At 62.3% G+C, this 57,671-nt stretch carries 43 protein-coding genes and 3 pseudogenes (1 of these 46 running past the window's edge); 30 read left to right on the forward strand and 16 right to left on the reverse strand.

Annotated elements, in window-relative coordinates; translation table 11 throughout:
* Window positions 1-162 precede the first annotated feature (162 nt).
* The 4 genes from gspE to H043_RS0121915 all read left to right on the forward strand — a co-directional run bounded on the left by gspE (window position 163) and on the right by H043_RS0121915 (window position 17,071).
* The gene (gene gspE / locus H043_RS0121900; RefSeq protein WP_027613650.1) at window positions 163-1,569 is read left to right on the forward strand and encodes a type II secretion system ATPase GspE; all 1,407 of its coding nucleotides are present in this window, start codon (window positions 163-165) and stop codon (window positions 1,567-1,569) included.
* Window positions 1,569-2,780 (forward strand): type II secretion system inner membrane protein GspF, encoded by a 1,212-nt coding sequence (gene gspF, locus H043_RS0121905; protein WP_027613651.1) that lies wholly within the window; start codon window positions 1,569-1,571, stop codon window positions 2,778-2,780. The genes gspE and gspF overlap by 1 nt, the downstream gene beginning before the upstream one ends.
* A gap of 489 nt (window positions 2,781-3,269) precedes the next feature.
* On the forward strand, window positions 3,270-4,379 hold the full coding sequence (locus H043_RS0121910; protein ID WP_027613652.1) for a substrate-binding domain-containing protein: 1,110 nt from the start codon (window positions 3,270-3,272) through the stop codon (window positions 4,377-4,379).
* Window positions 4,380-4,570: 191 nt separating this feature from the next.
* Complete coding sequence (locus tag H043_RS0121915; protein ID WP_027613653.1) at window positions 4,571-17,071, forward strand: filamentous hemagglutinin family protein; 12,501 nt, start codon at window positions 4,571-4,573, stop codon at window positions 17,069-17,071.
* Between the two features lie 66 nt (window positions 17,072-17,137).
* Here the strand turns inward: H043_RS0121915 and H043_RS29955 are convergent, their stop codons facing one another.
* From H043_RS29955 to H043_RS0121925, 3 genes are all read right to left on the reverse strand, one after another.
* On the reverse strand, window positions 17,138-17,407 hold the full coding sequence (locus H043_RS29955; protein ID WP_081730269.1) for a type II toxin-antitoxin system RelE/ParE family toxin: 270 nt from the start codon (window positions 17,405-17,407) through the stop codon (window positions 17,138-17,140).
* The gene (locus H043_RS0121920) at window positions 17,397-17,588 is read right to left on the reverse strand and encodes a hypothetical protein (RefSeq protein WP_003225628.1); all 192 of its coding nucleotides are present in this window, start codon (window positions 17,586-17,588) and stop codon (window positions 17,397-17,399) included. The genes H043_RS29955 and H043_RS0121920 overlap by 11 nt, the downstream gene beginning before the upstream one ends.
* 270 nt (window positions 17,589-17,858) lie before the next feature.
* Window positions 17,859-18,806 carry a transporter gene (locus H043_RS0121925; protein ID WP_027613654.1) on the reverse strand — a complete coding sequence of 316 codons (948 nt, stop codon included), beginning with the start codon at window positions 18,804-18,806 and terminating at the stop codon, window positions 17,859-17,861.
* 210 nt (window positions 18,807-19,016) lie between these two features.
* Here H043_RS0121925 and H043_RS0121930 point away from each other — a divergent pair, with 210 nt between their 5' ends.
* The 11 genes from H043_RS0121930 to H043_RS0121980 all read left to right on the forward strand — a co-directional run bounded on the left by H043_RS0121930 (window position 19,017) and on the right by H043_RS0121980 (window position 29,775).
* The gene (locus tag H043_RS0121930; RefSeq protein ID WP_027613655.1) at window positions 19,017-20,054 is read left to right on the forward strand and encodes an AraC family transcriptional regulator; all 1,038 of its coding nucleotides are present in this window, start codon (window positions 19,017-19,019) and stop codon (window positions 20,052-20,054) included.
* Between the two features lie 229 nt (window positions 20,055-20,283).
* Window positions 20,284-21,171: a Dyp-type peroxidase gene (locus tag H043_RS0121935; protein WP_027613656.1), complete on the forward strand. Its 888-nt coding sequence runs from the start codon at window positions 20,284-20,286 to the stop codon at window positions 21,169-21,171.
* 25 nt (window positions 21,172-21,196) lie between these two features.
* Window positions 21,197-22,165, forward strand: a complete 969-nt coding sequence (locus H043_RS0121940; RefSeq protein ID WP_027613657.1) for a Gfo/Idh/MocA family protein — start codon at window positions 21,197-21,199, stop codon at window positions 22,163-22,165.
* Window positions 22,166-22,389: 224 nt separating this feature from the next.
* Window positions 22,390-23,136 carry a GntR family transcriptional regulator gene (locus H043_RS0121945; RefSeq protein ID WP_027613658.1) on the forward strand — a complete coding sequence of 249 codons (747 nt, stop codon included), beginning with the start codon at window positions 22,390-22,392 and terminating at the stop codon, window positions 23,134-23,136.
* A 1-nt stretch (window position 23,137) separates the two neighbouring features.
* Window positions 23,138-24,868, forward strand: a complete 1,731-nt coding sequence (locus H043_RS0121950; protein ID WP_027613659.1) for a fumarate reductase/succinate dehydrogenase flavoprotein subunit — start codon at window positions 23,138-23,140, stop codon at window positions 24,866-24,868.
* A gap of 25 nt (window positions 24,869-24,893) precedes the next feature.
* On the forward strand, window positions 24,894-25,139 hold the full coding sequence (locus H043_RS0121955; protein WP_003225615.1) for a ferredoxin family protein: 246 nt from the start codon (window positions 24,894-24,896) through the stop codon (window positions 25,137-25,139).
* A gap of 231 nt (window positions 25,140-25,370) precedes the next feature.
* The gene (locus H043_RS0121960; protein WP_027613660.1) at window positions 25,371-26,774 is read left to right on the forward strand and encodes an ABC transporter substrate-binding protein; all 1,404 of its coding nucleotides are present in this window, start codon (window positions 25,371-25,373) and stop codon (window positions 26,772-26,774) included.
* A 136-nt stretch (window positions 26,775-26,910) separates the two neighbouring features.
* The gene (locus H043_RS0121965) at window positions 26,911-27,693 is read left to right on the forward strand and encodes an ABC transporter permease (RefSeq protein WP_027613661.1); all 783 of its coding nucleotides are present in this window, start codon (window positions 26,911-26,913) and stop codon (window positions 27,691-27,693) included.
* Complete coding sequence (locus H043_RS0121970) at window positions 27,693-28,541, forward strand: ABC transporter ATP-binding protein (protein ID WP_027613662.1); 849 nt, start codon at window positions 27,693-27,695, stop codon at window positions 28,539-28,541. The genes H043_RS0121965 and H043_RS0121970 overlap by 1 nt, the downstream gene beginning before the upstream one ends.
* On the forward strand, window positions 28,538-29,500 hold the full coding sequence (locus H043_RS0121975; protein WP_027613663.1) for a HEAT repeat domain-containing protein: 963 nt from the start codon (window positions 28,538-28,540) through the stop codon (window positions 29,498-29,500). The genes H043_RS0121970 and H043_RS0121975 overlap by 4 nt, the downstream gene beginning before the upstream one ends.
* Window positions 29,497-29,775 (forward strand): DUF971 domain-containing protein, encoded by a 279-nt coding sequence (locus H043_RS0121980; RefSeq protein ID WP_027613664.1) that lies wholly within the window; start codon window positions 29,497-29,499, stop codon window positions 29,773-29,775. The genes H043_RS0121975 and H043_RS0121980 overlap by 4 nt, the downstream gene beginning before the upstream one ends.
* Window positions 29,776-29,903: 128 nt before the next feature.
* Here H043_RS0121980 and H043_RS0121985 read toward each other — a convergent pair whose 3' ends face one another.
* Complete coding sequence (locus tag H043_RS0121985) at window positions 29,904-31,562, reverse strand: phosphoethanolamine transferase (RefSeq protein ID WP_027613665.1); 1,659 nt, start codon at window positions 31,560-31,562, stop codon at window positions 29,904-29,906.
* Between the two features lie 116 nt (window positions 31,563-31,678).
* On the opposite strand from H043_RS0121985, the pseudogene H043_RS30975 reads away from it, so the two are divergent.
* Window positions 31,679-31,768: pseudogene (locus tag H043_RS30975) on the forward strand (metal ABC transporter ATP-binding protein); the annotation flags it as partial.
* 16 nt (window positions 31,769-31,784) lie between these two features.
* On the opposite strand, the gene H043_RS0121990 reads toward H043_RS30975, so the two are convergent.
* The 3 genes and pseudogenes from H043_RS0121990 to H043_RS0121995 all read right to left on the reverse strand — a co-directional run bounded on the left by H043_RS0121990 (window position 31,785) and on the right by H043_RS0121995 (window position 34,453).
* Window positions 31,785-32,522, reverse strand: coding sequence for a TorF family putative porin (locus tag H043_RS0121990; RefSeq protein WP_027613666.1), 738 nt, complete (start codon window positions 32,520-32,522; stop codon window positions 31,785-31,787).
* An 81-nt stretch (window positions 32,523-32,603) separates the two neighbouring features.
* Window positions 32,604-32,714, reverse strand: a pseudogene (locus tag H043_RS30795) (metal ABC transporter ATP-binding protein); the annotation flags it as partial.
* Window positions 32,711-34,453, reverse strand: a complete 1,743-nt coding sequence (locus H043_RS0121995; protein WP_027613667.1) for an amidohydrolase — start codon at window positions 34,451-34,453, stop codon at window positions 32,711-32,713. The pseudogene H043_RS30795 and the gene H043_RS0121995, both read right to left, overlap by 4 nt.
* Before the next feature lie 103 nt (window positions 34,454-34,556).
* Between H043_RS0121995 and H043_RS0122000 the strand changes: the two genes are divergently transcribed.
* From H043_RS0122000 to H043_RS0122035, 8 genes are all read left to right on the forward strand, one after another.
* The gene (locus H043_RS0122000) at window positions 34,557-35,474 is read left to right on the forward strand and encodes a LysR family transcriptional regulator (protein WP_027613668.1); all 918 of its coding nucleotides are present in this window, start codon (window positions 34,557-34,559) and stop codon (window positions 35,472-35,474) included.
* 110 nt (window positions 35,475-35,584) lie between these two features.
* Window positions 35,585-36,202, forward strand: coding sequence for a transcriptional repressor LexA (gene lexA, locus H043_RS0122005; RefSeq protein ID WP_027613669.1), 618 nt, complete (start codon window positions 35,585-35,587; stop codon window positions 36,200-36,202).
* Window positions 36,202-36,819 carry a translesion DNA synthesis-associated protein ImuA gene (gene imuA / locus H043_RS0122010; RefSeq protein WP_027613670.1) on the forward strand — a complete coding sequence of 206 codons (618 nt, stop codon included), beginning with the start codon at window positions 36,202-36,204 and terminating at the stop codon, window positions 36,817-36,819. Before lexA ends, imuA begins: the two co-directional genes overlap by 1 nt.
* A gap of 7 nt (window positions 36,820-36,826) precedes the next feature.
* A complete protein-coding gene (locus tag H043_RS0122015) occupies window positions 36,827-38,242 on the forward strand; it encodes a DNA polymerase Y family protein (protein WP_027613671.1) in 1,416 nt (471 codons plus the stop codon).
* A complete protein-coding gene (locus tag H043_RS0122020) occupies window positions 38,218-41,316 on the forward strand; it encodes an error-prone DNA polymerase (protein WP_218187166.1) in 3,099 nt (1,032 codons plus the stop codon). The genes H043_RS0122015 and H043_RS0122020 overlap by 25 nt, the downstream gene beginning before the upstream one ends.
* A 272-nt stretch (window positions 41,317-41,588) precedes the next feature.
* Window positions 41,589-42,275: a CsgG/HfaB family protein gene (locus H043_RS0122025; RefSeq protein WP_167734216.1), complete on the forward strand. Its 687-nt coding sequence runs from the start codon at window positions 41,589-41,591 to the stop codon at window positions 42,273-42,275.
* Window positions 42,276-42,303: 28 nt separating this feature from the next.
* Window positions 42,304-42,672: a DUF4810 domain-containing protein gene (locus tag H043_RS0122030; protein WP_007969675.1), complete on the forward strand. Its 369-nt coding sequence runs from the start codon at window positions 42,304-42,306 to the stop codon at window positions 42,670-42,672.
* Complete coding sequence (locus tag H043_RS0122035) at window positions 42,669-43,328, forward strand: DUF799 domain-containing protein (RefSeq protein WP_027613674.1); 660 nt, start codon at window positions 42,669-42,671, stop codon at window positions 43,326-43,328. The genes H043_RS0122030 and H043_RS0122035 overlap by 4 nt, the downstream gene beginning before the upstream one ends.
* A 163-nt stretch (window positions 43,329-43,491) precedes the next feature.
* Here the strand turns inward: H043_RS0122035 and H043_RS30800 are convergent.
* Window positions 43,492-43,569: pseudogene (locus H043_RS30800) on the reverse strand (flavin reductase family protein); the annotation flags it as partial.
* Window positions 43,570-43,691: 122 nt separating this feature from the next.
* Between H043_RS30800 and H043_RS0122040 the strand changes: the two are divergent.
* From H043_RS0122040 to uvrA, 3 genes are all read left to right on the forward strand, one after another.
* The gene (locus tag H043_RS0122040) at window positions 43,692-44,381 is read left to right on the forward strand and encodes a GntR family transcriptional regulator (RefSeq protein ID WP_027613675.1); all 690 of its coding nucleotides are present in this window, start codon (window positions 43,692-43,694) and stop codon (window positions 44,379-44,381) included.
* 133 nt (window positions 44,382-44,514) lie between these two features.
* A complete protein-coding gene (locus H043_RS0122045) occupies window positions 44,515-46,626 on the forward strand; it encodes a PAS domain-containing sensor histidine kinase (protein ID WP_027613676.1) in 2,112 nt (703 codons plus the stop codon).
* A 179-nt stretch (window positions 46,627-46,805) separates the two neighbouring features.
* The gene (gene uvrA / locus H043_RS0122050; protein WP_027613677.1) at window positions 46,806-49,439 is read left to right on the forward strand and encodes an excinuclease ABC subunit UvrA; all 2,634 of its coding nucleotides are present in this window, start codon (window positions 46,806-46,808) and stop codon (window positions 49,437-49,439) included.
* A gap of 255 nt (window positions 49,440-49,694) precedes the next feature.
* On the opposite strand, the gene H043_RS0122055 is transcribed toward uvrA, so the two are convergent.
* Genes H043_RS0122055 through H043_RS0122080 form a run of 6 tightly spaced genes read right to left on the reverse strand, consistent with a single transcriptional unit; the run spans window position 49,695 to window position 55,122 of the window.
* Window positions 49,695-51,638: a response regulator gene (locus tag H043_RS0122055; protein ID WP_027613678.1), complete on the reverse strand. Its 1,944-nt coding sequence runs from the start codon at window positions 51,636-51,638 to the stop codon at window positions 49,695-49,697.
* On the reverse strand, window positions 51,628-52,503 hold the full coding sequence (locus H043_RS0122060; protein ID WP_027613679.1) for a sensor histidine kinase KdpD: 876 nt from the start codon (window positions 52,501-52,503) through the stop codon (window positions 51,628-51,630). The genes H043_RS0122055 and H043_RS0122060 overlap by 11 nt, the downstream gene beginning before the upstream one ends.
* Entirely contained in the window at window positions 52,496-53,506 is a 1,011-nt protein-coding gene (locus tag H043_RS0122065) for an ATP-binding protein (protein WP_027613680.1), read from the reverse strand. The genes H043_RS0122060 and H043_RS0122065 overlap by 8 nt, the downstream gene beginning before the upstream one ends.
* A complete protein-coding gene (locus H043_RS0122070; protein ID WP_027613681.1) occupies window positions 53,503-53,907 on the reverse strand; it encodes an anti-sigma regulatory factor in 405 nt (134 codons plus the stop codon). The genes H043_RS0122065 and H043_RS0122070 overlap by 4 nt, the downstream gene beginning before the upstream one ends.
* The gene (locus H043_RS0122075) at window positions 53,904-54,266 is read right to left on the reverse strand and encodes an STAS domain-containing protein (RefSeq protein WP_027613682.1); all 363 of its coding nucleotides are present in this window, start codon (window positions 54,264-54,266) and stop codon (window positions 53,904-53,906) included. Before H043_RS0122075 ends, H043_RS0122070 begins: the two co-directional genes overlap by 4 nt.
* 4 nt (window positions 54,267-54,270) lie before the next feature.
* On the reverse strand, window positions 54,271-55,122 hold the full coding sequence (locus tag H043_RS0122080) for an STAS domain-containing protein (protein WP_027613683.1): 852 nt from the start codon (window positions 55,120-55,122) through the stop codon (window positions 54,271-54,273).
* Between the two features lie 250 nt (window positions 55,123-55,372).
* On the opposite strand from H043_RS0122080, the gene H043_RS0122085 reads away from it, so the two are divergent.
* Complete coding sequence (locus tag H043_RS0122085) at window positions 55,373-55,642, forward strand: hypothetical protein (RefSeq protein ID WP_027613684.1); 270 nt, start codon at window positions 55,373-55,375, stop codon at window positions 55,640-55,642.
* A gap of 62 nt (window positions 55,643-55,704) precedes the next feature.
* On the opposite strand, the gene H043_RS0122090 is transcribed toward H043_RS0122085, so the two are convergent.
* Window positions 55,705-56,226, reverse strand: a complete 522-nt coding sequence (locus H043_RS0122090) for a DUF4142 domain-containing protein (protein WP_027613685.1) — start codon at window positions 56,224-56,226, stop codon at window positions 55,705-55,707.
* A gap of 204 nt (window positions 56,227-56,430) precedes the next feature.
* Between H043_RS0122090 and H043_RS0122095 the strand changes: the two genes are divergently transcribed.
* Entirely contained in the window at window positions 56,431-56,673 is a 243-nt protein-coding gene (locus H043_RS0122095) for a DUF465 domain-containing protein (protein WP_027613686.1), read from the forward strand.
* A gap of 108 nt (window positions 56,674-56,781) precedes the next feature.
* Window positions 56,782-56,946, forward strand: a complete 165-nt coding sequence (locus H043_RS30490) for a hypothetical protein (RefSeq protein WP_166495921.1) — start codon at window positions 56,782-56,784, stop codon at window positions 56,944-56,946.
* A 171-nt stretch (window positions 56,947-57,117) separates the two neighbouring features.
* On the opposite strand, the gene H043_RS0122100 is transcribed toward H043_RS30490, so the two are convergent.
* Window positions 57,118-57,671: the 3' portion of an SMP-30/gluconolactonase/LRE family protein gene (locus H043_RS0122100; protein ID WP_027613687.1), read on the reverse strand. 517 nt of this gene lie beyond the right edge of the window; the window shows 554 of its 1,071 coding nt (coding positions 518-1,071); its start codon lies beyond the right edge, outside the window; it ends in the stop codon at window positions 57,118-57,120.

Raw genomic sequence — 57,671 nt, forward strand, 5'->3', positions numbered from 1 at the left:
GGGATTTATCCCCGATGGGCAGCGAAGCGGCCCCAAAACCTATGCACGCGGTCAGTCAGATGTATTCGGATATCAGGTTTCGGGGCTGCTGCGCAGCCCATCGGGGATAAATCCCCTCACCACAAAAACATGTTCTGACCCGAGAGTTGGGGAGGTTATGAGATGAGTTCACTGCCCTACGCCTGGGCCAAGGCCCAGCGCATTCTGTTGTGCGACGGCGTGCTGACCGTGTGCCCGTCGACGCCCGGCTGGTCGATCAGCGAGGTGCGGCGCCAGTTCGGTGAAACCTCGCTCAAGCGTGTGCGCGACGACGAACTCGACGGCCTGCTCGCCACGGCCTACGCCGACACCGGCAGCGCCGCCGCTGTGGTTGGCGCAGCAGAAAACGAAGTCGACCTCGACCGCCTGATGCAGGACATGCCGGAAATCACCGACCTGCTCGACACCCAGGACGGTGCGCCGGTAATCCGCATGATCAACGCCTTGCTCACCCAGGCCGCGCGCGATGAGGCCAGCGACATTCACATCGAACCGTTCGAAACCCATTCGGTGGTGCGCTACCGGGTCGATGGCACGCTGCGCGACGTGGTTTCGCCGCGCAAGGCGCTGCACGGTGCGCTGGTGTCGCGGATCAAGATCATGGCCCAGCTCGACATCGCCGAAAAACGCCTGCCGCAGGACGGTCGCATCGCGCTGCGTGTGGCCGGGCGACCGATCGATATTCGTGTTTCAACGGTGCCCACCGGCCATGGCGAACGCGTGGTGATGCGCTTGCTCGACAAGCAGGCCGGGCGCCTGCATCTGGAAACGTTGGGCATGGATGCAAACGTTCTGGCCAAACTCGATCACCTGATCCGCCAGCCCCACGGCATCGTGCTGGTCACCGGCCCCACCGGCAGCGGCAAGACCACCAGCCTCTATGCCGCGCTGGCGCGATTGGATGCCAGCACCAGCAACATCCTCACCGTCGAAGACCCGGTGGAATACGACCTGCCGGGGATCAGCCAGATTCAGGTCAACGCCAAGATCGACATGACCTTTGCCTTGGCATTGCGAGCGATTCTGCGGCAAGACCCGGACATCATCATGATCGGCGAAATCCGCGATCTGGAAACCGCTCAAATCGCAGTGCAGGCGTCGCTCACCGGGCACCTGGTGCTGGCGACGCTGCACACCAACGACGCGGTGTCGGCGGTCAACCGCTTGATCGACATGGGTGTCGAGCCGTTTCTGCTCGCTTCGTCGATGCTCGGCGTTCTGGCCCAGCGGCTGGTGCGGCGCCTTTGCAAAGAGTGCAAACAGGAAGATTCAGCAGCGCCGGGCACCTGGCGCCCGGTGGGCTGCGCCGCCTGCAATCACACCGGCTACAGCGGTCGCACCGGCATTCACGAATTGTTCTGCATCGACGACGACATCCGCACCCTGATTCACCAGGGGGCAGGCGAGCAGGCCTTGCGTGCGGCAGCGGCGAAGGCCGGGATGTTCAGCCTGCGCGAGGACGGCGAGCGCTGGATTCGCAGCGGTGCCACCGCCCCTGAAGAAATCCTCCGTGTGACCCGGGACGCCTGATGAATCGCTATCGTTTTGAAGCCGCCGACGCCACTGGCAAGATCGAGTCCGGGCACCTGGAGGCGGACAGCCAGGGCGCGGCGTTCGGCGTGTTGCGCAGCCGTGGTTTGACCGCGTTGTCGGTGCACAAGGAAAGCAACGTCGCCCAGCATGGCGGCGGTGGCTTGTTCAGTGCGCGTATGTCGGACAACGATCTGGCCTGGGCCACCCGCCAACTGGCGAGCCTGCTCGGTGCCAGCCTGCCGTTGGAAGCGGCGCTCAGCGCGACGGTGGAGCAGGCCGAGAAAAAACACATCGCCCACACCCTCAGTGCGGTGCGCGCCGATGTGCGCAGCGGCATGCGTCTGGCCGAGTCGCTGGCGGCGCGACCACGGGATTTTCCGGAGATCTACCGCGCGTTGATCGCTGCGGGCGAGGAGTCCGGCGATCTGGCGCAGGTGATGGAGCGGCTGGCGGATTACATCGAGGAGCGCAACAACCTGCGCGGCAAGATCCTCACCGCGTTTATCTACCCCGGTGTGGTCGGGCTGGTGTCGATCGGCATTGTGATTTTCCTGCTCAGTTACGTGGTGCCGCAGGTGGTCAGTGCGTTTTCCCAGGCGCGGCAGGACTTGCCGGGGCTGACCTTGGCGATGCTCACCGCCAGTGATTTCATTCGGGCGTGGGGCTGGTTGTGTGCGGCGATCATGGCAGGGGCGTTCTGGAGCTGGCGCCTGTATCTGCGCAATCCGGCGGCACGTTTGAGTTGGCATCATCGGGTGCTGAAATTGCCGCTGATCGGACGGTTCGTGTTGGGCCTGAACACCGCACGTTTCGCCTCGACCCTGGCGATTCTCGGCGGTGCCGGGGTGCCGTTGTTGCGCGCGTTGGAGGCGGCGCGGCAGACGCTATCGAATGATCGCCTGAGTCTGAGTGTCAGCGATGCGACAGCCAAGGTTCGCGAAGGGGTGAATCTGGCGGCGGCGTTGCGGGTGGAGAACGTGTTTCCGCCGGTGCTGATTCACCTGATCGCCAGCGGCGAGAAAACCGGCGCACTGCCACCGATGCTCGAACGTGCGGCGCAGACCCTGTCCCGCGATATCGAACGGCGGGCGATGGGCATGACCGCGTTGCTCGAACCGCTGATGATTGTGGTGATGGGCGGGGTGGTGCTGGTGATTGTAATGGCAGTGTTGTTGCCGATCATTGAGATCAACCAGTTGGTGCAGTAGCTGCGATTGATGTTGTCTGCCCGGGCCCCATCGCTGGCAAGCCAGCTCCCACAGGGGGCAGTGTTGTTAATGCGATCTGTGTCACAACATCAAAACCTGTGGGAGCTGGCTTGCCAGCGATAGGGCCATGCAGAACAACAAATAATTCAGACTTTTTTCCAATACTTCAGCATCACCCGACCCTCAAAAGCACCATCCTCGGGTTCTCCTTTCTGTCATCTGCAACCACCCCGCAACGGCTGCAGCCAGTTTCAGCCAAACCCACGATCCAGACCCCTCGCCATCCCCCGCAAACACCCGAGAAAATCGTCGGAAAATCAGCGCGCAGCTCCCGAGGTTTTTTCCTTTATCTGTCACCGCAAGATGCGAATTTCTCAGTGCGACTTAACCACGGACCCCGCTTGCGAAGGTCAGCGGTGAGTCTTCCCAGTGTCATGCAAGACCCCTGAAAACCTGTGTTCACAACCATCGTTGAAAAGGAGATTCTTCATGTTCAAGCGCACTCTGATCGCCGCTTCCCTGACCGTCGCCGCCCTGGCTTCCGCTCAAGCCATGGCCGTTACCGGTGGTGGCGCCACTCTGCCAGCCGCTCTGTACAAAGGTTCGGCCGACAGCATCCTGCCAGCCAACTTCAGCTACGCCGCCGTGGGCAGCGGTGCCGGCAAGACCGCTTTCCTGACCAACAACCCGGCCGGTTTCAGCACCACCGGCACCGTGCATTTCGCCGGTAGCGACTCGATCCTCAACGCTTCGGAACTCAGCACCTACAAGAACACTTACAACGCTTCGTACGGCCCGTTGATTCAACTGCCGTCGGTGGCCACTTCGGTTGCCATCCCGTACAAAAAAGCCGGCCAGACCGCGCTGAACCTGACCAGCGCTCAGCTGTGCGAAGTGTTCTCGGGCCAGAAAACCACCTGGGGTGCTCTGCTGGGTACTTCCGACGCGACCACGATCCGCGTTGTTTATCGCAACGTTTCCAGCGGCACTTCGGAAATCCTGACTCGTCACCTGAACTCGGTCTGCCCGACTCAGTTTGCGACCAACTCCACCTTCACCAGCGCTCGTATCGGCGGCATCGCTCTGCCTTCGAACTGGGTCGGCGTCGCCAACACTTCCGAAGTTGCCACTGCCGTGAACGCGGTTGACGGTTCCATCGGTTATGTAGGTCCGGACGGCGTCGATGCCACCAGCAACGCTGTTGTTGCTCGCATTAACGGTGTTCAGCCGACTGCGCTCAACGTGACGCTGGCGCTGTCGTCGGTCAATCCTCCGGCGAATGCTATCGATGCTGCCGATCCGTCCAAGTGGTCGCCAGTGGTGGCTAACCCGGCTTCGGGCTACAAACTGGCTGCCTACACCAACTTCATCTTCGGTCAGTGCTACAAGGATGCAACCGTGGCTGCGGCCGTCAAAGCCTTCCTGACTCAGCACTACAGCAACCCGGGCAACAACACTGCGACTCAGGCCCACAAGTTCGTCGCCGTGCCTAACGCCTGGAAAACCGCTGTAACCGCCAACTTCATCACCAACACCTCGGGCAACAACCTGGACATCAACAACGCCAGCGTCTGCAACGCTATCGGTCGTCCTTTGTAAGCTCGCGCGGTCGTAACGCCGATGACGGCAACCTTCGGGTTGCCGTCATTTTTTTTGGCTCGGATACACGCCGAACATGAAGTTTGTGTGACATCCGTTCGGTCGCGCCTCTCGCCAACGGCCTATGTCGTAACAGCAGGTTTTTGCGCACCTGCGGCCATATGTGGCAATCAAAAAAGGATCTCGTAGTGATGCTCGCTCGCCCATCCCGTCGTCGTACCAACGCTCTGTCATCCAAACGTGAAGTCATGGAGCCGGCGCTGTGGCTGCTCAAGCCATTGGCGCACGCGGTGGCGTTGTGTCTGGTGGCGGGTAGCGCGCAAGCGCAGACGGCGTTCAGTTCGAACTGGTTTGCCGCCAAGGGGGCAGCGCAGCAGGCCGCTGCTGCGCGTCCGAGCGTGGGGGGGCTGCCGGGGATGACACCGCCATTGGCCCAGCAGCAAAAAGCCAATGCGCAGTTGCAGCGCTCGATTCAGACTTTGAACAACACGGTTGCCGCGATTGCTGCGCAGCAGGCGGCGCAGGCGGCCGGGCGCGCTGCTGCGTTGGGCACGGTGCAGTTCGTGCCGGACGGTCTGGGCGAGGGTGGCTTGAAGGTCGACAACAGCCTGACTCAAGGCTGGCAGAACGCGAAGGGCCCGCAGCAGACCCAGGTCGATGGCAAAACCACAGTGACAATCGAGCAGACCGCCGACAAGGCGATCCTCAACTGGGAAACCTTCAACGTCGGTCGCAATACCACGGTCGATTTCGCCCAGCAGTCGAACTGGGCGGTGCTCAACCGGGTCAACGATCCGAATGCCCGGGCCAGCCAGATTCAAGGCCAGATCAAGGGCAACGGCACGGTGATGCTGATCAACCGCAACGGCATCGTGTTCAGCGGCAGCAGTCAGGTCAACGTGCGCAACCTGGTGGCCGCTGCCGCCAACATCACCGATATCCAGTTCCGTGATCGGGGTCTGTATTTCGACAGCACCGGCACCCAGCCGACGTTCACCGATGCCGCCGGCAAGGTGTTGGTGGAACGCGGTGCCTCCATCGACACCCACAAGCCGGCATCGTCTACCGCTGCCGGTGGTTATGCCTTGCTGCTCGGCAATGAAGTGCAGAACGACGGCAGCATCAACTCCGCCAAGGGCCAGACCGTGCTGGCGGCCGGCGACCGTTTCTACATCCGCAAAGGCTCGGGCACCGAAGGCAATGCGCTGTCCACCACCTTCGGCAACGAAGTCATCCCCGGTTTCAAGGCCGGTGCCGTGGCGGGCAATGTCACCAACAACGGCTTGATCCAGTCCGCCACCGGCGACATCACCCTGACCGGTCATGAGGTGGTGCAGAACGGTGTATTGCTCGCCAGCACGTCGGTGGCGACGCGGGGCACGATTCACCTGACCAACCCGAGCACCGACAGCAACGGCAGCGTCACGCTGGGGCAGGGCAGTGCGACGGCGATCATGCTCGACAGCAGCGACCTGACGGCCCTCGACAGCCAGCATCAGGCCGCGCTGACGGGCGTCACGGCGAATAACCGGATCCGTGGCGACCAGTCGCGTATCGAGATACAGAGCGGCGGCAGTGTCGAGTTCCAGAACGGCTCGATCACCCTGGCCACCGGCGGCCAGGTCGCGGTCAATGCACAACGCCGCAGCCTGGTGCGCGACGGCGCGATGATCGATGTATCCGGTGCCCTCGGCGTCAAAGTGACAATGGAAAACAACAGCATCAAGATCAACGTGCAAGGCAACGAGCAGCGCGATGCCTCGGTCAACCGCGAGAAAGGCGCGCTCAACAGCAATGACATCTGGGTCGATGTGCGCGATCTGGTGTATGTACCGGCCGGCACCAACGGCTACGCCACGGATCGCTGGTACACCGCCGGTGGCTTGCTGGAAGTCGGCGGTTACCTCGGCACGCAAGGGCACAGCGTCGGCGAGTGGATGGCCCAGGGCGGCACGGTGAGTTTTGCCGGCAACGACGTGGTGACTGAAAAGGGTTCGCTGATCAACCTGTCCGGCGGCACCCTGGATGTGCAGAGCGGCGAGATCCGCCAGAGCTGGCTGCGTGGCGCCGACGGCAAGTTGTATGAAGTGTCGCGTGCGCCGGGGGACCTGCTCTACACCGGCCTGTACAAAGGCTATGAAGACAGCAGCCAACGCTGGGGCCAGACCAGTTATTACTACAGCCCGCTGATTGCCCCGCGCTCGCGTTTCGAGTCGGGTTACACCGTGGGCCGCGATGCCGGGCAACTGGTGATTTCCACGGCCAACGCCGTACTCGACGGGCAAATGATCGGCGAGGTGTATCAGGGCGAGCGGCAGAATCAGGCGCCGAAACCGGTGCTCGATGGCTATGAGCAGAGCCAGACCGCACTGGCCCGGCGTGCGCAGTTGATCGTCGGCAGTTACGACCCGACCTTCGTCGCGGCGTCGAATGGCCTGCTCTACACCCTCAATCCATTGCTCGATCAGGTGCAGATCGGCGGCACGCGTCCGGTCGCTGGCAACGATCCGGACTTGACCGGCGTGGTGTCCGATGCCCGCAAGGGCAAGCTGTATCTCGATAACGATCAGCTCAACGGATTCCGCCTCGGTGCACTCAAGGTTTCGGCCAAGGATCAGATCGCCGTTGACGGTGCGCTGACGGTCGATAACGGTGGCGACATCACCCTGTATTCCCCGGATGTGCAGATCGGCGCCGACCTGACCGCTCGCGGTGGCAGTCTGCGCCTGGGCAACGTACTCAATCAGTTCAATGGTGGCGCAAACACCGACACGCGCCTGGCGGCCAAGCCCGAAAAAACCACGCAAACCCGCATCGCCGAGGGCGTGCATCTCGACACCCGAGGGCTGTGGAGCAACCTGCGCACCAACCCGGACGATAACGCCAGCCTCGCGTATCTGAACGGTGGCCTGATATCGATCCGCAGCAGCGGTGATATCGACGTCGCTGCCGGCAGCCTGCTCGACGTTTCTTCCGGCGGCGCTGTGCTCGCTAACGGTAAGACCCGGGGTGGCAAGGGCGGTGATCTGACGCTGGAGTCCAGTGCCATTTCCGCGCCGGGCACATCGCATCTGAACCTCAATGGCGAACTGCGCGGTTACGGCGTCACGGGTGGCGGCACCTTGACGGTGCAGGCCAACAGGATTCTCGTCGGCCAGACGGATAAAGCCCTGGCAGACAATACCCTGCAACTGTCCACTGACCTGTTCGGCAAGGGGTTCTCCGCCTACAACCTGATCGGTCTCAACGGGCTCGACGTTGCCGAAGGCGCCGCGATTGATGTGACCCTGCCGGTGTACCGTTTCGGTGATGCGGCACCCAACCAGGTCAGTGGCGCCGATCCGCGAACGGCGCTGGAACTGTGGTCACCGACGCTGTTCCAGGAAAACCCGACCAAGGGCGTGCTGACCCAACGCGCCGGCGCCAGCCTGACCTTGCAAGGTGGCGCGACGCTGGTCGGGCTGATAGACGCAGCCAACAGCTCGCTGACCCTGGGCCGTGGCTCGCGCATCAGTGTCGACCCGGGGCAGAGCATCAAGCTGCGTGGTGCCGGGCAGATCACCGTCGATGGTGAACTGAATGCGTGGGGCGGCACGATCGATATTCGTCAGCAACAATTCGGCTCGATCCAGCCGGCCACTTCGATTCAAACGGCTGATCCGAGCGCACATGACCGCTCGATCTGGATCGGCGAGCAGGCCGTGCTGGATGTCGCCGGGCGTGCGAATACGGCGACCGACACCCTGGGCCGCACTTACGGGCAGGTCGGCAAGGGCGGCAGCCTCATCATCGGCGGCGAGATCGATGCGAAGCTGGCAACCGCCACGGCTGCCGATGCCTACGTGATTGTACGTCCGGGCGCGCGGCTGGATGCCTCGGGCACCGAGGCCGTTCTGGATATCGCCGGTCAAGGCCCGACTCGTATCGCAACGGACGGCGGGCGCATCAGTTTGAGTTCCTATAACGGTCTTTTCGTTGAAGGCAACTTGCGTGCGGCGGCGGGTGGCGTCGGGGCGGCCGGTGGTCGTCTGGAACTGGCGCTGGAGACGCCGTTGTATTCCGATTCAGCGAGCAACGCGGTGCGCTCGCCGAGGGAAATGATCATTGGTCAAGCGGCAGGGAACGGGCTGCTGCCCGCGAACCTGCAACCCGGCGAAGGCGCCGATGGCTTGCGTTACGGTCAAGCCCGTCTGAGTGCCGATGGCTTGATGACGGGCGGTTTCGACAATCTCAGCCTGCTGAGCAACGGTCTGTTGTCGTTTGACGGTGACGTCAATCTGCGCATGAATCAGAGCCTCAGTCTGTTCGCCGCAGCGCTGTCTCTCGCCGAGAATTCCAAAGGCACGGCACGGATCGACTTGAGTGCTCCGTACCTGCGCCTGTCGGGTGTGGGCACCTACTTTGCCGGCTTCAGCATGATGCGCCCACGACTGCTTCCTGGCCCGACGACCCGGTTGTCCGACGCGACGTTCAATGCCTCCGCGAACCTGTTGGACGTGGGCAATGGCCTGTCCTTCGGGACTCAGGGTTCGATCCTGCAACGGCAGGCGCCGGCCCTTGAATACAGCCGTCGGGCTTTCGGTCTGGTGAGCCTCGACAGCAGCGGCGACCTGCGCTTCCTCGCGCCGAATGATGGTGCGGAGAAAACCAGGCTGTGGACGCCGGGCGACTTGAACCTCGGTGCGGCGCAGATCTATCCCGCCACCGGCATTCAGGCTGAGGTGCGTGCCGGTTATCAGGGCGCCGTCCCGGTTTCCGAACACACCTTGCGGATCAGCGGCCACGGCGCGGCACCGACTGCGGTGCCGTACTCGGCATTCGGAAAGCTGATTTTTTCCGCCGCGTACATCGAACAGGGCGGTGTCTTGCGTGCACCGCTGGGCAAGATCGTATTGGGTGACGATTTGCTCAGCACCACTCACGAGGTTCGTCTTCTGCCGGGCAGTCTGACTTCGGTCAGCGGTGCCGGTCTGGTCATGCCGTACGGTGGCACCACGGACGGTATCGACTATCGCTATAACGGCAAATCCGTGGTGCTCAACGGCATCTCCGGCGAAACATCAGGCGTGTCGATCGGCACGCAGTTCGCCGATGTGCAAAGCGGTGCGGTCATCGACCTGTCCGGCGGTGGCGATCTGCGTGGCGCCGGTTTCGTGTCCGGTCGCGGGGGTTCCACCGATGCACGTTTCAACCCGCTGGTGCGCAATGCGACTGACGGCACCTTCAGCCTGCCGGGGCTGGCGACCAATCCGGTCTACGCCATCGTGCCCGGCAACCAGAGCAGCTATGCGCCGATGCTGGCCGAGGCCGGTGCAGTCGATCCGCGCATCGGCCAGCAGGTCACTATTGGCGCCGGTGTGCCGGGGTTGGCGGCGGGTACTTACACACTGTTGCCGTCAACGTTTGCCCTGATGCCTGGTGCGTTCCGGGTTGAGGTAAACGGTCAGGCAGCACCCGGCGTGACAACGGGGGCGTTGCCACTGCGCAATGGTTCATGGACCAGCAGCGGGCAGATGTCGATTGCCAATACCGGCCTGCGTGACAGCCTGGCCAGTCAGTTGATTCTCACGTCAGCCGATGTGTTGCGTCGTTACTCGCAGTACAACGAAACCGGTTTCTCTCAATTCATCCAGAGCGACGCCGCCCGGCGCGGTGTGCCGCGTGCGCTGGCACCCATGGACGGCAAGACACTGGATCTGCGCCTGGCCTCCGGCGGCAAGCAAGACATCGCTTTGCAGTTCAACGGGCGCACGCTGTTCGAGGCTGCCGAGGGCGGCATGGCCGGCACAGCGGTGGTACGTGGCGGCAACGCCGGGAGCAGCTTCGAGATACTGGGTGCGGGCCGTGCATCGACACCGGGTTTCAACGGTGTGTCGCTGTACGCCGACACGCTCAACAGCCTCAACGCGGGGCGGCTGACCATCGGTGCGATGCCGAATGTCTTGTACAACACGACCGCTAACATCATCGGCTTCCTGGGCGCGAGTGAAAGTATTGTCTTGCGTGAAGGGGCGATTCTGTCTGCGCCGCAGGTTTTGCTGCGTACCACGTCAACGCTTGGCGGCATCACGGTCGAGGCGGGAGGCGGGATCAATACGCTGGGGCGTGGCAACGTGGCCTACGACTCGCTGGCCGGTTACGTTTATGAGCCGAAAGGTTCCAGCCTGTTGGTCGTTTCCAACGGCTGGACCAATGTGCTGGCGCCGGAAGCGGCCAGCGGCATCAGCGGCGCGGGCAGCATCCGGATCGGCACTTGCGCAGCGAGTGCGTGCAACAATCCGGCCCTGCTGTATTCGAACGGCAGTATCACGGCCGCCACGGATAACCAGTTCGAACTCGGTGAAGCGGTGCGTTTCGGCACCCGTCATCTGGCATTGTCGGTCGGCTCGGTCAATGCCGGCAGCGCCGAGGCACTGGCGGCGGCGGGCAGCCGCGTGCCCGCCGGTCTCACGCTCAACCAGAACGTACTCGACCGCTTGCTGCGCGGTGATACGCAGTTTGCCGCGCCGGCCCTGGAAACCCTGAGCCTGACCACTCGCGACGCCTTCAATTTCTACGGCAGCGTGAGCCTCGACACAATCGATCCGCAGACCGGCCAAAGCAAACTGCAGAATCTGGTGCTGGTCACCCCGGCGATCTATGGTCTGGGCGATGCCAACGATGTGGCGAGTATCCGCACGGCCAACCTGATCTGGAACGGAGCGACGCAAAGCGCCGGCAGCGTCATTACCGGTGGCGCCGGTACGGGCAGCGGCACGCTGGACATTCAGGCCCAGCGGATCGAGCTGGGTTACGGCCCGATGCCTCAGGCCAGCGGGCTGGATCAGAACAATCGTCTGGCGCTGGGTTTTGCCAACGTCAACCTCAGCGCCAGCGAGCGCATCACCGCCAATCACAAGGGCAGCCTGGCGGTGTATCAGGAGCAGGGCGCGTACGATCCGCTCACGGGTTACCGCTACAGCGGCGGCAATCTGAATCTGCGTACGCCGTTGCTCACTGGCGAGGCGGCATCGGTCAGCCTGCTCAAGGCCGGCAACAGCCTGACGCTCAGCGGCGCCGGGGCTGCCGAGGTGGCCAATGCCTTGGGGGCGGAGTTGAACCTTGAAGCCCGCGATGTCGTGCTGGACAGCCGTATCGCCTTGGCCAGCGGCAAGCTGACCGTCAAGTCCGAGGGCGATTTGACGCTGGGCAATGGTGCGGTGCTGGACTTGGCCGGACGTACCTTGCCGTTCAACGATGTCAGCAAATACAGCTGGGGCGGCGATGTCTCGCTGTACAGCGCCAACGGCAATATCCGTCAGGCTGCGGGCTCGCGGATCGACCTGTCGGCGAAGAACAATCAGGCCGGTAACCTCAGCGTCGTCGCTCTGGCCGATGCGGCCGGGATGGTCGATCTGCAAGGCGAGATTGTCGGCGGCAGCAGCGGTTACTACGACGCCGGGGGCACGTTGGTGCCGTACAAAGCCGGTGGCGTGGACATTCGCGCGCAGCGCCTGGGAGGTGACGCCACCGAGCAATTCGCCGCGCTCAATCAGCGTCTGAACGCCGGGCAGGTGTACGGCAGCCGCAGCCTGCAACTCAAGCAAGGCAATCTGGTGATCGGCGACGGTCTCAAGGCTGGTGAGATCAATGTGTCGGTGGACAATGGCAGCCTGACGGCGACCGGTCTGATCGACGCCAGTGGCGAACGTGTCGGCAGCATTCGTCTGTCGGCGAAAAATGGCCTGACCCTGGCAGGCAACAGCGTGCTCGATGCCCATGGTCGCGTACTGCGGGTCGACAGCTACGGCGAGATCATCGATGCGCCGAACCGCGCCACGGTCGAACTGAGTTCCGGCGATGGTTTGCTCACGCTGGGCAGCGGCGCGCGCATCGACCTGCGCCACGGCACCGATGCCGTGCCCGGTTTCCTCGCCGGGCAACACGATGGAATGCTGCGCGGCACGCTGGAGCTGAACGCGCCACGCCTGGGCAGCAATGACATCGCCATCGACGCCAGCGGTGCGTTGACCATTCAGGGCGCACGCTCCATCGGCCTCAACGGTTTGCGCCGCTACACCGATGCCCGCGAGGGTGTCGATCCGGCGGTCAGTGGCCGAGCGTATCAAGTCATCGATCAGGCCATGCTCGAACGCATTCACGGCGACAGCAATGACTTTATCAACGCCGCACTGGGCAACAACGATCTGCTGCAACACAAGCTCGCCGGGCTGAACAACGCCACGTATGCCGATGCGTTCCACTTGCGACCTGGTGTGGAGATCGCCAGCAAGACGGCTGACGGTGATCTGGTGGTGGAGGGCGATCTGGATTTGTCCGGTTATCGCTACGCCAGTCTCAATCCGCACACGCAGTTGAACCCCTCCGTATATGGTTCCGGGGAAGCGGGCAGCCTGGTCATTCGTGCCGGTGGCAACCTCGACATTTACGGCAGCATCAACGACGGCTTCGCGCCGCCACCGGAAACCCAGGATGACGCCGGGTGGAAACTGATTGCCGGTGTACAGCCGTTCGGTGGCGATGTGATCGTGCCGGGCAGTGGGGTGACGCTGGCCGAAGGCACGCAGTTTCCGCTGGGGGCGACACTCAATTACGACGTGACGATTCAACCAGCGGTTCTGGCCAGTGGCACGTTGCTGCCGACTCAAGCTGTGCTGAACGAGGCGTATACCTTCAGCGCCGGCACGGTGCTGGCGGGGGCGATTCACGACAGCAACGGTCATCTGCTGTATGCCGCCGGTACGCTGCTCAGCGACAGCGTGACGTTGCCTGCCGACACACGCCTGGGGGCCGGCATTCGCTTGAACAAGGCCACCGCCCTGCACGCGATGAACTGGCCCAAGGGGGTGCCGTTGCCCAGCGTTTACGATGCAGATCTGACGACCTCCTCCGGGGTGAAATTAAAGGGCGAACTGGCCTTGCTGCGCGGTTCGCTGATTCCGTCGATGACCGATGTGAAGCTCGCAGAAGGCACTTCGCTGATCGAGTTGCGCCCGTTCAACGGCACACAACAAGGCAAGAACTGGGCGCTGGCCAGCATGCTGCCGTCGGGCAGTGCGTCGTGGTCGATGCGCGTGGTCGCCGGTGCAGATCTGGCTGCGGCCGACAGCCGTGCCGTGAAGCCTGTCACCACCGATGGCAATCTGCGGCTGGCGGACACTCATTACGGTGTCACGCTTACCCAGGCAACGGGGATACTCGTGTGGGCACCCGACAATCCGTATGACCTTCCGGGATATTACCCTGTGCCCGATGACCAATTGGAGATCTGTGCGCAGGTGGAAGGGCTCTGTGTGCCGATGGCACGTTGGGTCTGGGCGCCGGGCAATGGTCTGGGACCTGACTACGAACCCGTTCCCGAGGAGTATCAGATCCTTTGTGAAATCTATCCGGAGTTCTGCATCGGCAATAATCCCGGCACAACCGCCAAGGCCCACAGTCAGATGTTCAGTGTGCTGCGCACCGGTACAGGCGATCTCGATCTCATGGCTGCCGGCAACCTGAGCATGGATTCACCGTTCGGCGTTTATACCGCCGGCACTCAATCAGCGAACGTCGATCCGTTGTACAACCAGAAACGTGGGCATCTGTCGGACAGCAATTCGGTGTTGGGCAGCGCCGGTGCCGCTTATGAAAAATGGGTCGACGGCGGCAGCGACAGCCTCTATCAGGCCTGGTATCCGCAGATGGGCGGCAACCTGACAATCAATGCCGGTGGCTCGGTTTCCGGTGATTCGGTCGGGACGAAAGCTCAATCGACAGCGAGCGGGTTCCGCGAGCAGATGGCCAGTGTGGCAGTGGGCAACTGGCTGTGGCGTCAAGGCACGGGAAACCCGGATGTGCCCACGGCCTGGTGGATCAACTTCGGCAGTTATTCCACCCAAATGAACTCAGATCGGGTGATCAACACTGAACCCTACCTGGTGGGTTTCACCGGTTTCGGTACCTTGGGCGGTGGCAATATCAGCCTGCGGGCTGGTGGTGATGCCGGCATGCTCAAACCGGTAGGCGATGCCGTTAACTACCCGCGAGGTCAGGGGCTGATCGTCGCGGTAGGCAGCACCGGTCGAGTCGCCAGCGATGGCAGCGTGCAGATGACCGGTGGTGGTGACATGGACATTCGTATCGGCGGCACGCTCAACCCTTCGCTGCAAGCGCGAGCCGGAGAAACCGGCTTCGGCCAACCGAATCATGATCTGCAGGGCGCGCTGATCAACCTGCGCGGCGCGGCACACATGACGGGTGGAGCACTCGGCGGCATCAACCTGCAGTACGGCGCCGGCGCCGTGTTCAATGATCTTCGGGAAACCCGCGCACTTGATCCGTTTACCTCGACCACCGGTAGTGCTTCCGGAGGCGTGGTGCTGATTCCGGGTGACTCGGGCATGAGCCTGAGCAGCCGCGGTGATCTGGTGTTGGGCGGTGCCGCGGATCCTGGGCGAGTGAGTCTGATGAATGCCAGCCCGATCATGGCGGCCGACGCAAGCGTTGAGCAGGGCGGTATCCTCAGTGGCTTTTCATTGTGGACTGACCACACGGCAATCGATCTGTTCTCGGCTGGCGGGAACCTGACGCCGGGCACACAGATAGCAGAATTCAGTACATCCAACGGCCTGATCACGGGCCGCAATACCTCGCCTACCGACGGCCGATTTGTCTACCCATCGATTCTGCGCGCGGTGGCGGGCCAAGGGTCCGTTTATGCAGGGCCATCCGCGACATTCATTGGCGTAAACAACTACCCGCTGCAAGGTTACTCACTGCTTCTGGCGCCGTCGAAGTCGGGGCAGCTTGAACTGCTGGCAGGTGACTCTATCTACGCCGGTGGCTATGCGATCAACCAGTCGGGGGCCAGCCCGATGGCCGTGGCTACCCCGTTCAACCCGGCATTCAATGCTTACACCAACAGCAACGCCGGAAAACCGCTGCGCACCAACTACAGCGACGATGGCGTGGCGGCAGATGGCAACGTGCGATATCCGCTGTTTGCCTATGGTCCCAACAGCTACTCGGGATCGAACGACGTACAGGGGCCGGCGCGATTCTATGCGCTGACGGGGGACCTGGTGGGCATTCGCAGTGGCGAAACGTTGAGCTTTTCCACTTCCAGACGCACCTGGTACGAAGCGGCGGGGCCTGTGTGGATGATCGCCGGACGCGACATCGTTGCCTCTGGCACTGCCCTGGGGCAGCCTGCGGCCGTGCCGACAGTGGAAATGAGTAGCGGCAAGGAGGACATTTTTTCCACCGGCAACCTGTTCGTCCACAATGACCTGCGAGATGTATCGCGCGTCTCGGCGGGCCGCGACATTCTCTACAGCAGCTTCGATATCGCCGGACCTGGAACGCTGGATATCAATGCCGGGCGCAACATCCTGATGGAAAACCGCGCCAGCATCACCAGTCTCGGCTCGATAGTGGCCGGGGATTCGCGGCCTGGTGCCAGCGTGGTATTGCAGGCGGGCGCAGGCGCGCAGGGGCCGGATTACACAAAGTTCATCGCCCGTTACCTGAGTCCGCAGAACCTTGCTGACCCGAATGCCTCTCTCAACGGCCAGCCGGGCAAAGTGGTCCAGACCTACCTCGACGAGTTGCAGAGCTGGCTGACGCTCGGCTACGGCTTCAGCGGCAACGCAGAGCAGGCACAGGCGTTCTATGCCGCGCTGCCAAGTGCCGAGCAGGCGATCTTTGCGCGCCAGGTGTACTTCGCCGAACTGCGCGCCGGCGGCCTCGAATACAACGACGCTGACGGTCCGCGCAAAGGCAGTTATCTGCGCGGTCGCAACGCCATTGCCGCACTGTTCCCGAGCACCGATGTGGCGGGCAATCCGCTGCGTTACGACGGCGACATCACGCTCTACGGTGGTGCCGGGGTCAAGACGCTGTTCGGCGGCGATATCCAGATGCTCACGCCGGGCGGCGGTCAGGTGTTCGGCATCGAAGGCGCGGCGCCACCGTCCACCGCCGGGATCATCACCCAGGGTTCGGGCAACATTCAGCTCTACTCGCAGGGCAGCATTCTGCTGGGGCAGAGCCGGATCATGACCACCTTCGGCGGCTCGATCCTCGGCTGGTCGGCCGAGGGCGACATCAACGCCGGTCGCGGCTCGAAAACCACTGTGGTCTACACCCCGCCGAAACGGGTTTACGACACTTGGGGCAATGTAACCCTGTCGCCTTCGGTGCCGAGCACCGGTGCGGGTATCGCCACCCTTAACCCGATTGCCGAAGTGGCGCCGGGTGACATCGACCTGATCGCGCCGCTGGGCACCATCGATGCGGGCGAGGCGGGCATTCGCGTCTCGGGCAACGTCAACATCGCCGCGCTGACCGTGGTCAACGCCGCCAACATCGCCGTGCAAGGCAAAACCAGTGGCGTACCGGTGGTGGCCTCAGTGAACACCGGGGCGATCACCTCGGCCAGTTCGGCGGCATCTTCGGCAACCCAGGCCGCTGAGGACGTGGCGCGTCAGCAGCAAGCAGCGGCGCGGCAGAATCAGGCGTCGGTGTTCACCGTGCAGGTGCTGAGTTTCGGCAACGAACAACTGGCGCCGAGCCGTGATGGTGCCAGTCGTGCGCCGGCGACCGGCTACAACCCGAACAGCCCGGTGCAGGTGCTGGGAGCGGGGGCTCTGGATGAACAGGCGAAGCAGCAGCTGACTGAGGAGGAACGCGGGCAGCTGACGTTGTAAAGGACTCTCGTGTAGTACTTCGGGCGGCCGGTTGGTCGCCCTTTTTTTGTGTGGATGGGGGAAAGCTTAGGGATACGCCTGTCGAGCGTGCAAAAGGTTGAGAATCTCGATCCGGTCGGTTACCCGATAAACCACGACGTAGTTGGGATGGACAACAATTTCCCGGGTGCCGGCGACCCGGCCGAAGCGATAAAGGCAGGGGTGACGTGGAAGGGCCGAGGTAGCCGCTTCGATCGCGGCGTTCAGTTGACTGGCCGCAACGGCGTTACGGTCAGCGATGTAGTTCAGGGTTTGCCAGAGTTGAGTGCGAGCTTCAGGTCGCCAGTCAACCCGCACTGTTTTTGTTGAGTTTCGATTCGATGAGGGCGCGCATCTCGGCCATCACCTGCTCGTGGGGGATGTTGGGCCGCGGATCATCCATCGAGGCCTGTACCTGTGCCCGGAACCAGCGATCGTAGCTGGCAGCCTGCTCTGGGGTTTCGAAGTCTGAAACGATAAGGGAAAGTTCGGCGCTCATAATGACCTCCATGATCAATGTGAAGCAGTCTAAGGGGGATGTGGCTCGCTGTCGTCACTGGCAAGACGAAGTGCGCAGTATCCATTGGTGCGAGCGATAACGCAGTCAGACGTTTCCGTGGATCAAGTGGGCATTTCCACGGGGGCTGTAGGCTTCATCACACCTGTGGGAGCGGGCTTGCTCGCGAAAGCAATCTGTCAGTAACCAATACGTTGCCTGACACGGCGCTTTCGCGAGCAAGCCCGCTCCCACATGGCATGGCGGCGCAGGTCAGAAGGCGTAGGGGATGCTGACCTTGGCCCAAAGCATTTCGCCCTCCGGCCGGTTTTCCACGTCAAACTCCTTGGCCCAGCGAATCTCCGCGCTGGCGTATTTGAGAAAGGTGAAATGCAACGCCGGGCCGATCGCGAATACCTGGCCGCGCACGCCGTCATCCACATCCTGCCCGGCGAATTGCACGGTGTGGCCGTACTGTTTGTCGTCGGTGGTCTGCTTGAGGTAATAGCCGTTAAGGCCGAGCATCACATCGTCGGTGATCTTGTAGCTGGCCGAGTAATCGAAGTGGAAGATCTGCCCGGACTTGTAGTCGGTGTCCTTGTTTTTCTCATTGAAGCTGTAGGTGGTCTTCATCGACACTTCGGTCTTGTCGGTCGGCAGCCAGGTGAAGGAGAACAGCGGCTTGTAGGTGTAGAAATTGTTGCTGGTGTTGGCCAGCCGATCGACGCTGTATTCGCCGGTGGGCACGGTGATCTCCACGGCAGCACCCAGGGTCAGGTTCTTGCCCATGTCCCACAGGATGATCGGCGCAACGGTGGTGTCGCCCATGCCTTCGCGGGTATCGCTGAGGCCGAATACCGAGACTTCCTGCTTCAGCCAGGGCTGGGCGATGTAGCCGGCCAGACGTCCGCCGAACACGCGCACCGGGCTCAGGTAATCAATACGCGGGATCACCGCCGTGGATTCGATTTCGACATTCGGCACCTTGCCGCCCAACGAACTGATGTTGAGCTTGGTCGACTTGTAATGGTTGTAGTAGAGGTTGAACGCGACCATGTTCTGCGGAAGGCTGTCGACTTCCAGCGGCAGCATGAAGAATCCGTCGGTGCCGGGGCCGATGTTGTCGACGCCGGCTTCGGTGGCCAGGGCCGGCAGGGACGCGGTGCAACCGAGCAAGGTCAGTGCCAGACGCAAGGGGAAAGGGGCGCGGTTCGGGCTCATGGCTGTCCTCATTATTATTGTGGTGGGACGTGGCGCCGGTACGCAGAACGTCCGGCACCATAGAAATAAGCGCTTGGCGCCCGCCGGGGCAGGGTATTGGCGGACAGTTAGGGGGACTTCTGCGGACAGTCGGCCAACCCTGTGCTAACTTCTTTCGACATAACCGGTTACAAAAATAACAATCAAGCGTGATCCGGAATGTCAGCCCCCATGAACGTAAAAGTCCAAGACCCCACTTTTGAATTGGCGCTGGTCTCGCCGTTCCTCCTGCAAACCCTCGCCGAAGTCGTGCACAACAAAGGCGTCGACCCCGAAAGCCTGTGCCGTGGCCTGGGTTTCACCCTCGAAGATCTGCAGGATCCGGCGCAGCGGATTTCCTACCGCCAGGCCGTGGCGATGATCCAGCGTGCGCTCAAAGTACTGCCAAATCAGGGCCTGGGGCTGTGGGTCGGCGCGCAGAATGTGTTGGGTACGCTGGGGCTGCTCGGCCACGTACTGTCGCTATGCAAGACCTTGCGCGATGCCTTTGCCCTCGGCATCCGCCACCAGCACACCTCCGGCGGAATCGTGGTGTCCAGCGTCGATGTGATCGGCGATCAGGTGCACCTCGATGCCGAATGTCGCTTACCGTTTGCCGATGTGCAGGTGTTCGCGGTCGAAGAGTTTTTCGCCAGCCTGCTGGTGTACGGCCGGGCCTTGGCGGGCCATGAGTTCAAGGCGATCGCCGTGGAGTTTGTGCACGCTGCACCGGATTATCTGAGCGAATACCACCGCTTGCTCGGGCCCGATGTGCGCTTCGGCTGTCTGCACAATCGCATGCTGATCGATGCCCGGTGGCTGGACGTCAACCTGCCCAATCACCATTCGCTGGCGCTGCGTCAGGCGGTTGCGTTGCTGGAGCTGGAAGCGGCGCAGGTACATCAGAAACTCGATCTGATTCAAGCAGTGGAGCGGGCGATTGCCCGGGACTTGAGCAGAGGCAGCCATATCGAAAAAATCGCCGGCGACCTGAACATGAGCAGCCGCACCCTGCGCCGCCGTTTGACCGAGCACGCGCTGACCTTCGAAGCGCTGCTGGAACAGGTGCGTCAGGCGCGCACGATGAGTCTGCTGGCCAATCCGGACATGCCGATCGAGCGGATTACCGAAGAAGTCGGCTACAGCGATGTGCGCAGCTTTCGCCGGGCGTTCAAGCGCTGGACCGGGATGAGCCCGAGTGCGTGGCGGCATGACACATCTCCTGCGTGAACACGAACACTGTGGCGAGGGGATTTATCCCCGATCGGCGGCGCAGCCGTCGCGAATTCAGAAAGCTCGGTATTTCAGTAGTCCGAGATTGCAGGGTTGGGGCCGCTTCGCTGCCCATCGGGGATGAATCCCCTCACCACAGGACTCTGTGACCTCCGATATTGGCGTCTCAACCCCACAAACCCTCCGGCCACAGGTAAACTCCCGCGCACTTTCCCAAGGAGTTCACATGAGTTACTACCAGCCGGGCATTCTCGCCACCCCTGTTCCTGCGCAAGCACGTCACCTGTTTTTTGCTCTTGCGTCGGTTGAAGCACTGCCGCAGGCGATCGACAACCTGATGAATCTGGTGGACGGCAAGTCGGCGGTGATCGGTTTCGGTGAATCCCTGACCAAAGCCCTGAACGTGCAAATCGACGGTCTGCGCAGCTTTCCGGCCATGAGCGGCGTCGGCGTGGAAAACCCGTCGACCCAGCACGCGCTGTGGGTCTGGCTGCACGGTGTCGATCGTGGCGAATTGCTCAATCGCTGCCACGCCTTCGAAGCCGCGCTGGCCCCGGCGCTGCGCCTGGTAGACATGCAGGAAGCCTTCCGCCACAAGGACGGCCATGATCTGACCGGCTACGAAGACGGCACCGAAAACCCGCACGATGACGCCGCGATCGCCGCCGCGTTGCTGGGCGAGGGCGCTGATGGTCTGGTCGGTGGCAGCTTTGCCGCGATCCAGCAGTGGCAGCACGACCTCAAGGGTTTCCATAAGCTGTCCGCCGAAGACAAGGACAACATCATGGGCCGTCGCTTGAGCGACAACGAAGAGATCGACGACGCGCCAGTCTCCGCCCACGTCAAACGCACCGCCCAGGAAAGCTTCGCCCCCGAAGCGTTCGTCGTGCGCCGTTCGATGCCGTGGATCGACGGTGATCGCGCCGGCCTGATGTTCCTCGCCTTCGGTTTTTCGCTGGACGCCTTCGAGGCCCAACTGCGGCGTATGAGCGGTCTGGAAGACGGCATCACTGACGGTCTGTATCGCATCAGCCGACCGATCACTGGCGGCTACTACTGGTGCCCGCCGCTGAAGGACGGCCACCTCGATCTGCGCGCGTTGCGCATCGGCTGAGTGTTTCAAACACAGGGAGTTGAGCATGGATGTGGTGCGTTGGGGCATGATCGGTTGCGGCAGCGTCACTGAACGCAAGAGCGGGCCGGCCTTCTACAAGGCGCCCGGCTCGGCGCTGGTGGCGGTGATGGGCCGACGTCTTGAAGCGGTGAACGATTACGCCGCGCGCCACGGTATCGCCCGGGCCTACACCGATGTCGATGCGCTGATCAACGACCCCGAGGTGGACGCGGTGTACATCGCCACGCCACCCGACAGCCACCACGCCTACAGCCTGAAAGTCGCCGCCGCCGGCAAGCACTGCTGCGTCGAGAAACCGATGGCGCTCAACGCCGGACAAAGCCGCGAAATGCAGCAGGCATTTGCTGACGCCGGTCTGCACTTGTTCGTGTCGTACTACCGCCGTTCGTTGCCGCGCTTTGCCCAGGTTCGGCAATGGCTGGCGCAGGGCCGCATCGGTGAGGTGCGGCACCTGAGCTGGACGCTGACCAAGGCCCCATCTGCGGCGGATCTGGACGGCAGCGCCAACTGGCGAACCGACCCGAGCGTGGCCGGTGGCGGCTACTTTGCCGATCTGGCCAGCCATGGTTTCGACCTGTTCCAGTACCTGCTCGGCGACATCGCTGAAGTCGCCGGTTTCACTGCGCGTCAGGCCGGTTTGTATGCGGCGGAAGACGCGGTCAGCGCCAGTTGGCGCTTCGCCTCCGGAGCGCTGGGCATGGGCTGCTGGAGCTTTGTGGCGGATCGGCGCGAGGACCGGGTGGAGATTATCGGCAGTCAGGGCCGGATCGCGTTCTCCGTGTTTGACGAGCATCCGGTGCAGCTGTTCGCCGATGAGCAGATCAGCCTGGAGATCCCCCATCACGAGCACATTCAGTGGCATCACGTGCTGGGCATGAATGCGCATATTCGTGGTGGTTCGCAGCATCCGGCAGTCGCCGAACAAGCCCTAAAGACCGATTGGGTGATGGACCAGATCCTCAAACGGCACTGATCCTCCAGACCACAACACCATTTCCTTGTGGGAAGGGGGCTTGCTCCCGAAGAGGCCGGCATTGCTGGTATTTCCATCGCCTGACACACCGCCTTCGGGAGCAAGCCCCCTCCCACAAGGGTCTGTGTGTCGTCGTGTCTAAGGTTATGCCCAAACAATATTTCTCAAGCTTGTCATAACGTCTCTAAGATCACGTCATAACTCGTTATAACAAGTGATCCCTGATGACCGATAACGTTCTCTCCTTACCCAGTGTCCCGCTGCACACCCAACTGCGCGACGTCCTGCGCGCACGCATTCTTGATGGTGAATACCCGCAAGACAGCCAGATGCCGTCCGAAAGTGAGCTCGGCACGCTGTTCAAAGTCAGCCGCATCACCGTGCGCCAGGCGCTGGGCGATCTGCAGAAAGAAGGGCTGATCTTCAAGATCCACGGCAAGGGCACCTTCGTCGCCAAGCCGAAAACCTTTCAGAACGTCAGCAGCCTGCAAGGCCTCGCCGAGTCCATGACCGGGCGCGGCTACGAGGTGATCAACCGCCTGCGCAGTTTCAAATTCATCCCCGCCGACAAACGTGTCGCCGAGCGCCTGCAAGTCGCCGAAGGCGAGACCGTGGCTCAAATCAAACGCGTACGCCTGATCAACCGCGAGCCGATCTCGCTGGAAATCACCTACCTGCCCAAAGCGATTGGCGAACGGCTGGAGAAGGCTGATCTGGTGACTCGCGACATCTTCCTGATTCTGGAAAACGACTGCGGCATCGCCCTCGGCCACGCTGATCTGGCGATCGACGCGGTGCTGGCCGATAGCGATTTGACCCAGGCGCTGAACGTCGAGGCCGGCTCGCCGATCATGCGCATCGAGCGTCTGACCCACGACGCCAACGGCCAGCCGCTGGACTTCGAACACCTTTACTACCGTGGCGATGCGTTCCAGTACCGCCTGCGGATCGACCGGCAAAAAGGGGCGTGACATGACCCGCAAGACCTTGGAACAGGAATACGACATCGTCGTGATCGGCGGCGGCACTGCCGGCCCGATGGCGGCGATCAAGGCCAAAGAGAAGAACCGTGATTTGCGCGTGCTGCTGGTGGACAAGGCCAACGTCAAACGCAGCGGCGCGATCAGCATGGGCATGGACGGCCTGAACAACGCGATCATCCCCGGCCACTCGACGCCGGAGCAGTACACCAAGGAAATCACCATTGCCAACGACGGCATCGTCAATCAGGCGGCGGTGTACGCCTACGCCACTCACAGTTTCGAAACCATCGAACAACTGGACCGCTGGGGCGTGAAGTTCGAGAAGGACGAGACCGGTGATTACGCGGTGAAAAAAGTCCACCACATGGGTGCCTACGTGCTGCCGATGCCGGAAGGGCACGACATCAAAAAGGTCCTTTATCGCCAGTTGAAACGTGCGCGGGTGAGCATCACCAATCGCCTGGTCTGTACCCGTTTGCTCACCGACGAGGAGGGCACGGTCAACGGTGTGATGGGCTTCGATTGCCGCAGCGCTGACTTCCATGTGATCAAGGCCAAAGCGGTCATTCTTGCGTGCGGCGCGGCCGGTCGCCTCGGTCTGCCGTCCTCGGGTTACCTGATGGGCACCTACGAAAACCCGACCAATGCCGGCGACGGCTACGCGATGGCCTATCACGCCGGGGCCGAGCTGGCGAACCTCGAATGCTTCCAGATCAACCCGTTGATCAAGGACTACAACGGCCCGGCGTGCGCCTATGTGACCGGCCCGCTCGGCGGCTACACCGCCAACAACAAGGGCGAACGCTTCATCGAGTGCGACTACTGGAGCGGGCAGATGATGTGGGAGTTTCACCAGGAACTGGAAAGCGGCAACGGCCCGGTGTTCCTCAAGCTCGATCACCTGGCCGAGGAAACCATTCAGAACATCGAGGAAATCCTGCACAGCAACGAGCGCCCGAGTCGTGGTCAATTCCACGCCAATCGCGGCACTGATTACCGCACGCAAATGGTCGAGATGCACATCTCTGAGATCGGCTTTTGCAGCGGCCATTCGGCGTCCGGGGTGTGGGTCAACGAGCGGGCCGAGACTTCGGTGAAAGGCTTGTACTCGGCAGGGGACATGGCCGCCGTGCCGCACAACTACATGCTTGGCGCGTTCACCTACGGCTGGTTCGCCGGGCACAACGCCGCGGATTTTGTCGCCGGGCGCGAGTTCTCGACGCTGGATGCCGCGCAGATCGAGAAAGAGCAAGCGCGGGTCTACGCGCCGCTGGATCGTGAACAAGGGCTGCCGCCGGCACAGGTCGAGTACAAGCTGCGGCGCTTCGTCAACGACTACCTGCAACCGCCGAAAGTGACCAAAAAAATGCAGATCGGCTTGCAGCGCTTCAGCGACATCGAGCGCGACCTCGATCAGATGAAGGCCAACAACGCTCACGAACTGATGCGCGCGATGGAAACCAGCGTGATCCGCGATTGCGCGGAAATGGCTGCGCGCGCCTCGCTGTTCCGCGCCGAGAGCCGCTGGGGCCTGTACCACTACCGCGTCGATCACCCGCAGCGCAACGACAGCGAGTGGTTCTGCCATTGCCATCTGAAGAAGGGTGAAGACGGCCGCATGACCAGTTTCAAGAAACCCGTCGAGCCGTACATCATCCCGCTCGATGCCGAAGAAATGCAGGCTTACGACCGCTTGCGGGTGGGCGTGTTCGCCGCTTGATGCATCACCAGAGAGAGTCCGAACCATGGCCTATCAAGCCCAGGAAATCTTCTTCCGCTCCAACGCCCCGGTCACCGTGGACGAGGACAAATGCATCGCCGAAAAGGGCTGCACCGTGTGCGTCGACGTCTGCCCGATGGACCTGCTGGCGATCAACCCGGCCACACAGAAGGCCTACATGGCGTTCGATGAATGCTGGTACTGCATGCCGTGTGAGAAGGATTGCCCGACTGGCGCCGTCAAAGTCGACATCCCTTATCTCCTGCGTTAAACGCTTTCCCCTGTAGGAGTGAGCCTGCTCGCGATAGCGGTGTGTCAGACAACACGTCGCCATCTTATGCACCGCTATCGCGAGCAGGCTCACTCCTACAAAGATCTACGACACCCTGAAGCTACCCGGAAACACCCGGACGCTGGATTCACCCAAAACCCCTCGTTTCCCACCGCGCCCTGATCGCGGCGGAGACGAACATCCAATAAATGATTCGAGGGGAAACACACCATGTTGCGTGCAGCAATCGCCGGTCTGGTACTGGCTTCATTCACCCTGTCGGCCTCGGCCGAAACCATCCGCATCGCCATCGGCACTCAGGACACCACCATCAACTGCGCCGCCGGCGGGCTGTTGATTCGTGAACTCGGTCTGCTCGACAAATACCTGCCGCACGACGGCGCCTACAAAGACGCGAAATACGACGTGCAGTGGAAAAACTTCACCAGCGGCGCGCCGCTGACCAACGAGATGGTCGCCGGCAAACTCGATTTCGGCGCCATGGCCGATTTCCCCGGCGCGTTCAACGGGGTGGCGTTCGAAACCGCCGGCAAGCACAGCCTGTTCATCAGCGTGTTGTCGGGCAGCATCAAGGGCAGCGGCAACGGCATCGTGGTGCCGAGTGCGTCCGGGGTGCAGGCGCTGAGCGAACTCAAGGGCAAGACCATCTCCGTGCCATTCGCCTCGACCGCCCACGGCATGTTGCTGCGCGCGGTGGCGGAGCAGGGCTGGGACCCGCTCAAAGACGTGAACATCATCGCCCAGCCGCCGGAAGTTGCCGGCTCCGCGTTGCAGGCCGGCAAGATCGACGCCCACGCCGATTTCGTGCCGTTCGCCGAGCTGTTCCCCAGCCGTGGTTTCGCCCGCAAGATTTACGACGGCGCCCAGGCCAACGCGCCGACTTTCCACGGTGCACTGGTGGATCAGGCCTACGCGAAACAGTACCCGGAAATCGTCGTCGCCTACCTGCGGGCGAGCATCGAGGCCAATCAGTTGCTGGCTGCTGAGCCTGAGAAGTACAGCGAGCTGATCGCCAAAGTCACCGGCGTCGATGCCGAGGTCAACTACCTGTTCCACGGCCCGCTTGGCGTGCAGACCCGCGACCTGAGCTGGAAGCCGGAATACCGTCAGGCGGTGGGCACCGCGATCGACACCCTGAAGCTGCTGAAGAAGGCCGATCGTGGCCTCGACCTCAACACCTTCATCGATGATCAGTACATCCGCGCCGCCTTCAAGGCCTCGAATCTGGACTACACCGCGCAACTCGCCAACTACGCGCAAACGCCGTTGAAAGCGCTGGATGCGGTGACCGGCAAAGCCATCACCGACTTCAGCCACGTCGCCGAAATCTGGGTGCGGGGCGAAGACAAAGTACGCCAGTACGCCTCCGCCGAATCGGCCTTCACCGCGTTGGCCGCTCTGAAACAGGAAGGCAAAAACATCCGCGCGGTGTATGCCCAGGCCAGTGACAGCGGGATCAAGCTGCTTGCTGATCAGGCGTGGTTCGCCAGCGATGCCAAGGGCCGCTTGAGCGCGTTTCTGCTCAAGGGCCAGGCCCAGCAATATGCGGCGGCGCAGGGTGGCAAGGTCTTCGACTTTACCGACGCCACGACCCAGGCCGTGGCTGCCCGCTAACCCGGAGAACAACTCGGTCAACTGTGGGAGGGGGCTTGCTCCCGAATGCGGTGTGTCAGGCAAATATTTTTTTCTGGTACACCGCATTCGGGAGCAAGCCCCCTCCCACAGGGGATTTGGGTTGAGAGGAAAAATTGTGTACCGATCTTATTTACGCTGGGTTCCAAGGGCTGCTTCTTTGCTGCTCTGCCTGCTGTTCTGGCAACTCGCCGCGAGCCACCACTGGAATCTCGGTCTGGTCACTTTCGCCAACGTGCCAACCCCGTTGGCGGTGATCGAAGCGGCGTTGGGCCTGGGCGATTCCGGCAAGCTGCTGCAGCACCTGAGCGCGAGCCTCGGCCGCGTGTTCGCTGGCTATCTCGCGGCATTGATCATCGGCATTGCCCTGGGCTTGGCCATCGGCCGCTCGAAATGGGCCGAAGACCTGCTGCTGCCACCGCTGGAAGTCCTGCGGCCGATCCCTGCGGTGGCGTGGATTCCGCTGGCGATCCTGATGTTTCCGTCGTCGGAGCTGTCGATGGTGTTCATCACCTTCACCGGTGCGTTGTTCCCGATTTTGCTCAACACCGTGCACGGGGTGGAAGGCGTCGATCCACGGCTGATCGCTTCGGCAAAAAGCCTCGGGGCAGAGCGCCGGGCGATTCTGCTGGAAGTGATCTTGCCCGGCGCTGCGCCGAGCATCATCACGGGGCTCGCTATCGGCATGGGCACCTCGTGGTTCTGCCTGGTGACGGCGGAAATGATCTCCGGACAGTTCGGCATCGGCTACTACACCTGGGAGTCCTACACCATTCAGAACTACGCCGACATTGTCGTTGGCATGCTGCTGATCGGTGTGCTGGGCATGGGCAGTAGTCTGCTGATCAAGCGCCTGGGCGGGCTGTTCACGCCTTGGCATCGACCACGAGGAAAAGCCTGATGAGCGCAATGCAAACCCCGGAAGGGCGAATCGATATTCGCCAGTTGTCGATCGTTCTCGGTGAGGGGCAGCAAGCCTTCGAAGCCGTGCAGGGGCTGGATTGCCAGATCGAACCGGGCCAGTTCGTGTGCATTCTCGGCCCGTCCGGTTGCGGCAAATCGACCTTGCTCGGCGCACTGGCCGGACACTTGAGCGCCCATACCGGCAGCCTCAGAGTCGATGGCGGCGAGGTCAGCGAGCCGTCGCCGCAACGCGGCATGGTGTTCCAGCATCACACGCTGTTTCCGTGGCGCACGGTGCGCGACAACGTGGCTTTCGGCTTGAAGATGCGCGGCATCGGCAAAACCGAGCGCCAGCGTGAGGCCGATGAAATGCTCAAACTGGTGGGCCTCGACGGCTTCGCCGAGCGCTGGCCCGATCAGCTTTCCGGCGGCATGCAGCAACGGGTGGAGATTGCTCGGGTGCTGGTCAATCGCCCACGGCTGTTGCTGATGGACGAGCCGTTCGGCGCGCTGGATGCCTTGACCCGTCTGAACATGCAGGAACTGCTGCTGGACATCTGGACGCGGATTCGCACCACCGTGGTGTTTGTCACCCACGACATCGACGAGGCGCTGTTCCTCGCCGACCGCTTGCTGGTGATGAGCGCACGTCCGGGGCGAATCATCGAAGACCTGCGCCTGGACTTCCCGCGTCCGCGCACCACAGAGCTGGTGACCAGCGCCGAATTCTCCCGCCTCAAGCGCCATTGTCTCGACCTGCTGCGCCACGACAACGACCGACCGCTGCCGCGCCTTAACCCGCTCGGCCTGCCTCCCGAAAACCCCTTGCCGCGATTTGCCCTATGACCTCATTTTTTGCTGTGACCGATAACGACGACATCCTCGCCCTGCAACCGCGTCTGACCGCTGACGATGCCGGTGTGCGCCGCATTGCCCTGATTGATTTGGCGGATCTGGAAGAACCGGATGGCCTGCTGTGGCTGGTCGAAAGACTGAGCGAAGATCCCGCCGAAGAAGTCCGCGCCGAAGCTGCGCGGCTGCTGGAAGCGTGGGAGGACGAACCGGTGGTGGCTGCGCTGTGTCAGGCACTGACCGATCCATCTTCGGCAGTGCAGGCCGCCGCCGCGCAAAGTCTGAGCCTGCTCAAGAGTGAGGCGGCAGGCCGGGTGATTCTGCCGTGGACCGGTCATGCGCAAGTCAGTGTGCGCATCGCCGCGTTTCGGGCATTGCGCGAACTGCGTTTCGCCGATGCCGCACCAGCGGCTATCACCGCATTGAGCGATGCCGATGCCAATGTGCGCCGCGAAGCCGTCGGTGTGCTCGGCTGGCTCAAGCAGCTCGACGCTCTGCCGGCTCTGGCGCGTCTGGCCAGCGCCGACCCGGACACCGAAGTGCGCCGCGCCGCCACCGGTGCCCTCGGTCTGGCGTCCGGCGCCGACGTGCTGCCAGCCTTGCGTCAAGCGCTGCAGGACGATGCCTGGCAAGTGCGCGAAGAAGCGGCCACGACGCTGGGCAAAGTCGGCCACAGCGACGCCGGGCCGGCGTTGATCGCAGCCCTCGGCGATGACTATTGGCAAGTGCGCCTGCGCGCCACCCGAAGCCTCGGTCGCCTGCGTTTTGCACCGGCGCTGGATGCCTTGATCGAAACCCTCGGCCATCGCATCAGCAACCTGCGCAAGGAAGCTGCGCTGGCCCTCGGTGAGTTGCATGATCGCGGCGCGGTGGCGGCGTTGCAGGCGGCGCAGGATGACGGTGATCCGGAAGTGCGCAAAGCGGTGCGGATTGCCTTGAGTCAGTTGCAATGAACCCGCTGTCAGTCGGCAACTCGCAGAGCCAGCAGACGTTGCGCCTGAGCTGGCCGGACGGCCGCGAATCGTTGTTCAATCACGCCGAACTGCGCCGCCAGTGCCCGTGCTCGCAGTGCCGCGCGTTTCGCCTGAAAGGTCTGACTCCGCTGGTGGATGAGCGTGTTCGCCTGATTGAGATCAACCCGCAGGGCTATGGCGTGCAACTGGTGTTCAGTGACGGCCATCAACGCGGGATCTACCCGTGGGACTATTTGGCCCAGCTCGATTCTTAGGTTGACCACAATCAACTGTGGGAGCGAGCCTGCTCGCGAAAGCGGTGGATCAGTCAATATTGATGGCGACTGGTACACCGCATTCGCGAGCAGGCTCGCTCCCACAGGGGCGTTCAGTGTCTGGGCTGTTATTGCCCAGCCGTCATGGCTGGCCGGCACCCGCGAAACACATCCAGCCCCGGCTGATACAGCGCGGTCTTCACCTCGAACAACCCCAGCACCGAATGAAACAGGTTGTCATGGCTCAGGTCCGGCTGCCCGGTCTTGCCTTGCAGGCAATCGCGATCAATCCCCAGTTGCGCCAGGGTGTTGTTGCCAAACCACATCACCATCGGCACATGCGTCTGCGCTTCCGGCGCCAACGCATAGGGCGCGGCGTGCAGGTACAGGCCGTTTTCACCCAGCGATTCGCCGTGGTCGGAGACGTACAGCATCGAGGTGTCCAGTGAGTCCTGATTGCGCTTGAGCAACTCGATGACCTTGGCGAGGAAGTGGTCGGTGTAGAGGATCGTGTTGTCGTACACGTTGACCAGTTCATCGCGGCTGCAACTGCCCAACTGGTTGGTGTGGCAGATCGGCTTGAAGCGTTCCATTTCCTTTGGATAGCGCTCGTAGTATTCCGGGCCGTGGCTGCCGTCGGCGTGCAACACGATGATCGCGTGGCCCTTGAGGCTGTCGATGTAGCTTTGCAGGTCGGCCAGCAGCGCCTCATCGAGGCAGTTGTTGCCGTCGCAGAACGGCCCCGGCTGGTTCTTCGCGATGTCGCGGTGCGGCACGCGCAGGCAGGTGCCTTTGCAGTCGCTGTTGTTGTCCAGCCACAGCACTTGCACGCCGGCGCGTTGCAGGATATCCAGCAGGCCTTCGTAGGTTTTGCCTTTCTTGTCGCTGTAGTCCTCACGCGGGAACATCGAGAACATGCACGGCACCGACACTGCCGTGGACGTGCCGCAGGAGTGCACCTGGGTGAAGTTGAGGATGCCCAGTTTGCTCAGCTCGGGATTGGTCTCGCGCGCATAGCCGTTCAGCGAGAAATGATCGGCGCGGGCGGTTTCGCCGACCACAAACACCATCAGCGACTTCTTCTCGCGGCTGGTCGCTTTGGCGCTCATCACCGCGTCTTCACCGATGGCCTGCACCACAAAGTGCTTTTTGATGCCCAGGCGCTGCTTGGTGTATTTGCTGATGGCGTAAATGTAGTTGGTCGGGTTGATGAAGTGGGTGAGCTTGTCTTCTTCGCGGAAGATCGGCGCATAGGTCGAATAGAACGCGCCCACCGAGGCGCCGATCACCAGCACGCACGCGGCAATCACCAGCAGCTTGTTGAGCAGGCCGCGAAAGAACGGCCGATAACGCACCGGCCAGCGCCAGATCAACGCCGCCGGCAGCACGCCGAGCAGCAACACGTAAGCCAGCAGCTTGCCGTTGAACAGCGCAGCGGCTTCGCCCGGGTTGGTTTCGAACACGTTCTGGATCATCACCGTGTCGATGGTGATCCCGTATTCGTTCATGAAATACGCAGCGCAGGCCGAGAGCAGGGCCACCACAGTCAGCGCCGGTTTCAGCGTCCAGCGAAACGAAACCAGGGTCAGCAGCAGGGTGATCGCCGCCCACAGGAACAGCCCGAACGAAGCAAAAAACGCCAGTTTGTGTGCACCTTGCAGGGTGATCAGCGTACCCAGCGCCTTCCAGGTCGCCAGGTTGTACAGCGCCACCAGTGCCAGGGAAAACAGCAACACCAGCCGGGTGGAAGTGATGGACGGTAAACGCAGTCCTTTGCCCAAAGCCATTACAGACATTCCTCTACTCGAATAGATCACGCGCGGAAACGCGCGTAACTGTAGAAGAACAATAGTAAAAATTTCGTAAACATCCTGTAACAAAACTCGGGCGCAAATCTAAAACTGTGGGAGCGGGCTTGCTCGCGAAGGCGGTTGGTCGGCCGACATCGTTGTTGAATGACACACCGCTATCGCGAGCAGGCTCACTCCTACAATGGGTACTTTGGTGGGTCAGAAAGATTTGCTCAGGCTGGCGACCACCGTTGCGGTGCACACATCCTTGAATCCCCAGTTGCTCAGGCACTGGCTCTGCGACAGATCGGTGTCGATATAGCTCAGGCCCAACACCACCCCGGCCAGGTTGTGCGTCAGCTTGACCTCCCACTCCCGATAACTGTCCTCGCCATGCCCGGACGCCGAGTACAGGTGCGGGTCCTTGAAGTCCATGTTGCCGTAACGCAGCTTCAGCCCCGAATCGAATGGCAACTCGGCTTCATAACCGATATAGGTGTAGAGCGAGCTCTGCTTGCTGTCGATCCCCGGCGCATCGCTGGAGTAATACGCCGCCAGCTTCACCCCGTAGACACCGAGAATCCCGTAGACCTCGCTCTGGTTGAACTGGCTTTCCTTGGGGTAGGCGTACTTGAGGTAACCCAGATCGAGGCTGACATCCTCGGTGGCCTGCCACAGCCAGCCGGCGTAGTAATCGACTTCCTGCCGGGTTTTCAGGCCACCGCCAAAGTCGACGTTGGAGCTCCAGGCTCCCGCGTACAAACCGCTGCTGTGGGCAAGGGTCAGACCGGCCTGCACGGCCGGGTCATTTTGGGTTTGCGAGATGCCGCGGGTGCGGTAGTCGCTGGCCAGGGTCAGGTCGACCAGCACGGCGAAATCGTCGTTCAGGGGGATCGCGTAGCTGCTCAAGGGCAGCAAACTGGAAAAACCGAGGGCGAACAGGGGCAAGGCTTTCATGGAGAAGTCCCGATGTTGTGATTATTTTTGGGCAGTACGAAAACCGTGGAGGGAATGCAATCTCGGCCACCCTCACAGCCCCTGTGGGAGCGAGCCTGCTCGCGAAAGCGGTGGTTCATTCAGCATCGATGGCGACTGATACGCCGCCTTCGCGAGCAGGCTCGCTCCCACAGGGGGGAACAGTGTTGTTATTTTGTGGCGGTGTAGACCTGACGCCCACCAAACCAGGTTTGCAGCACCCGGGTGTCATGCAGGGCTTTTTCGTCGACGCTGAACACGTCGCGATCGACCACGATGAAGTCCGCCTGCTTGCCCGGCGTCAGCGAGCCAATCTGCTTCTCCAGGCCAATCGTGCGCGCCGCGTTGAGGGTATAGGCGTAAAACATGCTTTCGCGATCCAGACGCTCGTCGGCATTCAGCACGCCCAGCGGCCCGACGCGGGTGATGGCCTGGGCCATGGCGTTGAACGGGTTGGGCGACGACACCGGCCAGTCGCTGGCACCGGCAATCGTCGCGCCCTGTTTCAGCAGCGAGTGCGCCGGGTATTGATAACGGAAGGCGAGGGCGCTGACGTAGGGCTTGATCATGTCGGTGGTGTAGTCATCGGCACTGGCCCACAGCAATTGCATCGAGGCGATCACGTTCAGCGGCTTGAAGCGGGCGAACTCTTTCGGATTGACCATCTGCAGGTGCGTGATCGAGTGAGTGATGCCGCTCTGCCGATCCTTGCGCGCACGTTCGATGCCATTGAGTGATTCACGCACCGCACGGTCGCCGATGGCGTGGATGTGCACCAGCCAGCCGCGCTGGTCGATGGCGCTGACCAGCTCGCCGAAATGTTTTGGATCGATCAGCAGTTCGCCCTGTTTGTGCGAGTTGCTGTACGGGTCGATCATCGCCGCGCTCTGCGCCGGGTACTCGATCACGCCGTCGGCGAAGATCTTGACCCCGGGCAGGGTCAGGTTGGGGATGCCCTGAAACTGCTGGCGCACCTTATCCAGCGTCTCGAGGTCGGCGGGCAGGCTTTTCGGGTTGGCCACCAGCAGCGCTGCAACGTGCACGCTCATGCCGCCGCTTTCCGACAGCGCTTTGTAGGCTGGCAGCACGCCGACGGTTTTCTCAGTGGGTTTGAGGGCGAAGACCGGTTCGCCCGGTGCGGCATTGGCGGCGGGGTCCATCCACGCGGTGATGCCGAGGCTGTTGTTGAAGCGCACCGCGGATTTGGTCGCGGTGAGCATATCGGCCGGGCTCGGCACCGGCATTTTCGCGGCGACCCGGTCCCAACCGGCATCGACCAGAAAACCGTTGGGCTCGCCGCTGGCCAGTGCGCCGATCGTGTCTTGTTCCGCAGCGGGCAGGGTCTTGAGCAACGCCGCGTCGATGCCGGCGCGCTTGAGCATCACGTTGTTGGCCCACGCGGTGTGGTGATCGCTGCCGGTGAACACCACCGGCACGTCAGCCCACTCGCCGTGGTTGAAGGTCTTGCCCAGCGCTTCGGCCTGCGCCCAGTACGCTGAGCTCATGCCGGCAATGCTTAGCACATCGCCATGTCTGGCCTTGCCGTCGTCACGCCAGGCGCGCAGGCGTTTTTCCAGTTCGGCGAGGGCGACGACTTCGTCTTCCATGTTGGCCGAGACCATTTCCAAGCCACCGAAAATCGCGTGGGAATGGCTGTCGATCAAGCCTGGCATCAGCGTCTTGCCGCCGAGGTCGATCACCTGCGTGCCGGGTTCGATCAGCGCCTTGATCTGCGCATCGCTGCCGACTTTCAGCACCTTGCCGTTTTCCACGGCCAACGCCTGTACCTTCGGTTGCGTGCGATCGGCGGTGAAAATCTTGCCGTTGACCAGCACCAGATCGGTGGCGGCCATGGCTTCCATCGAGGCAAAACTTATCGCGCTCACCAGCAGACTCGGGATGAATCTTTTCATTGAAGATTTCCTTGTTATTGCGTCTGATGGCCAGATTAGTGGCTGACACTGGCCGACAGAACGCCTCCCTCACGAAAAACGTTTTTGCCTGAATGGAAAAAGCATGGACAAGCTGGGTGCACTGAAAATGTTCGTGGTTACCGCGCAACTCGGCAGTTTCAGCCGCGCGGCGGAGCAACTGGGCAAGACCCCATCGGCGCTGACCAAAGCGGTCAATCATCTGGAGTCGGAACTCGGCGCGCGGCTGTTCGAACGCAGCACGCGGCGGATTCTGCTCACCGAAATCGGCCGGGTTTATCTGGAAACCGCGCGGCTGGTGTTGCAGCGACTGGAGGAGGCCAGCGAGGAAATCGAGCAGTTGCAGCACGGTTTGCGCGGCAGCCTGAAAATCACTGCGCCATTGGCTTACGGGCGGGCGTTTCTCGATCAGGTGTGTGACGGCTTTTTGCAGCAATACCCGCAGATCAGCCTGCAAGTGGACCTGTGCGACGCGTTCGTCAATCTGCTGGAAAGCGGCTATGACCTAGCCTTGCGCGAGGGCCATGATGACCTGCCGGGGCTGATCGCCCGGGTGGTCGGCAGCAATCGGCTGGCGTTGTGCGGAAGCCCGGACTATCTGGCGCGCAAGGGTTTGCCGGTCACCCCACAAACCCTCGAACAGCATGAATGGCTGCTGTATCAGCACCCGTTGCTCAGTCGCGAGTTCTGGTGGGCCGAGCGCGACGGCCAGCGCCTGAGCCTGGCGCAGCCATCGGCGCCGTGCTTGCGCAGCGACAATTACGACCTGCTGCTGGCCAGCGCGTTGGCCGGACGCGGTTTGCTGCACACGCCGCTGTGGAGCGCCGCGCCGTACATTGCCGACGGGCGTCTGGTGCGAGTCATGGCTGACTATGAAATCGACCCCGACACCTTCGGCCCGCACATTCTCGCGGTGTACCCCAGCCATCGACGGGCCACGGCTAAAGTGGTGGCGTTCATCGATTACATCGCCGCCTTCCTCGCCGAACGCGGCCTCAACTGACGCCCCGTTCCCCTGTAGGAGCTGCCGCAGGCTGCGATCTTTTGATTTTTGTGGATCGCCGGCCCAGGCCGACTGGCGGTGCTTGTCAGTAAAATCCCACAGGAGTACAAATGTACTCCATGACAAACCTGACTCCCCGCCGTACCGCCATCCTGACCTTTATCCGCGAACGCATCGCCGAACACGGTCAGCCCCCAAGCCTCGCTGAAATCAGCGAGGCTTTTGGTTTTGCCTCGCGCAGCGTGGCGCGCAAGCACGTGCTGGCGCTCACCGAAGCCGGGTTTATCGAGGTCAATCCGCACCAGGCCCGGGGCATTCGCCTGCTCGGGCAAGCGCCGCGGCCGGAGCTGCTGGATATTCCCGTGCTCGGCCGGGTCGCTGCCGGTGCACCGATCGGCGCCGATGCCGACATCCATAACCGCTTGATGCTTGATCCCGCGCTGTTCTCCCGTGCGCCCGACTACATGTTGCGGGTGCAGGGCGACTCGATGATCGAGGACGGCATTCTCGACGGTGATCTGGTGGGAGTGAAGCGCAATCCCGAGGCGCTCAACGGCCAGATCGTGGTGGCGCGACTCGATGGTGAGGTGACGATCAAACGCTTCGAGCGTGTCGGCGCTACGGTGCGCCTGCTGCCGCGCAATCCGGCGTACCAGCCGATTGTCGTGCGCGATGATCAGGACCTGGCCATCGAAGGGGTGTTCTGCGGTCTGGTGAGGCAAGGCTGATGGGCGCCGTCGTTGCACTCGATACGCTGTTCAATGGCGGCCAGGTCTGGAAGGGCCGGCCTGCGCCACCGGCCGCCAGCCCGCAACCCACCGGGCATGCCGCGCTGGATGCGGCACTGCCCAGCGGTGGCTGGCCGGAAGCGGCGCTGAGCGAAATCCTCCTGTCCGGCCCCGGGGTTGGCGAGTTGCAACTGGTGTGGCCGACGCTGGCGCGGCTGTCGGCGGCGGGCGAGCGCATCGTGCTGGTAGCGCCACCGTTCGTACCGTACCCGCAGGCGTGGGCGAACGCAGGGGTCGATCTGCGTCAATTGTCGGTAATCCAGGCCAGCGAACGCGATGCCTTGTGGGCGGCGGAACAATGCCTGCGTTCCGGCAGTTGCGGCGCGGTGCTGTGCTGGCCGCACAAGGCCGATGACCGAGCGTTGCGGCGTTTGCAGGTGGCGGCGGAAACCGGCCAGACCCTGGCGTTTGCCTGGCGCCCGCTGAGCGAGGCAATCAACCCGTCGCCGGCCGCGTTGCGTATTGCCATCGACGCCAGACCGGCCCAGTTGCGCGTGCTCAAGTGCCGTGGCGGACTGGCGCGCACGGCGCCGATTGCGTTTGCCGTGGGGCACTGAGGTCGTCATGCGCTGGGTGTGTATTCTGTTCCCGCAATTGGCCCTCGACGCCGTGCTGCGTCAGCGTGCCGATCCCGATGAGCCGTTGGTGCTGCTCAGTGGCCCGGCCCAGCGCCGGGTGCTGCAAGCGGTGAATGCAGCGGCGCGCCAGCTCGGCTTGCGCGCCGGCCAGTCGATGACCGCCGCGCAGGCCCTAAGCAAAGGCTTTGCCACCGCCGATTACGACCTCGCCGAGGTCGAGCACTGGCAGCAGTTTCTCGCCGCGTGGGCCTATCGTTTCAGCGCGCAGGTCAGCGTGCATTATCCGCGTACCGTGGTGTTCGAGATCGAGTCGAGTTTGGGCCTGTTCGGCTCCTGGGCGCAGTTCGAAGCGCGGCTGCGCAAGGAGCTGACCGAGCTGGATTTCCGCCATCGCATCGTCGCCGCACCGAATCCGGTGGCGGCGCGGGTGCTGGCTAACGCCTACGACGGTCTGGTGGTACCTGACGGTGAAGCCCTGCAGCATCACCTCGGAAAGTTGCCCGTCGACCGTGTCGGGCTGGAGCCGCAGGTCGCCACCGCGCTGACGCGTATGGGGCTGCGCAACCTGAACCAGCTGCAGAGCCTGCCGCGTCAGGCCCTGGCCCGGCGCTTCGAAGCGTCGATGCTCAAGCATCTCGACACGTTGTTCGGCGCACGGCCGCTGGCCTTGGCGTTCTATCTGCCGCCGGATCGTTTTGATGTGCGCATCGAACTGAATTTCGACGTGCAATCCCATCAGGCGCTGCTATTCCCGTTACGGCGTCTGACCGCTGACCTGTCGGCATTCCTCTGCGGACGTGACAGCGGCGTGCAGCGTTTCGACCTGCATCTGGAGCACGCCGGGCTGCCGGACACGCTGATCAAGGTCGGCCTGCTCAGCGCCGAGCGCGATCCGGCGATGCTCTTCGAACTGGCCCGTGGGCGACTGGAACAAGTCCAGGTCGAGGCCCCGGTACGCGGCTTTCGCCTGCGCGCAGAAGACCTGCCGAGTTTCGTCCCGCAGTTTCAGGAACTGTTCGATGACCGTCCGCAACAGACCTTGCCTTGGGAGCAATTGCGCGAACGTCTGCGTGCACGGCTCGGCGATGACGCGGTGCAGGGCCTGCGCTTTCAGGCCGACCACCGACCGGAATGTGCGTGGCAGCACGGCGTCGACAAGCAGCGTTGCAGCGGTTTGCCGAGTGTGCAGCGTCCGGGCTGGCTGCTCGGCGAACCGCAGAGTGTCGCCGAAGGTTCGGCGCGGATTCTCATGGGCCCGGAGCGCATCGAGTCCGGCTGGTGGGACGGTGACGACGTGCGCCGCGATTACTACCTGATCCAGAACCGCGCCGGTCAACAGGGCTGGGCCTATCGGGCCGTGGGCGAGGGCGGTCCGCTGTGGCTGCAGGGCTGGTTTGCATGAACCACGACTATGCCGAGCTGCACTGCCTGTCGAATTTCAGTTTCCAGCGCGGTGCCTCCAGTGCCCTTGAGCTGTTTCAGCGGGCGAAAAAACACGGTTATCAGGCGCTGGCGATCACCGACGAGTGCACCCTGGCCGGGATCGTCCGGGCCTGGCAAGCGGCGAAATCGGTGGAGCTGCCGCTGATCATCGGCAGCGAAATCCGCATCGACAACGGCCCGAAACTGCTGCTGCTGGTGGAAAATCTTGCGGGCTATCAGGCCTTGTGCGGCTTGATCACTCAGGCCCGGCGGCGTACACAGAAGGGCCAGTACCAGGTGCTGCGCGAGGACTTCAACGAGCCGTTGCCGGGGTTGTTCACCGTGTGGGTGCCGGACAGCATCGATGACGTGGAGGAGGGCCGTTGGCTGAAGCAGACTTTCGGCGAGCGCCTGTATCTGGCTGTGCAGCTACATCGCGGGCAGGACGATCAGCGGCGGCTGGCGGCACTGCTGAGTCTGGCCGGGCAGTTGCAGATTGCCGCCGTGGCCAGCGGCGATGTGCACATGCACGCCCGTGGCCGGCGCGCCCTGCAGGACACCATGACCGCGATCCGCCATCACGTCCCGGTGGCCGAGGCCGGATTGCGCCTGCACCCCAACGGCGAGCGCCATCTACGCAGCCTCGAGGTGTTGCGTGAGCTTTATCCGCCGGCGTTGCTCGACGCCTCGGTGCAACTGGCGCGGCGCTGCACTTTCGAACTGAGCGAGTTGCGCTATCAGTATCCGAAGGAGCTGGTGCCGCAGGGGCACACCGGCAGTTCTTGGTTGCGCCAACTGACCGAAGAAGGCATTGCCTGGCGCTGGCCAAAAGGGCCGCAGGCCAAAGTGCTCAAGCAAATCGACGATGAGCTGAAACTGATCGCCGAGCTCGGCTACGAAAGCTACTTCCTCACAGTGCACGACGTGGTGCGCTTTGCCCGCGATCAGCAGATTCTCTGTCAGGGCCGCGGTTCGGCGGCCAACTCGGCGGTGTGTTTTGCTTTGGGTATCACCGAGATCGACCCGGATCGCACCACGCTGCTGTTCGAGCGTTTCATGTCGAAAGAGCGCAACGAGCCGCCGGACATCGACGTCGACTTCGAGCACGAACGCCGCGAAGAAGTCCTGCAATACGTGTTTCGCCGATATGGCCGGCGGCGTGCGGCGCTGACGGCGGTGGTCAGTACCTACCACGCTGCCGGGGCGGTGCGTGACGTGGCCAAGGCCCTTGGGCTGCCGCCGGATCAGATCAATGCACTGGCCGATTGCTGCGGCCACTGGAGCGACGAAACACCGCCGCTGGCGCGCTTGCTAGAAGGCGGTTTCGACCCCGACAGCCCGGTGCTGCGTCGAGTGCTGAGCCTGACCGGGCAACTGATCGGCTTCCCCCGGCACCTGTCGCAGCACCCCGGCGGCTTCGTGATTTCCGAGCAGCCGCTGGATACGCTGGTGCCGGTGGAGAATGCCGCCATGGCCGAGCGCACGATCATTCAATGGGACAAGGACGACCTCGATGCGGTCGGGCTGCTCAAGGTCGATATCCTCGCCCTCGGCATGCTCAGTGCCATCCGCCGTTGCTTCGATCTGCTGCGTCGTCATCGCCATCTCGATCTGAGCCTGGCGACGATTCCAGACAAAGACAAACCGACCTACGAGATGATCAGCCGCGCCGACACCATCGGTGTATTTCAGATCGAATCGCGGGCGCAGATGTCGATGTTGCCGCGCCTGAAACCGGCGAAGTTCTACGATCTGGTGATCGAGGTGGCGATCGTCCGCCCGGGGCCGATTCAGGGCGGGATGGTCCATCCGTACCTGCGCCGGCGTAACAAGGAAGAACCGGAAACCTATCCCTCGCCGGAACTTGAAGTGGTGCTCAAACGCACCCTCGGCGTGCCGCTGTTTCAGGAACAGGTGATGCAGATCGCTATCGTTGCGGCCGACTACAGCCCCGGCGAGGCCGATCAGTTGCGTCGCTCGATGGCCGCGTGGAAACGCCACGGCGGGCTGGAACCGCACAAGGCACGACTGGCTGCCGGCATGAAGAAAAACGGCTACACCGAGGAATTCGCCGCGCAGATCTTCGAGCAGATCAAGGGCTTCGGCAGCTATGGCTTTCCCGAATCTCACGCTGCCAGTTTCGCCTTGTTGACCTACGCCAGTTGCTGGCTCAAGTGCCACGAACCGGCGGCGTTCGCCTGCGCGTTGATCAACAGCTGGCCGATGGGTTTCTACAGCCCGGATCAGATTCTGCAGGACGCGCGCCGGCATCAGTTGCAGATCCGTCCGGTGGACGTGCGCGCCAGCGACTGGGATTGCAGTCTGGAACCGATCAGCGGCGCGCAACCGGCGATTCGCATGGGCCTGCGGATGATCAAGGGCTTTCGCGAGGACGACGCCCGGCGCATCGAGGCGGCGCGGGCGCGCGGGGCGTTTGCCGATGTCGCCGATCTGGGCGAGCGGGCCGCGCTCGACAGTCGCGCCCAAGCGTTGCTCGCCGATTCGGGGGCGTTGCGTGGGATGGCCGGCCATCGGCATCGTGCGCGTTGGGAAGTGGCCGGGGTGCAGAAACAGCTGGGCCTGTTTGCCGGTTTGCCAAGTCAGGAAGAACCCGATGTGCTGCTACCCAAACCGAGTGTCGGCGAAGATCTGCAGGCCGATTACGCGACTATCGGCACCACGCTGGGGCCGCATCCGCTGGCGCTGCTGCGTGGCGAACTGAAGGCGCGGCGTTGCCGCAGCTCTCAGGAGTTGCTGGACGTCGAGCACGGCCGGCCGGTGAGCATCGCCGGGCTGGTCACCGGGCGTCAGCGGCCGGGCACCGCCAGCGGCGTGACCTTCGTCACCCTCGAAGACGAGTTCGGCAACGTCAATGTGGTGGTCTGGCGCGATCTGGCCGAGCGTCAGCGTCAGGTGCTGGTCGGCTCGCAATTGCTCAAGGTCGATGGCCGCTGGGAGCGGGAGGGCGAAGTGCGGCATTTGATCGCCGGGCGATTGAGCGATCTGACTCCGTTGCTCGATGGCATCCGCGTGCAGAGCCGCGACTTTCACTAAACCCCAGAACACCACATATCCCCCCCTGTGGGAGCGGGCTTGCTCGCGAAGACGGTGTGTCAGTTAGCAAATAAGTGGCTGACACGCCGCTTTCGCGAGCAAGCCCGCTCCCACAGGGGGGATTTGTGTGTGTCCAAGCAAGCCAATTGATTGGCGTCAAAAATCTCTGTCACCAATGGTGGCACTTTGTCATAATGCCGCCCCTTTTCCGCTCCCCACCGCGTAGCCGTGCCGGGACACACCGTTTTTTTCAGAAGGAATGCACAGTGAGAATGATCTCCCGGATGTTGGTCTCAGGCGTTGCGATTGCCGTGCTCGGCACTATCGCCGGCTCCCTTGCCGGCTGCGCCACCGAAAGCTCACGCGCACTGCCGGTGGCCAAGGTCGAGAGCGCCACGCAAGTCTGGACCGGTGCTCGCGTGCCGATGGCGGTGGGCAAGTTCGATAACCGCTCCAGCTACATGCGCGGGATCTTCTCCGACGGCGTCGACCGTCTCGGCGGCCAGGCCAAGACCATCCTGATCACTCACTTGCAGCAGACCAACCGTTTCTCGGTACTGGATCGCGACAACATGGGCGAGATCCAGCAGGAAGCGGCGATCAAGGGCCAGGCCCAGCGCCTCAAGGGTGCCGATTACGTGGTCACCGGTGACGTCACCGAGTTCGGCCGCAAGGAAACCGGCGACCACCAGCTGTTCGGCATTCTCGGCCGTGGCAAGACCCAGGTCGCCTACGCCAAGGTCAACCTGAACATCGTCAACATCAGCACCTCCGAAGTGGTGTATTCGACTCAGGGCGCCGGCGAATACGCCTTGTCCAACCGCGAAATCATCGGCTTCGGCGGCACCGCCGCGTACGACTCCACCCTCAACGGCAAAGTCCTCGATCTGGCCATGCGCGAGGCGATCAATCGTCTGGTTGATGGCATGAACGCCGGCGCCTGGAAACCGGGCAACTGATCGCTATTCATTGCAAGGAGCAACACCCATGAATCTGACTTTGTCGCGGTCGCTGCTGGCCCTGACGCTGGCCGCCAGCGCCTTGCTGGCCGGTTGCAGCAGCCCGAAAACCCTGTACCAGTGGGAAGATTACCAACCGCAGGTTTACGAATACTTCAAAGGCGAAGAGCCAAAAGAAGCCCAGGCCGAAGTGCTGGAGCGCGACCTGCAGAAGATCCGTTCCACCGGCAAGGCCGTGCCGCCGGGTTACCACGCGCACCTGGGCCTGCTGTACCTGAGCATGGGCAAGGACGATCAGATGGTGCAGCAGTTCCGCACCGAGAAAGCGCTGTTCCCCGAGTCCGGCCCGTACATGGATTTTCTGCTTAAAAACGCCAAGACCGGAGACGCCCAATGATTTCGCGCACCCTGAAACTGCTGGCCGCCGGTTTGGCCCTGACCGTGCTCGGTGGCTGCGTCGCGCCGAAAACCGTGGATTACTCGGCGTACAAACAGGCACGGCCGAAGACCATTCTGGTGCTGCCGCCGCTGAACACCTCGCCGGACGTCAAGGCTTCCTACAGCTTGCTGTCGCAGGTGACGTTCCCATTGGCCGAAGCCGGTTACTACGTGCTGCCGATCACCCTGGTGGACGAAACCTTCCGTCAGAACGGCCTGACCACCCCGGATGACATTCATCAGGCGCCGGCCAACAAGCTCAAGGAAATCTTCGGCGCCGACGCTGCGCTGTACATCACCGTAACCGAGTACGGGACGCGCTACATGGTGATCAGCAGCGAAACCGCGGTGACCGCCACCGCCAAACTGGTCGACCTGAAATCCGGCACCACGCTGTGGACCGGTTCAGCGCGGGCATCAAGCGAAGAGGGCGGCAACAACAGCGGTGGCGGCCTGGTCGGCATGCTGATCACCGCCGCGGTGAAGCAGGTGATCAACAGTTCGACCGATGCCGGGTATCCGATTGCCGGCGTGGCGAGCAATCGCCTGTTGTCGGCCGGTCAGCACGCCGGCCTGTTGTACGGCCCGCGCTCGCCGAAATACGGCACGGACTGAAATTACCGGCACGCCTGAAATCTCCTGTGGGAGCGGGCTTGCTCCGGGCGGCGTTCCGACGAATGCGGTGGGTCAGTCGCCAAATGTTTTACTGACCCGGCGCATTCGCGAGCAAGCCCGCTCCCACAAGGGGAAGGCGTTTCGCAGCCGATTTATTTGGCGTCGGCCAAAACCGCTCGCCACCGCCCTGTGCTTCCGTCCACGCTTGCAATGAGCGGGTCGGCAAATCGAAGTCATCCCGCCCTAATCGTATCCAGACCCTGCATCAGGAGGCCGAAGGCGATATCCTGCGCCACACTTATCTGCGCAAACGGCGAATAACGCTGCAACACCGTGTTTGCCCGAGGCTAAAGGAGTGTTCGAATGACCGAGAAGAAACTGGAAACCACGGTCGACCGCGTCTACCAAGGGGTTTACCAGGCGATCAGCAAGCGTTCGCTGCGTCCGGGGATGAAGCTGGGCGAAGCGTCCCTGGCCGAACTGTTCAATGTCAGCCGCACGTCGGTACGCGCCGCGCTCAAGCAACTGGAAGCCGAGGGGCTGGTCACCACCGAGCCGAATAAAGGTGCATCGGTGTCGCTGCCGAGCAACGAAGAGATCCGCTCGCTGTTCGAAACCCGGCGGCTGATCGAAATCGGCATGGTCACCGAACTCTGTCGGCGCAAGGACACCGCCGCCATGCAGGTCTTGCGCGAGCACCTGCTACTGGAGGACGCAGCCCACGCGGCAGGCGATCACGAGCAACTGATTTACCTGCTCGGCGAGTTCCACCTCAAACTGGCGCGCAGCCTCAACAACCCGGTGCTGCTCGACTGGTTCCAGAAGCTGATTTCCCGCGCCTCGCTGTATGTCGCTGCACTGGATGACGACAGCCATGAAGCCTGCCGTGACAACGAACATCTGCGCCTGATCGAATACATCGAGGCGGGCGACCAGAGCGCCGCCATCGAACTGACCTGCACGCATTTGAACGGCATCGAGAAGGCGATTCTCGACGTCGCGGCGAAGATGAAAACTGGCTACCATCCGCTCAAGCACCTGATCGGGGTCTGATCCGGGCCTGGTCTGAAATCGGCTATACCTCTAATGAAACCATTACGGCCGATGAGGCTCGAAACAGACGGGCGTCGCGGCGTTCTGCCGTCGCGATGTATCGGGCAAACACCACAGGACACCGAGTCAATCGATGCAGTTTTTATCCGATAGCCACGGTTGTGACGGCTGGGAAGGCGAGATGGCCGAACGCATTTGCGCGTTCGACTGGCGCCTCACCGAACTCGGCCCGCTCGACACTTGGCCTGCCAGCTTGTGCAGCACCGTGCAATTGATGCTGGCCTCGCCCTTGCCGATGGTCATGCTCTGGGGCCACGCCGGCTACATGATCTACAACGACGCCTACTCGCAGTTTGCCGGGGGCCGCCACCCCTATCTGTTGGGGGTGCCGGTGGAGCTGGGCTGGCCGGAAGTCGCCGAGTTCAACCGGCATGTGGTCGACACCTGTCTGGCGGGCGGTACCTTGTCCTACCGCAACAAGGAACTGGTGCTGCTGCGCGATGGCGTGCCCGAAGATGTCTGGATGGATCTGTATTACAGCCCGGTGGCCAACGATGACGGCGTGCCTTCAGGAGTGATGGCGATGGTGGTCGAGACCACCGAGTTGGTGCGCTCCGAGCGCCTGCGTCAGGCGGCAGAAGACGCTTATCGGGCCGACAACGAACGGGTGCGTCTGGCGCTGAATGCCGGGGCCTTGCTTGGCTCGTTCGTCTGGGACGTGAAGAACAATGTGCTGTCGGCCGACGAGCGTTTCGCCCGGACCTTTTGCTATCCGCCGGATCAGGACCTGAGCAACCTGCCGCAATCCATCAATGAGTCGCGGATCCATCCGGACGACCTGGCGTGGGTGCATGATCGGGTCAGTCATTCGCTGCAGACCGGTGAGCCGTACAACGCCGAATACCGCGTGCGGCGCGCGGACGGCAGCTACCTGTGGGTGCTCGCCAGTGGCGCTTGCGAGTTCGACGAACACGGCGCGCCGTTTCGTTTTCCCGGGGTGTTGATCGACATCCATGAACGCAAGATTGCCGAAGAATCCCTGCTCAAATTCACGCGCAACCTGGAGCAGCGGGTGGCCAACGAAGTGGATGCTCGACTGGCGGCGGAAGAGCAACTGCGCCAGTCGCAGAAGCTTGAAGCCATCGGCGGACTGACCGGCGGCGTGGCCCACGACTTCAACAACCTGCTGCAAGTGATCGCCGGCAACCTGCACCTGCTGGCGCGGCATGAGCCGGACAATGCCAACGTGCAACGCCGGGTCAGCGCCTCGCTGGCAGCGGTCGAGCGCGGCGCCAAGCTGTCGTCGCAACTGCTCGCCTTTGCCCGGCGCCAACCGTTGTCGCCGGCGGTGTGCGATCCGCGGCAGATCTTCGACGGCGTCGGTGAATTGCTGCAGCGCGCATTGGGCGAAACCATTCAGATCGACGTGCAATTGCCGCAGGACCCGTGGCACATCAACGTCGACCGCAATCAACTGGAAAACGCCATTCTCAATCTGGCGATCAACGCCCGCGATGCGATGAAAGGCGAGGGTACGATTGTCCTCAGTGCCATTAATACTCGGCTGGACAGCACTTTTTGCGCGGGCAAAGGCATCGTCGCCGGCGATTTCGTGCGGGTGGTGGTCAGCGATACCGGCGTCGGCATTGCGCCGCAAATGCTCGAGCAGGTGTTCGAGCCATTCTTCACCACCAAGGCCGATGGCCAGGGCACCGGGCTCGGTTTGAGCATGGTGTTCGGCTTCGTCAAACAAAGTGGTGGTCACGTCGAGATCGACAGCACCGTGGGCGAAGGCACGCGGGTGCAACTGTATTTTCCGCGCAGCCTGCGTCCAGTTCTCGATGAGACGCCGAACGTCGACCCACAACAGGGTGGCGGTCACGAGACCATTCTGGTGGTCGAGGATAACGACGCAGTGCGAGCTTCGGCAGTGGAGTTGCTGCGCGAGGAAGGCTACCGCGTACTGACTGCGAGCAATGGCGACGTGGCAATGCAGTTGCTGCTGGACGGCGCGCAAGTGGATCTGATTTTCACCGACGTGGTGATGCCAGGGCTGATCAAAAGCTCCGATCTGGCGGCGTGGGCCAAGGTGCAGACGCCACCGGTGGCGGTGCTGTTCACCTCCGGCCACACCCGCGACATCATTTCGCGCAACCACCAGTTGAGCCCGGACACGCACTTGCTCGGCAAACCGTATGGCCCGGAGGCGTTGTTGCAGATGATTCGCTCGGTGCTGAGTGCCTGATTCCCTGTGGCGAGGGGATTCATCCCCGATGGAGTGCGCAGCACTCCCCAGCACTCCCCAGCATTTTCCCAGCTATATGGAATTTGCAGTAACTGCGCCGGCTGCGCCGCCGATCGGGGATAAATCCCCTCACCACAGGGTTCAGCTTCGCCCCTAAATTTTTTCTGCAGGGACAGCCAATGACTTCCAAGCGTAATTCCAAAGCACCCGCCGGCATGGTCCGGGTGCGTGGCGCCCGCGAACACAATCTGAAGAATGTCGACGTCGATATCCCTCGCGACGCGCTGGTGGTGTTCACCGGGGTTTCGGGTTCGGGCAAGTCGTCGCTGGCGTTTTCAACGTTGTACGCTGAAGCCCAACGGCGTTATTTCGAGTCAGTGGCGCCGTATGCGCGGCGGCTGATCGATCAGGTCGGGGTGCCGGATGTCGATTCCATCGAAGGCCTGCCGCCCGCCGTGGCCCTGCAACAGCAGCGGGGTACGCCGAGCACGCGTTCGTCGGTGGGCAGCGTGACCACCTTGTCGAGCCTGATCCGCATGCTCTATTCCCGCGCCGGCAGTTACCCGCCGGGGCAACCGATGCTCTACGCCGAGGATTTCTCGCCGAACACCCCGCAAGGCGCGTGCCCGGAGTGCCACGGTCTGGGCCGGGTCTACGAGGTGACCGAGGCGCTGATGGTGCCCGATCCGAACCTGACCATCCGCCAACGCGCCGTGGCGTCCTGGCCGCTGGCGTGGCAGGGGCAGAACCTGCGCGACATCCTCGTGACCATGGGCATCGACGTCGATATTCCCTGGAAGAAACTGCCGAAAAAGCAGCGTGACTGGATTCTGTTCACCGAAGAAACCCCGACCGTGCCGGTGTACGCCGGGCTGACCCCGGAGGAAACCCGGGTCGCCCTCAAGCGCAAGATGGAACCGAGTTATCAGGGCACCTTCACCGGCGCCCGCCGTTACATCCTGCACACCTTTACCCACTCGCAAAGTGCGCTGATGAAGAAGCGCGTTTCGCAGTTCATGCTTGGCAGCCCGTGCCCGTTATGCGACGGCAAGCGCCTCAAGCGTGAAGCGTTGTCGGTGACCTTTGCCGGTTACGACATCGGTGAGCTGTCGCAGATGCCACTGCTGCAAGTGGCCGAAGTATTGAAACCCGTGGCTGCGGCGACCTATCTGCAGCAGGCCGAAGAAAGCGGCGAAACCCTCAGCCATGCGCAAACCCGCGAGGCGCGCCAGCAGCGCGTGGCCCACGGTGCCAGCGGCCACGCCAGTGCGCCGGACGTGCGCCACACGCCGAACCTGTCGCTGGAAAAACGCCTGGCAGCGCAGCGGATTGCCGAGGACTTGCTGGAGCGGGTCAGCACCCTGACCGATCTCGGCCTCGGTTATCTGGCGCTGGAGCGCAGTACGCCGACACTGTCGTCCGGCGAGTTGCAGCGCCTGCGCCTGGCGACGCAATTGGGCTCGCAACTGTTCGGCGTGATCTATGTGCTCGACGAGCCGTCCGCCGGTCTGCATCCGGCCGATAGCGAGGCGCTGTTCGAAGCCTTGCAGCGCTTGAAGACCGATGGCAATACGCTGTTTGTGGTCGAGCACGATCTGGAAACCATGCGCCGCGCCGACTGGCTGATCGATGTCGGCCCGGCGGCGGGAGAGAAGGGTGGGCGGGTGTTGTACAGCGGCCCTCCGGCCGGGCTGGCCGAGATCGACGAGTCGCAGACCCGCGCCTACCTGTTTGCCGAGAGCCAGCGGCAGACCCGCACCGCGCGCAAGCCGAGCGGTTGGCTGAAACTCGATGGCATCAGCCGCAATAACCTGCACAACCTCAGCGCTGAATTTCCCTTGGGCTGCTTCACCTCGGTCACCGGGGTTTCCGGTTCGGGCAAGTCGAGTCTGGTCAGTCAGGCGTTGCTCGAACTGGTCGGCGCGCAACTCGGGCGGCCGCTGGTTGAGGACGAGCCGGAAGAGCTCAGCCTCGAAGACGATGCGCCGCAGGCCAGCACTGGTCAGGTGACTGCGGGGTTGGAGTCGATCAAGCGCCTGGTGCAGGTCGATCAGAAACCCATCGGCCGCACGCCACGTTCGAATCTGGCGACCTACACCGGGCTGTTCGACAACGTGCGCAAACTGTTCGCCGCCACGCCCGAGGCACGGGCGGCGGGGTATGACGCCGGGCAGTTTTCCTTCAACGTCGCCAAGGGCCGCTGCTCGACCTGCGAGGGTGAAGGTTTTGTCAGCGTCGAGTTGCTGTTCATGCCGAGCGTGTATGCGCCGTGCCCGACCTGTCATGGCGCGCGCTACAACCCGCAGACCCTGGCGATTCAGTGGCAAGGCTTGAGCATTGCGCAGGTGCTGCAACTGACCGTGGAAGAGGCGGTAGAAGTGTTCAACGAGCAGCCGGGGATTCGTCGTTCACTGGAGGTGCTGAGGGATATTGGCCTCGGATATCTGCGTCTGGGCCAACCGGCCACCGAGTTGTCGGGGGGTGAAGCGCAGCGGATCAAACTGGCCACCGAGTTGCAGCGCAATCAGCGCGGCGCGACCCTGTATGTACTGGATGAACCGACCACCGGGCTGCATCCGCGGGACGTCGATCGGTTGCTGGAGCAACTGGATACGCTGGTCACGGCAGGGCACACAGTGATCGTCGTCGAGCATGAAATGCGCGTGGTGGCGCAGAGTGACTGGGTGATCGACATCGGCCCGGGGGCCGGGGATCAAGGCGGCAAAATCGTCGCCGCCGGCACGCCGCAGAAAGTTGCCGCGAGTAAGAAGAGCCGAACCGCACCGTTTCTGGCCCGGGCCTTGAGCCGATAACCACGGCGATCCCACTGGCCCCATCGCCAGCAAGCTAACTCCCACAGGTTTTGCGGTGTGCACAAGGCTGGTGATCACCACAGCCCCAATGTGGGAGCGGGCTTGCTCGCGAAAGCGGTGTGTCAGGCAATAGAGATGCTGGCTATACCGACGCCTTCGCGGGCAAGCCCGGCTCCCACAGGTTTTTGCGGTGTTCACAACACCTGCGGATGGCATCAGTTCTGTGGGAGCCAGCCTGCTGGCGATGGCGGTATGTCAGGCACCATCAAGCGTGCGGCGGACCTTGTCCAGCAGTTCGCTGATCTGGAACGGTTTGACCAGCATTTCCATGCCGCTGCCGAGGAACACCTGGCGATTGATCGCGGTCTCGGCATAACCGGTCATGAACAGAATCGGCAGGCTTTCACGCCAGCCCCGCGCCACGTCCGCCAGTTCCCGGCCGCTCATGCGCGGCAGGCCGACGTCGCTCAGCAGCAAGTCGATCGTCGGGTCATTCTGCAAGCGCTCCAGCGCGGTTTCGATATCCGCCGCCTGCGTGCAGCGGTAACCCGCGTCTTCCAGCACTTCGGTGACGAACATGCGCACTGCCGGCATGTCCTCGACAATCAGGACATGCTCACCGGCGCCTTGCGGATCAACCTTCGGCGCCGGAATGTCGGCGCCGGTCGGGTCGTTCGTCGCCGGCAGCATGATGGTCACTTCGGTGCCACGCCGTGCCACGCTGCGGATGTGCGCATCGCCACCGGACTGGCGGGCGAAACCGTAAATCGTCGACAACCCCAGACCAGTACCCTGGCCCAGCGGTTTGGTGGTGAAGAACGGGTCGAACACCTTGTCGATCACACTGTGCTCGATACCGGTGCCGTCATCGCGCACCGACAGCGCGACATACGCACCATCGGCCATGTTCGGGTCGCCGTGGGAATACGCCGCATAGGTGTTGACCCAGATATTGCCGCCTCGGGGCAGCGCATCCCGGGCGTTGATGACCAGATTCAGCACCGCGCTTTCCAGCTGCACGGGATCGACCAGGGCAATCGCCGGTTTGTTGGTCAGTTCAAGTTTGAGGGTGATGCGTTCGCCGATGGTGCGCACCAGCAATTCTTCCAGCGAGCGCACCTGCTCGTTGATGTCCACCGGCCGGGTATCCAGTGGCTGTTGGCGGGCGAAGGCCAGCAGACGATGAGTGAGCGAAGCCGCACTCATCGCTGAATTCAGCGCTGCTTCAGCATAGAGCTGCACTTTGTCGGGCCTGGCATCAGCGATGCGTTTCTGGATCAGTTCGAGGCTGGTGATGATCCCGGTCAGCAGATTGTTGAAATCGTGGGCAATGCCTCCGGTGAGCTTGCCCAGTGCGTCCATCTTCTGCACTTGCAGCAACTGCGATTCGGCGCGCACCCGCTCGGCAACTTCCTTGGCCAGTTGGGTGGTGGTGTCGTCCAGCTGTGCCAGGTGCGAGCGCTCGCGGTGGCGATGCTCGGTGACGTCTTCGACGAATACCAGGCTCAGCTGCGGCGTGCGATATGGCGAAATCTGCCACTCGGTTTCGCGAACCTCGCCCTGTACGCGCATGTTCAACGTGCCTTTCCAGCGCTCGCCATCGACCAGCCGCAGGCGCAACTCGTTGAGGATCGCGCCCTGGTCTTGATCAAAGCACTCGCTGAGCGTTTCCGGGTTGCGGTTGTCTTGAATCATCTGCGTGAAGGCGTGGTTGCATTCATGCACTTTCAGGTTGGCATCGAGCACGGCAATCGGCGCCGAGACGTTGACGAAAATCTCGCGGAAGCGGGCCTCACTCTCGCGCAGCGCGTTTTCGGTATCGCGTACCCGCAGCAGAGTGCGCAGGGTCGCCAATAGCACGTCCGGGTCTACCGGGTGAATCAGGTAGGCATCCGCCCCGGCATCGAGGCCGGTGATGATGTCCCCGGTCTGGATCGACGCGGCAGACACGTGGATCACTGGCAGCAACGCGGTGCGTGCATCAGCACGCAAGATGCGCACGATGTCGAAGCCGCTCATGTCCGGCAAGTTGACGTCGAGGATCAGCGCATCGAGTGGCTCGCTCGCGATCAGCGCCAGGCCCTCGCTGCCGGTGCCGGCCTCCAGCACCTCGTAGCCATGGCGCTCCAGGCGCCGGCGCAAGGCGTAGCGGGTGGCGGCGTTGTCGTCGACGATCAATAGACGGATGTCACGTTTCATCGACGTTCTCCAAGGCGAGCGCCAGCGGAATGATCACGAAAAAGGTCGAGCCGACCCCCGGTGTGCTGTCCATCCCGACCTCGCCGCCGAGCAGGGCAGCGAAGCGCTTGCACAGGGACAAGCCGAGGCCGGTGCCGCGCAGACGTTTCTGCAGCGGCGAGTCGACCTGCGAGAAGTCCTCGAACAATGCACCGTGCAGCTCCGGCGCGATACCGATCCCGGTGTCGCTGACGGCAAAACGTACTTTGTCCGAGCCTTCCAGGCGCGCCGAAACCCGCACTTCACCGCGGGTGGTGAATTTCAGCGAGTTGGAAATGAAGTTGCGCAGAATCTGCCCGAGTTTTTTGTCGTCGGTGTACAGGCGTGGCAGGCCGACTGGCTCTTCGAAGATCAGGTCCACCGCCGACGCATCGACGATCGGCCGGAACATCCCGCGCAGGGCGGAGAACAGGTCGAACATGTCGAACCATGCCGGGGAAATAGTGATCCGCCCGGCTTCGATCTTCGCCAGATCGAGCAAGTCATCGACCATGTCGCTGAGTTCGCGGGCGGCGCTGCTGACGAACGCCACCTGCTTGTGCTGCTCGGGGCTGAGCGGGCCGTCGAGTTCGTCGGCGAGCAGGCTGTTGATGCTGAGGATCGAGCCGAGCGGGGTGCGGAACTCATGGCTCATGTACGACAGAAAGCGGCTTTTCAGGTCCGAAGCCTGCCTCAGTTCTTCCGCCTGGGTGTCGAGTTCGGCGTAGAGCGCCAGCACGCCCTGGTTGGTCTCGTCGAGTTCTGCGCGCAGGGCGGCGGTCTCGCTCTGCAATCGGGCGATCAGCGCAGCCTGTTCGGCGGCATTCAGGGTTGGCGACTCAGCCATGGGCGGCCTCCAGGGCAACGACCAGCACGGTTACATCGTCGCGCCCGCGACAGAAGTCGCGGTGCAGGACGCTGGCTATCACCGCCGGATGGCGGTGCACCAGACCGGGGTAGTCTTGAAGATTCCAACGGGACTGCAAGCCGTCGCTGTACATGATCAATAGATGTCCGTTCACGTGAGCATAGTCAAAGGGCTGGGCTTTCCGGTATTGGCCGCCGACGATGCCCGGATGCGAGGCCAGGCCCCGCGACTTGTCGGCGGTGATCAGGCTGGCGCCGATGTTGCCCACGCCAGTAAAGGTCAGGCCGTCGCGGGCGGCATTGTACTGGGCGAACGCTGCGGCGCCGCCACGGCTGCCGATCATGTCGCGGTGCATATCCTCCATCAGCAGCACCGGACTGGCGAACGGAGTCTCGGCGAACACCCGCTCGCCGGCCTTGGCCGCGCGTTCGGCATCCTCACCGTGGCCGAGGCCGTCGATCACCAGCGCACTGACATTCGCGCCGTTGTACGCCAGGTGCCAGGTATCGCCGCACGCCGGGTCGTTGTGCAACGAGTGCTGGCTGACGCCGTAGCGCAAGTCCGGTTGGCGGTCGTTGCGCGGATAAAGACGCGCCAGCAGCACCGCGCCACGGGCGTCGGCGTGCACGTCGAAGACTTCGGTCTGACGCGCCACGGCGCCCAGTCCGATGCCTTGGGTGCCGCCGGTGGAAAAACCGTCGGTCAGGCACGCGTCCAGATCAAAGCCCTGTGCGCGATCGACCGCGAGCATCTCGATGCCGAATCCGCCGGGGCGCGGCAACAGCCGCAGATGAAGTTCGCCGCGGCTGGCATGTTTGAGCACGTTACTGGCCAGTTCGGTGGCGACCAGCGCCACCCGCCCGGCATCGGTTGCATCAAAACCGTGTTGCTCGGCGAGCCGTTGCGCGGTGCGCCGGGCATGGCCGATCTGGCTGCTGTCTTCGATCAGCAGCACCTGGGTCAGTGACCCTGCGATATTCATGTCCATCGGGTGATCGTTATTCGCGTGCCCTTGCCCGGCGCGGTGTCCAGTTCGAACTCCTCGACCAGGCGTTTTGCCCCGGTCAGGCCCAGGCCCATGCCGCTGCCGGAGGTCCAGCCGTCGGTCATCGCCAGTTTGATATCGGCAATACCGGGGCCTTCGTCGCGGAACGTCAAGCGCAGCCCGACCTTATGATCTTCATCGAGAATCTGCCAGTCCATGTCGCCGCCGCCACCGTACACCATGGTGTTGCGGGCCAGTTCGCTGACCGCCGTGACCATTTTGGTCAGATCGATCAGGCGCATGCCGCATTCGGTGGCCAGTTTGCGGGCGGTCTGGCGTGCGAGCACGACATCCTGCTCGATATGGATGGGTTGAGTACCGCTGCTGCGTACGGTCATTGCCGGTTTACTCGTTCCTGCAGCAGTTTCATCCCGCGCTCGACGTTCAGTGCGGTGCTGACACCCGGCAGGGTCAAACCGAGTTCGACCAGGGTGATCGCCACGGCGGGTTGCATGCCGACCAGCATGGTTTCGGCGTCCATGATTTTCGACAGCCCGGAGATGGTGCTGATCATCCGCCCAATGAACGAGTCGACCATGTCCAGCGCCGAGATGTCGATCAGCACGCCACGCGCCGAGGTCTTGCTGATGCGCTCGGACAAGTCGTCCTGCAATGTGAGGGCAAGCTGGTCATGCATGTCGACCTGAATGGTCACCAGCAGAAACTTGCCCATTTGGAGAATCGGGATACGTTCCATCGGCTCAGACCGCTTTGCCGAGGCTGATGCCCAGGCGTGAGAGGGCGAGCTTCAGTGCGTCGGCCAGATTGGCCTTGGTCACCACACCTTGCAGGTCGAGGCCCAGGTGGACGATGGTCTGGGCGATTTGCGGACGCACGCCGCTGATGATGCAGTCGGCGCCCATCAGGCGAATCGCGGTCACGGTTTTCAGCAGGTGCTGCGCGACCAGGGTGTCGACGGTGGGGACGCCGGTGATGTCGATGATGGCGATTTCCGAACCGGTGTCGACGATGCGTTGCAGCAAGGACTCCATCACCACTTGAGTGCGTTGCGAGTCGAGGGTGCCGATCATCGGCAGCGCCAGGACGCCGTCCCACAGTTTGACCACCGGCGTGGAGAGCTCCAGCAGTTCTTCCTGTTGGCGTTTGATCACCGCTTCACGGGACTTCTGGAAGGTGCGGATGGTGTGCATGCCGAAGGCGTCGAACAGTTCGGAGATTTCCCAGAGTTGTTCGGCGAGCAGCGCTGGCTGTTCTTTATAGTGCGCTTGCAGCAGGGTAAACAGCGGGCCCTTCAGGGCGAAGATGAAACTGGCAGTCTGTTGCGAATCCTGACCGAGCTGGGCACGGCTGTGGGAGAGCTTTTCGAGGAACTGGCGGGTGGCTTCCCAACCCGGCGCATTGATGTTGGTGCCGTTGTCATCCTGCAGGCCGTTGATCACCAGTTGCAGGAATTCGCTGGTCTGTTGTTGCAGGTCATGGTCTTTGAGATTGCGGGTGGCGCCGCTGGCTTCCAGGCCGTTGATCCATTCGCTCAGCAGTTGGGGTTGTTTGTTTTTCATCGCATCGAATGTGCTGTTCTGCAGTGCTGCCATGTGCCTGTTGCTCCGTAGCGTATTGGGGCCGGTTCTGTAAAAAGTGACCGGTGCGAAGTCAGTGACCTTTGCCGTTCAAAATAGTTGTTCGGTTGCTCAGGGATATTTTTGATCCGGCGCAAGCAATGCCTCGGTAACTCTAGTCGGCGCCCTTCAAACCAGCGATGTTTTGAACGTTGGCACCGTAGCGGCTTCGAATATACAAGGCAGGCGGGTTTGAGTCGCGCCAGCATTGAAAAACGAGGTGGCTATGAACGAGCAATCGCAACAGCAGCAGAAACCGGACGCCGAACCGATCAATCGCAACGACCCGGCGATCGATCCGCAAGTGCCGGGGCAGAGCTCGCCAATCCCGCCGAAGGGCGAGGGCGAACAAGTCCAGAGTGCTGACCCTGCGGTGGATCAGAAGAACAAACACACCGACAACGACAACGAATTCAGCCCTGGTTTCGAACCTGAGCCCGATCGTCCGAAGCCCGGTGAAGAAACCGATGCCGACATCGATACTGACGGCGGTTGATCTCGCTGAAACGACAAAAGGCCGCATTTATCAATGCGGCCTTTTGCTGTACAGCGCCCGGGTTACTTGCTCGGGTGCTTGGCTTGCAGCTCTTTGGCCGCGGTCAGGTGTTTTTCCAATGCCGGGAGCATTTTCTGCGCAAAGGCTTTCAGCTCGGTAGCGCCTTTGGTCTTATCGTCGGTGACGGTGTTGGCTTCTTTCTTGAACAATTCGATGGTTTCTTCGTGGGCCTTGACCTGGTTGTTGGCGTAGGCCGCGTCGAAGGATTCATCGCGCATGTCGAGGATCTTTTCCTTGGCCTGTTTGACCAGGGTGGTGGTGTCAGGGACTTCGATGTCATTGGCCTTGGCAATGCTGGCCAGTTCGTCGTTGGCCTTGCTGTGGTCGGTGATCATCATGTTGGCGAACGCCTTGATGTCGGCCGACTGACTTTTTTCCAGGGCGAGGCGACTGGTCTCGATCTCCGCGATGCCACCGGCAGCGGCGTTGTCGACGAAGTCGTTGGAAGTGGCGGCGAAGGCACTGCCCATGCCGCTGCTCAGCGCGACAGCCAGAACGAGATGACGCAGGTTGAATCCGTCCATTGATGTATCTCCACACAGGTTTTTGTTGACGTTATGCAATGGAGGGAGCACAGCGGAAAAAGGTTTGATCGCGTTTCCGACAGGGCGACGAACGGCAACCGCTGGTCTGACAGGTGGTCGACAGAACGGCCCGACCAAGGCCATTCTGATAACTGCCAGCGCAATCGGTCGCGTTGGTTGCCGATCAACTGACGGAGGTGTTCCATGCCGGTGACTCATGACCTGTATCAGGACTTGAAGCTAACGAAGGAAGAGGTCCAGCAAAAACGCACCGAGGATCCATTTCTGGATGCACTGATCAACAAGTATTCCCAGGCGGACGCCGAAGTAGTCAAGGCCGAGACGGCGACCTCGGATGCACCCAGCGATGACACCCTGAAGAAACTCAAAGAGAAACGCTTGCAGGTCAAAGACAAGATCGTCGCGCAGTTGCAGGCTCGATCCTGACCGTCAGTCGCTTCACCGCTTCAAAATGGTGAAATGACTGAACGCAGCCCCTGACCGGCACCTCGAATGTACAGAGTCTTCACTCAGCGACTCTTTGCGAGGTGCCACATGAACACACCCAGATTCCCCAGTGAAGAGCAGGGCGGTTTCGACCCGGTTCCTACTCACCCTGAGCCCAACAGCCCGGCACACACCACCACTTTTCCCGAAGAGCCGGACGAAGATCTTCCTGAAGACGAAGATCCGGACAAGTTCGACAGATCCGGTAACTGACAGTCCGACTTCGCGAGCAAGCCCGCTCCCACATTGGAATGCGGTTCCCCTGTGGGAGCGAGCCTGCTCGCGAAGAGGCCAGCCCATTCAACATTATCGTTGCCTGACACACTGCTTTCGCGAGCAGGCTCGCTCCCACATTGGAATTACAGCTCCCACATTTGCCATGCATCATTTCAATGCATCAGCCAACGGCAATCGCGCCATGTGCGTAGCCTTCAGCGACCCCAGATACAACCAGTCCCCATACTCGCGCGCTGTGGTGATCGGAGAGTAATTGCCGCTGCTGGCGTCCTGCAGATTGGCGATCACCTTGCCCTCAAGGTCCAGCCCCAGGACGAACCCGCGTTTCTCCACCGGTTTTGGCAGCACCGTCAGCGCGCGCACGATCATCTTGCGCACCCGCGGATGCCCGGCGGTGCCGTCGAGCAAGGCACTGCGCGGTGCGTACAGCGCGACCCAGAAGCGGTTGCTGCCATTGAACGCGAGGTTGTCCGGCAGGCCGGGCAGGTTGTCGATGAACAGGTCATGGGTGCCGGCCTTGGGTCCCGTCAGCCAGTAACGACTGATGCGGTAGGCGCCGGTTTCGTTGACCAGCACATAAGCGTCATCCGGGCCGAGGGTCACGCCGTTGGCAAACTGCAGTTTGTCCAGCAGCACGCTGGTCTTGCCGGTCTGAAAGTCATAGCGCAGCAGGCGCCCGTCACCGCCATGTTCAATGATCG

The organism is Pseudomonas sp. URIL14HWK12:I6, assembly GCF_000514195.1.
GTDB classification, from domain to species: Bacteria; Pseudomonadota; Gammaproteobacteria; order Pseudomonadales; family Pseudomonadaceae; genus Aquipseudomonas; species Aquipseudomonas putida_A.

Bases quoted from the DNA above. Each gene is read 5' to 3' on its own strand.
- gspE (WP_027613650.1), top strand. From the start codon at position 163: ATGAGTTCACTGCCCTACGCCTGGGCCAAGGCCCAGCGCATTCTGTTG.
- gspF (WP_027613651.1), top strand. From the start codon at position 1,569: ATGAATCGCTATCGTTTTGAAGCCGCCGACGCCACTGGCAAGATCGAG.
- H043_RS0121910 (WP_027613652.1), top strand. From the start codon at position 3,270: ATGTTCAAGCGCACTCTGATCGCCGCTTCCCTGACCGTCGCCGCCCTG.
- H043_RS0121915 (WP_027613653.1), top strand. From the start codon at position 4,571: ATGCTCGCTCGCCCATCCCGTCGTCGTACCAACGCTCTGTCATCCAAA.
- H043_RS0121920 (WP_003225628.1), bottom strand. From the start codon at position 17,588: ATGAGCGCCGAACTTTCCCTTATCGTTTCAGACTTCGAAACCCCAGAG.
- H043_RS0121925 (WP_027613654.1), bottom strand. From the start codon at position 18,806: ATGAGCCCGAACCGCGCCCCTTTCCCCTTGCGTCTGGCACTGACCTTG.
- H043_RS0121930 (WP_027613655.1), top strand. From the start codon at position 19,017: ATGAACGTAAAAGTCCAAGACCCCACTTTTGAATTGGCGCTGGTCTCG.
- H043_RS0121935 (WP_027613656.1), top strand. From the start codon at position 20,284: ATGAGTTACTACCAGCCGGGCATTCTCGCCACCCCTGTTCCTGCGCAA.
- H043_RS0121940 (WP_027613657.1), top strand. From the start codon at position 21,197: ATGGATGTGGTGCGTTGGGGCATGATCGGTTGCGGCAGCGTCACTGAA.
- H043_RS0121945 (WP_027613658.1), top strand. From the start codon at position 22,390: ATGACCGATAACGTTCTCTCCTTACCCAGTGTCCCGCTGCACACCCAA.
- H043_RS0121950 (WP_027613659.1), top strand. From the start codon at position 23,138: ATGACCCGCAAGACCTTGGAACAGGAATACGACATCGTCGTGATCGGC.
- H043_RS0121955 (WP_003225615.1), top strand. From the start codon at position 24,894: ATGGCCTATCAAGCCCAGGAAATCTTCTTCCGCTCCAACGCCCCGGTC.
- H043_RS0121960 (WP_027613660.1), top strand. From the start codon at position 25,371: ATGTTGCGTGCAGCAATCGCCGGTCTGGTACTGGCTTCATTCACCCTG.
- H043_RS0121970 (WP_027613662.1), top strand. From the start codon at position 27,693: ATGAGCGCAATGCAAACCCCGGAAGGGCGAATCGATATTCGCCAGTTG.
- H043_RS0121975 (WP_027613663.1), top strand. From the start codon at position 28,538: ATGACCTCATTTTTTGCTGTGACCGATAACGACGACATCCTCGCCCTG.
- H043_RS0121980 (WP_027613664.1), top strand. From the start codon at position 29,497: ATGAACCCGCTGTCAGTCGGCAACTCGCAGAGCCAGCAGACGTTGCGC.
- H043_RS0121985 (WP_027613665.1), bottom strand. From the start codon at position 31,562: ATGGCTTTGGGCAAAGGACTGCGTTTACCGTCCATCACTTCCACCCGG.
- H043_RS0121990 (WP_027613666.1), bottom strand. From the start codon at position 32,522: ATGAAAGCCTTGCCCCTGTTCGCCCTCGGTTTTTCCAGTTTGCTGCCC.
- H043_RS0121995 (WP_027613667.1), bottom strand. From the start codon at position 34,453: ATGAAAAGATTCATCCCGAGTCTGCTGGTGAGCGCGATAAGTTTTGCC.
- H043_RS0122000 (WP_027613668.1), top strand. From the start codon at position 34,557: ATGGACAAGCTGGGTGCACTGAAAATGTTCGTGGTTACCGCGCAACTC.
- lexA (WP_027613669.1), top strand. From the start codon at position 35,585: ATGTACTCCATGACAAACCTGACTCCCCGCCGTACCGCCATCCTGACC.
- imuA (WP_027613670.1), top strand. From the start codon at position 36,202: ATGGGCGCCGTCGTTGCACTCGATACGCTGTTCAATGGCGGCCAGGTC.
- H043_RS0122015 (WP_027613671.1), top strand. From the start codon at position 36,827: ATGCGCTGGGTGTGTATTCTGTTCCCGCAATTGGCCCTCGACGCCGTG.
- H043_RS0122025 (WP_167734216.1), top strand. From the start codon at position 41,589: ATGATCTCCCGGATGTTGGTCTCAGGCGTTGCGATTGCCGTGCTCGGC.
- H043_RS0122030 (WP_007969675.1), top strand. From the start codon at position 42,304: ATGAATCTGACTTTGTCGCGGTCGCTGCTGGCCCTGACGCTGGCCGCC.
- H043_RS0122035 (WP_027613674.1), top strand. From the start codon at position 42,669: ATGATTTCGCGCACCCTGAAACTGCTGGCCGCCGGTTTGGCCCTGACC.
- H043_RS0122040 (WP_027613675.1), top strand. From the start codon at position 43,692: ATGACCGAGAAGAAACTGGAAACCACGGTCGACCGCGTCTACCAAGGG.
- H043_RS0122045 (WP_027613676.1), top strand. From the start codon at position 44,515: ATGCAGTTTTTATCCGATAGCCACGGTTGTGACGGCTGGGAAGGCGAG.
- uvrA (WP_027613677.1), top strand. From the start codon at position 46,806: ATGACTTCCAAGCGTAATTCCAAAGCACCCGCCGGCATGGTCCGGGTG.
- H043_RS0122055 (WP_027613678.1), bottom strand. From the start codon at position 51,638: ATGAAACGTGACATCCGTCTATTGATCGTCGACGACAACGCCGCCACC.
- H043_RS0122060 (WP_027613679.1), bottom strand. From the start codon at position 52,503: ATGGCTGAGTCGCCAACCCTGAATGCCGCCGAACAGGCTGCGCTGATC.
- H043_RS0122065 (WP_027613680.1), bottom strand. From the start codon at position 53,506: ATGAATATCGCAGGGTCACTGACCCAGGTGCTGCTGATCGAAGACAGC.
- H043_RS0122070 (WP_027613681.1), bottom strand. From the start codon at position 53,907: ATGACCGTACGCAGCAGCGGTACTCAACCCATCCATATCGAGCAGGAT.
- H043_RS0122075 (WP_027613682.1), bottom strand. From the start codon at position 54,266: ATGGAACGTATCCCGATTCTCCAAATGGGCAAGTTTCTGCTGGTGACC.
- H043_RS0122080 (WP_027613683.1), bottom strand. From the start codon at position 55,122: ATGGCAGCACTGCAGAACAGCACATTCGATGCGATGAAAAACAAACAA.
- H043_RS0122085 (WP_027613684.1), top strand. From the start codon at position 55,373: ATGAACGAGCAATCGCAACAGCAGCAGAAACCGGACGCCGAACCGATC.
- H043_RS0122090 (WP_027613685.1), bottom strand. From the start codon at position 56,226: ATGGACGGATTCAACCTGCGTCATCTCGTTCTGGCTGTCGCGCTGAGC.
- H043_RS0122095 (WP_027613686.1), top strand. From the start codon at position 56,431: ATGCCGGTGACTCATGACCTGTATCAGGACTTGAAGCTAACGAAGGAA.
- H043_RS30490 (WP_166495921.1), top strand. From the start codon at position 56,782: ATGAACACACCCAGATTCCCCAGTGAAGAGCAGGGCGGTTTCGACCCG.